Below are 49353 nucleotides of genomic sequence, written 5' to 3' on the forward strand. Positions count from 1 at the left end.
GGAGGCAGGAGTTGAAAGGCAGCTTTGCTGGAGGTTGGTATAGATGGGGATTTTATACCATATCCTGTTGGTGAAAACATACTTATTTGTGAGGTAAGGCAACAGGCAAGAGGCAACAGGCAAGAGGAGTTCAAGCCATTTTTGCTGAATTTTAAAAATGGGTTTTGAAAACCGGATTTAGTATTAACCCATATCTAACCGCAGACCACCAAAGTCTTCGATTTGGTGGGGGACTTCAACCCGATTGGGCGAGGCACAAAGGCTTTACTTTAATTTAACTAAAAATCTTCCCTCCTGCCTCCTGCCTCCTGCCTCCTGCCTCGCCCGAAGGGGGTTAATTTAGTACATAAGTACTGGGGCAAGATATGAGGACAACCTTGTTGTCATCCCTTGAAGTATAACAGTTATTTGTTAAAATCTTTGAAAGAATTGTGTTACCAAAGTCCAATATGAATAAATTTATTAAAATTAGCAGTTTTGCTTTATTCTCAATTATTTTCTGGGGTTCAGAAAGTCAAGCAGCAACAGAACCACCTATTTCTGAACAATTGCAAGAAGTAGTAGAATTATTTACAGGAATCTTTGATAATAGTGAACAGGTAGCTAGTAATGGAAGTGTTCCCCTAATTAATATGTCTAATTGTTCAGTAACAGCAACGGGGAATCCTAGAGATCAAGAAGCGGTTTATTTAGAACAAACTACTGGGGGGAACCCCTTTCGTGTGCGTTATTATGGATTTGACGAGGGGAATCAAAGTATTGAGTTAAGTATTAGTTCTTTTATAGATGAAAATGAAGTATTAGGAACTTGTAATCAACCCCCATCTCAACAGGTTATTGATTTAAATAATGTAGAAACCAGCACCTGCGATATACTTCTTAATTGGCAACCCTTTGGATATACTGGAAATAATGCTCCTCAAGGATGTCCCACAAGTTTTCCTGGAGGTCGAGTAATTTCTCAGGTGGAAGTAAGACCAGATGGAATTGATTCTTTAGACCAGATTTTTAATGCTGATGGTGATTTATTATTTGGTACTTTAATTGAATTTAGAGCTACTTCTATTCCTGAACCTACTGCAACTATTAGTTTATTACCAATGATATTTCTTGGGTACAAAAAATTTAAAAAGGCGTTGCGATAGCCAAGGAAATTTTAACAAAAATATGAGCGATCGCTTTTCTTATGTTAAATTACATAGTACGGGTGAAAAAGTAAGATAAATGAGGGCGCAAGTATGAGCGCCCCTACTTTTTTTGAAAAGATTGTAGGGTGCGTATTAGCATACATAAAACTTTGGAATTCAGCATGATGTAATTAATTGCCGTAACGCACCAAACTCTCCCGTTGCACATTTTAAAATCCCTATTCAGATTGAATCTTAACCTACAATAGTTTTTGTAACTCCTCAATTAACTGTGGTTGACTCTCCATAATTTCTAACAACTGTAATGCTATTTCTGTATTTAACTGCGGAATATTATTCGCTTGTGCCATTGATTGTAAAATACTAATTAATGTTTCTTGATTGCACTCTAATCGTTTTTGCATTTGCAACACTTTTAGATTTAATTTCACAGTTAAGGTATCGGGATGATTTTCTCCTAATTGTTGTTCCCTGATAGATAAGCTACGAAGATACAATGGTTCTGCTTCACTGTAACGTCCTTGAGAATAATATAACCATGCTAAGTTATTAAGACTGGTTGCAGTATCGGGATGATTTTCTCCTAATTGTTGTTCCCTGATAGATAAACTACGAAGATACAATGGTTCTGCTTCACTGTAACGTCCTTGAGAATTATATAACCATGCTAAGTTATTAAGACTGGTTGCGGTAGAGGGATGATTTTCTCCTAATTGTTGTTCCCTGATAGATAAGCTACGAAGATACAATGGTTCTGCTTCACTGTAACGTCCTTGAGAATTATATAACCATGCTAAGTTATTAAGACTGGTTGCGGTAGAGGGATGATTTTCTCCTAATTGTTGTTCCCTGATAGATAAGCTACGAAGATACAATGGTTCTGCTTCACTGTAACGTCCTTGAGAATTATATAACCATGCTAAGTTATTAAGACTGGTTGCGGTAGAGGGATGATTTTCTCCTAATTGTTGTTCCCTGATAGATAAGCTACGAAGAAACAAAGGTTCTGCTTCACTGTAACGTCCTTGAGATTTATATAAATTTGCTAAGTTATTAAGACTGGATGCGGTATCGGGATGATTTTTTCCTAATTGTTGTTCCCATATAGATAAGCTACGAAGAAACAAAGGTTCTGCTTCACTGTAACGTCCTTGAGAAGAATATAACCCTGCTAAATTATTAAGACTGGATGCGGTATCGGGATGATTTTTTCCTAATTGTTGTTCCCATATAGATAAGCTACGAAGAAACAAAGGTTCTGCTTCACTGTAACGTCCTTGAGAAGAATATAACCCTGCTAAATTATTAAGACTGGATGCGGTATCGGGATGATTTTCTCCTAATTGTTGTTCCCTGATAGATAAGCTACGAAGATACAATGGTTCTGCTTCACTGTAACGTCCTTGAGAATTATATAACCATGCTAAGTTATTAAGACTGGATGCGGTATCGGGATGATTTTCTCCTAATTGTTGTTCCCTGATAGATAAGCTACGAAGATACAATGGTTCTGCTTCACTGTAACGTCCTTGAGAATTATATAACCATGCTAAGTTATTAAGACTGGATGCGGTATCGGGATGATTTTCTCCTAATTGTTGTTCCCTGATAGATAAGCTACGAAGATACAATGGTTCTGTTTATAAACAATTAGTTTAAGTTGATGAAGTGCGATCGCTATTTTAGTTAAGAGATTTCAAAATAAATAACGATCATTTTTTTACACAAATAATCTTGTTAAACAGTTGGAAAAAAGTTACTAACAATCCGATTATAGCAAAAATACATGAAGTAATTGTGGACGAATAATAAAGTGGGAGATTGGAAAAGTTTTTGCGCCTGGGGCGATCGCTTTTCCTATGTTAAATTACATAGGATACGGGTGAAAAAGTAAGATAAATGAGGGCGCAAGCCTTGCGCCCCTACTTTTTTTCAAAAGATTATAGTTTGTAGGGTGCGTATTAGCATAAATAACACTTTGGAATTCAGCATGATGTAATTAATTGCCGTAACGCACCAAACTCTCCCGTTGCACATTTTAAAATCCCTATCTCGACTGAATCTTAACCACTTAACTAAATATGCAACTACCTTTTTTTATGAGCGGTGATTCGGAGACTCATATCTTGCCCGCAAGTGCAAAAGTACGGAATAGGCCAACAGGGGAGAATCAATTTTTAAGCGCGATCGCATTAATTCTTTTACTTCAAAACTTCAAAACTCATTACTGATTACTCAACCCTCACCAGTAAATGAGTGATAAAGATGCAAGATCTGAGGTGCCTCCTGCCTCAAAAGGATAACCTTTGTACCTCACAAGAATGGGAACTGCTATACATCAGGTGATTTTTGTTTATAAGAGCGAAACATAGCCTGAGTACCCTGTTCAGCGCCTTTGCCCTCATCAAAAGTTGCGGCCAATTTAAATAAACTTTCAGCTAAATCTACCCCAGGGAAACTTTTTTCCTGAGAATCAAAACTATCTTTAACCAGACGTAGATCCTTAAGTATATGCTTAATCATAAATCCCGGGTTAAAATCTGAAGCGATAATTTTCGGACCTAGATTACTTAGTGCCCAAGACCCAGCGGCACCAGTACTACAAACTTCTACAATTAAATTAGGGTCAATATTTTGTTGATTAGCGAGTTCTAAGGCTTCACACAAAGCCACCGTATGTACAGCGGCGAGGACCTGATTACACATCTTAACAGCTTGACCACTACCAATTGGACCACAATGATGTATATTTTTACCCATAACTGTAAACAGGGGATAACATTTATCAAAATGCTCCTGATCACCTCCTACCATAATAGTAAGAGTTCCGTTGATAGCACCAATATCACCCCCTGAGACTGGGGCATCAAGAAAACCGAATCCTCGCTCTTGGAAAGCTTTACCAAGGTTAATAGCAGCTTCAGACCCGATTGTGGTCATATCTACCACTATAGCTCCCGGTGAAGCTAAATTAATCACACCGCGATCGCCTAATAACACTTCTTGCACATCAGGCACATCACCGAGGCAAGAAAAAATAATTTCTGCCTCTCCTACAGCAGACTCTAAAGAGGTAACAACTGTGGCGCCACCTTCGGAGGCAACGGTTACTCCTGGACGATTTGGGGTACGATTCCAAGCCTTTACTTGATAGCCAGCTTGGGCAAGATTAGCACTCATAGGACCTCCCATGACTCCTAATCCGAGGAAAGCTATTGATTTAGTCATTGTTATTTAATCTCTCTTGTGTTTTAGCGATTTGATCATTAAAATAAGCTTGTTGATAATTCAAGGATTCAGCCAGATTTAATCCTGCTTGAAAAGCCTTTAAAGCTTGTTGATAATTTTCCTGTTGAGTATAAATTTTACCAATTTGATCGTAGGCATTCATCGAACCATATAAATCGTAGGAATTTTGATACACTTCTAAAAGGTCTCTATAGGCGCTCAAAGCTTGGTCATAGGCAGAAACACTGTAATATAGATTAGCAATTCTCAACTTAGCTTCTGCGGCTAAACCGTATTTTTCTTGAGAGATAGCTAAATCATAAGCCGCTTGATAATTAGCACTAGCATCTTCAACTTGATTCAAAGCTTGATAATCTGAACCGAGAGATAGTTTTAGAATTGCCAAATCATCTAATTGTTGATTGTTTTCATAGGTAGTTACCAGTTGCTCTTTGACTACTATTGCATTTTCTGGTTGTAGCGCTTCGCTGTATATTTCCGCTAATTTTTGTAAATAAATTCCCTCTTGTAAAAAATCAGATTCTGCTTGAGCTATACTAAGTAAGTCTTCGTAAATAGTAGCAGCATTGAGATAATCAAAGCGGGCTATATATAATTTCCCTAAGATAGTTAAAACTTCTTTTTCTTGTTGAGTATCATTGAGAATACGTACTTTGGTTAATAATTCTTCATAAACAACAATCGCCCTTTGTAAATTATGTATTTGTTGATAAGCTTCCCCTAAACTTTGCAAAAAACTTAAATCTACATCAGTAGAATTATTTAATTCTTGTTCAATTACTTCTAAACGCGCCGTAATTATTTTGAGATCATTAACTCGTTCATTTTCCCAAGCAATACTGCCAACTCTCCCCAAAGCTTTAATTTCTCTTAAGGGATCTAAAACTCTTTCTAATCTTAGAAGACGATACCAAGTAGTAAAAGCTGCTTCTGGGTTACCTGCGGCTAATTCAGCCATGGCTTGTTTATCTAATTCCTCAATTGCTTTTTCAAGGCGATAATTCTCAAAAGAAGTTAAAGGTCTGTCGATACTAGGAAGTAAGGGATCAGGTGTGGTAATCTCTAAAGGAGAAGGAGGCTGAGCTAGAACTACTGTACTCCATAGCCAAATAGCTATGGGGAGTAACCAAGAACGATAAGAAGAAAACATTATTAAACTATTGATTTGAATGATCGCCTTATGCAAATAATAATTACTTTGATATTGGCTATTTTAGTAGGTGGCTGTGCAATTTCGCCACGAGTGATGGCCCAAGACAGATTATTTTTACCCATCTCTCTCGAATTTTTAGGAGAATATCAACTCCCAAAACAAGAATGGCAGGGGACTACAGTAGGTGGTCTCTCGGGTTTAGCTTATAATCGCCAAACCGGAGATTTTCTGGCTATTTCTGATGACCGCAGTAATTTGGCACCAGCTCGTTTTTACACCATCAATCTTCAAATCGACGCTGACACCATCACCGATGCCACTATCAAAAAAGTAACTCTCCTCAAAAATGAACAACAAGAAACTTATCCTCCTGGTAGTATAGATCCCGAAGGTATCGCTATTTCTCCCAGGGAAAGTATTTATATCTCTAGTGAAGGTATTCCTAGCAGTAAAATTGCTCCCTTTATTCAAGAATATGAACTAGAGAATGGCACACTCAAAAGTAGTCTTAATATCCCGCAGCGTTATCTCAATACAACAGAACCACCGACAGGAATGGCTGAAAACAAAGGCTTTGAAGCTTTGTCTCTTAGTCCTAATAGTTTACTTCCAGATGACCCATTTCGTCTATTTACTGCTACTGAGTCCTCTTTGCTACAAGATTATGACAATCAACAACCTCAGAAAAATTCACCAATTCGGATGATGCACTATGTGATAAATTCTGTAGGTCCTCCTATTTTAGTGGCTGAACATCTCTATTCTCTAGAAGCAAATCCTTATCCAGATACTCTAGATAATGGTTTAACTGAATTACTAGCACTTCCTCAAGAAGGTTATTTTTTGAGTTTAGAACGAACTTTTGATTTATCTGGTTTTGGTGCTAAAATTTTTCAATTGGTGATTGCTAATGCTACTGATATAAATAGTGTAGCTAAGTTAACTGGCGACTTAAGTAGAATTCAACCAATACAGAAAAAATTAGTGATAGATTTAAGCCAACTAAATATCGAATTAGATAACCTAGAGGGTATGACTTTGGGTCCTGTTTTAGCATCGGGTGATCCCAGCCTAATTTTAGTTAGTGATGATAACTTTAGAGAAGAACAAGTGACACAATTTTTATTATTTCGGTTAAAATCATGAATCAATCTGAACAAATAAAAACTTTAGCACGTCTAATGGCGGCGGATTTTAGTAATCAACAGCAAGCTTACGATAATCCCCCATTTTTTGCCCATATTCGCGTATGTATGCGCCCTTTACCAGAAAGTGTTTTATCAGCAACTAGTTTGTTTTTAGAACAAGCCTATGATTTTATGCTGAATGCCCCCTATCGCTTAAGAGTTTTAAAATTTAAAATAGTCGAAGATCGCATCGAGTTAGAAAATTACCGGGTTAAAGACCAAGAAAAATTTATAGGTGCAGCACGCGATCGCGATAAACTCAAAACCCTAACTGCTGAACAACTAGAGAAGCTTGATGGCTGTGATATGGATATAGAATGGAATGGCTCAAGTTTTAAAGGTGTTATTAAACCAGGGAAGGCTTGTATAGTCGAACGCAAAGGCAGAAAAACTTATTTAGATAATAGTTTTGAAATTGACCAAGAAAAACTTATTAGTTTTGATAGAGGTTTTGATCCAGTAACTGATGAAATGGTCTGGGGTTCAATTGCAGGTCCTTTTCACTTTACTCGTATTACCAGCTTTGCTCAAGAGGTTTGAAGTTTATACTGGTGGCGCTTGATTTGTAGTTGATTATCTCGTACTCACAAGATAATTCGGTGCGTTACGCGCTCCGCGCTAACGCACCCTACCTTGACTGTTGGCCAATTTCTGTAATTTTGTATTTGCGTGCTTTGATATGAGCCAAATAGAGATTGAAATCGTAGGTTGTAGAGTGCGTTAGTTTGTAGGGTGCGTTAACGAAGTGTAACGCACCGTTGATTATCTCGTAATCACAAGATAATTTGGTGCGTTACGCGCTCCGCGCACTTCACACCCTACCCTGACTCATTTACTGGTGGTGGTTGAGTAATGAGTAAGGAGATTTGTAGGGTGCGTTAACGAAGTGTAACGCACCGTTGATTATCTCGTACTCACAAGATAATTTGTGCGTTACGCGCTCCTTTGCGGTTCACGCTACCCTGACTACCTGTTTCTTCTAATATAATTCGGTGCGTTACGCGCTCCGCGCACTTCACACCCTACCGTGACTCGTGTTACGAGTTTTGCTCAAGAGGTTTGAAGTTTATCTCAGATCTTGCATCTTTATCCAAAGTTACTTGTGGTGGATGAATAATGAGTTTTGAAGTTTTGAAGTTTTGAAGTAATAGAATTAATGCGATCGCGCTTAAAAATTGATTCTCGCCTGTTGGCCAATTTCTGTACTTTTTTAGGAGTGAAAGATCTAAGTCAATACTAGATTTAATGCTACAAAAAAAGAGAATGAATTAACTCATTCCCCTAAAGATATTAAATTAAGTTATTGCTATAAGTAAAGTTAAGCGATAACACCCATTTTCAGGTCATTATTTGCTAACAACTCTTGTAACTCATCAGCATCTACAGTTTCTTTTTCGATAAGTAGTTGCGCTATTTGATCTAAAATGTGACGATTACTAACTAAGATATCTTTAGCGCGACTATATGCCTGTTCAACTAAGATACGAACTTCTTCATCAATAGCTGCGGCAGTTTCGTCAGAAAAATCACGATCAGAGGCGATATCACGTCCTAGGAAAACATTACCATTTTGTCTTCCTAATGCTACAGGACCAAGGCGATCGCTCATCCCGAAACGAGTTACCATTTGACGAGCGCTGTTAGCTACTTGTTGTAAGTCGTTAGAAGCTCCTGTGGTTACTTCTTCTTCTCCGAAGATGATTTCTTCAGCTAAACGACCACCCAAAGCTACAGCCATTTGGTTTTGCAGATAAGAACGAGAGTACAAACCAGACTCTACCCTTTCTTCACTAGGTGTAAACCAAGTCAAACCACCAGCATTACCACGGGGAATTATGCTCACTTTTTGTACTGGATCATAATCTGGTAGCAAAGCCCCTACTAAAGCATGACCTGCTTCATGATAAGCTACAATTGCCTTGCGTTTTTCACTCATGATGCGTTCTTTTTTCTCTGGACCTGCTAAAACGCGGTCTATGGCATCATTAACTTCATCCATGGAGATTTCTGTTAAATTACGACGAGCCGCTAAAATAGCCGCTTCATTGAGGAGGTTAGCCAAATCAGCACCAGTAAACCCAGGAGTCCTGCGGGCAATCTTATCTAAGTCAATATCTTTGGCTAAAGTTTTACCTCGGGCATGAACATTGAGAATTTCTTGACGACCTGCATAGTCTGGACGGTCTACTACTACTTGACGGTCAAAACGACCTGGTCTGAGTAAAGCTGCGTCGAGAACATCAGGGCGGTTAGTAGCTGCGATTACGATGATTCCGGTATTGCCTTCAAAACCGTCCATTTCTGTGAGTAACTGGTTAAGAGTTTGTTCTCTTTCATCGTTACCACCGCCTAAACCTGCGCCCCGTTGACGGCCTACTGCATCAATCTCATCGATAAAGATGATACAGGGAGCGTTAGCTTTTGCTTGTTCAAATAAATCTCTGACTCGTGATGCCCCTACACCTACGAACATCTCCACAAATTCTGAACCGGAGATTGAGAAAAATGGTACACCAGCTTCTCCTGCTACAGCGCGGGCTAAGAGAGTTTTACCTGTTCCTGGAGGTCCTACTAATAAAACTCCTTTAGGTATTTTTGCACCTACTGCGGTAAAGCGATCAGCATTTTTTAAGAAATCTACTACTTCATTTAGTTCTAATTTAGCCTGTTCAATTCCTGCTACATCGCCGAAGGTAACTTGTGTTTGGGGTTCCATTTGTACTCTGGCTTTGGATTTGCCAAAGTTCATGGCTTGAGACCCAGGACCACTTTGAGCGCGACGTAGGAGTAAAAATAGCCCTACTAATAATAAGATGGGGAAGAAAAGACTACTCAAAGCTCTGAACCAGAAACCATCGTCACTCGGGGGGATAACTGAAATATCCACATTGTTTTTAACCAAAAGATCTAATAATTCTGGATCGTTAGGTAAGTTAACAACTACTGGTGTTCCATCTAGAGCTGTTACTAAAGCTTGACCGCGATCTGGTGTTAGTTTAACGCTTTCTACTCTGTTGCTTTCTACTTCTGAAACAAACTTACTATATTTCCAGGTTTCTCGACTCTGAGATGGTTGCCCTAAAAAGGCTGTCCCTAAGGCTAAGACTACTATTGCTAGGAGAGCATATAACCCTGCGTTCCGCCATTTTTTATTATTTTTGTTCACTCTTTTTTATCTCCTTATTGGTCATGGTGACTTTTTACTACATTGGTTTTTTGCCGAGGGATTTTCAATCCCGAAAAGCCAGAAAAACTTTTTTTAAGTATCATTAACTTATGTTAACCTTTCTCAGGAAGTATTGACACCTCTAATTAACTTTTGTCTTGATCAATATCTCTTGCTAGTTATATTGTAGCCTTGACAATTTTTAAAGAAAGACAAGAAAAACTCTGGTGATATTTAAGCAAAATCTACTCTAAGTGTGAGATATCACCCAAATAATTACTTTATGCACCGAAATACTCCCATTTTAGCCATCACTCTTCTTTGTTTTATCTTTTTTCCTAATTATCAACTCAAACAAGAGTAGCTAACTATTGAGTATCAGTTTCTTCAATATTGTGAACCAGATTAAGTTTGTGGCGCATATCGTCAATTGCGGTATTTAATTCGGCTATTTTTGCCTCTAAACTCACAGAGGAGTTATTAACGGTTTCTAATTGGTTAGAATAATCAGAAATAGGCAAATCATCAGAAGATTGGTTGTTGTCTTTGGCAAGATCATCAGAAGAGCGAGACCCCAATACTATTCCGACACAAGCCCCCACTAAACCTCCAACCACACTACCTAGTAGTAAGCCTCCGGCAAAATTATTACGTTTACTCATATCTTTTCCCTATCAATAGCTGTTTTAATTTTATCCTATATAGTTTTTATTATTTATATTCTAGGCGATCGCCGACAAAAAAACCCGATTTCCTTACTGCCTCAATGGCGATCACAACTTCTCTTTATGCTTAACTTGTAAGGAATAAACTATAATAGAATTTATTCGGTAAATTAATTATTCTTATGAGCTTATGTCTTGTACCTGAGTGCCTTTCTAAAAACTCAGCAACAGCCAACTTCTGTCAAAGATGTGGAGCAAAATTGCTATTTCAAGAGCGTTACCGGGCACTTGAAGTTATCGGTCAAGGAGGTTTTGGCACAACTTTTTTAGCAGTTGATGAAGGTAAACCCTCTCGTCCTTATTGTGTAATTAAACAATTTTCGCCTAGTAGTCAAGAAAGTCAATATTTAGAAAGAGCCTCTCAATTATTTAAACAAGAAGCCGATAGACTGGATGAATTAGGCGATTATCCCCAAATACCCGAACTTCTATCGTATTTTAATTATGAAGATAAACAGTATTTAGTTCAAGAATATATAGAAGGTAAAAATTTAGCAGAAGAACTAAGAGATAATGGTGTATTCGATGAAGCAAAAATTTACGTGGTTTTAGCTGATTTACTCCAGATTTTACAATTTATTCACTCTAAACAGGTAATTCATCGGGATATCAAACCAGAAAATATCATTCGACGAAGTAGAGATAATAAATTAGTTTTAGTTGATTTTGGTGCAGCTAAATATCTTGATGAAGGGAGTAGAAGCAAAACTACAGGTATAATCGGAACTGCTGAGTATGCAGCACCAGAACAACTCAGAGGAGAAACACAATTTAATAGCGATCTCTATAGTCTTGGGGTAACTTGTCTTCATCTTTTAACTAATGTTAATCCATTTGATTTATTTAGTAGCGCAGAAAATACCTGGGTATGGCAGCAATATCTACCTCCTGATAACTCCCTTAGCCATAAACTGACGACAATTCTCAATAAATTAGTTGAACCAGCAGTAAATAAGCGTTACCATTCAACAGAAGCCGTGTTAAGGGATTTAAATGCCGATTTAATCGCCCCTAAGCCGACTTTTTCCGCTAGTAAACCAAGTCCCCCTCCTCCTGTAAAATCACAATATAAGCAAGAAAAAGTTTATCCTGCGGTTATTAATAGCATTACCCGCAATCAGAATGCCAAGCCTAGTTCCTTCAAAGCTGAACAAGCTAAAATAGTCAGAAGAGCGATCGCCGCTTGCATAGCCCTTCCCTATTTAGGAGGTATAATTCTCACTATTCTAGGTAGCATGATTACAGGAGCAGCATCGGGTGCCTCAGGGCTGTTTTTATTTACGGGGTTGTTGGCCTTTTGGTGTCGTAATATGGCGATAAACAAGAAGAGAGACCCCCTATTTTGGTTTTTGCTCGCTATTCCTTTTCCTGTATATTCTTTAATTATTCTGGCTGTTTTGCCTCCTAGTAGTTCTAAATAAACGGGTTTTAATACTTCCCCTCCCCCCAGGGCTAGAAGCCCGTGGGCTTGAGTTGGGAAAACCTTTAATGATTAAGCATCAATTTCAGCTAAAAGAGCGATGGCTTTTTCACACAATTCTTGATGACAGTGACCATTACTAGCCATGATTCCACCCCATTGTTTAACATCACCTTTGTTATAAGTTAAGGGTTTACCATCAAAATAAGTCATTTGTCCGCCTGCTTCCGTGAGAATTAACTCCGGCGCCGCGAAATCCCAGTCTTTTGGGGCAGATTTTCCCGATAGAGAGATATAAACATCCGATTGTTGTTCTAAGATGGTGGCTATTTTTTTTCCTACACTTCCCACGTAGTTCCTTCCTTTTAGAGGCAATTGGTCAATTAAGTTTTGAAAGCGATCATCTCTATGAGTACGGCTGACTACAAGAAATAATGTGTCAATTTGGTTTCTCGAAGAAACTTTAATCTTTTCAGTTTTACCATCTTTAGTTTCTACGTAAGTCCCCTCATCTTTGATAGCATAGTAAATTTTTTCTGCTTCAGGTATGGCAACCACAGACAAAATAGGGCGGCCTTGGTGAGTTAGAGCAATATGAACTGCATATTCTCCAGTTTTGTCTATAAAATCCCGTGTTCCATCAAGAGGGTCAATAATCCATACATAGGGTTCTGTTAGAGGTTCTGTGCCTTGATAAGTTTCTTCACTCAAATAGCCAAAATCAGGATCATTTAAAGATTTTTGTAAATTTTCTAAAATATAATGATTACAAGCTAAATCTGCCTTGGTTACAGGACCATCTTTCCCTTTTTCTTGATTTTCTTGAATATCTTGTTTATAGTATTGACGAAGAATATCACTAGCCCCCCAAGCTACAGAGCGAGTGATTTCCATAATTTTATTTAACTGTGCAGAATCTAAATGCAGATTAGTTGCCATGTTTTTTTGATAATTTGGTAAACATTTGAATTTTACCCGAAACAGGGAAAGAAACTGCAAGTTTTTTGTTTTAGTTAATATAAATATTTGGGCAAGAGTACTAAATCAGGTAAAATATAAACTTGTCTGTGCACAAATGATTTCACATGATTTCTAGCAATGATTTTCGTAGTGGCGTAACCATTGAAATAGATGGTTCTGTTTGGCGAGTAGTGGAATTTCTCCACGTCAAGCCTGGTAAAGGGTCTGCTTTTGTTCGCACTAAGCTTAAAAATGTGCAAACAGGGAATGTGGTTGAGAAGACTTTTCGAGCGGGGGAAACAGTTCCTCAAGCTAATCTAGAAAAGCGTACTATGCAGCATACTTATAAAGAGGCTGAACAATACGTTTTTATGGATATGGAAACTTTTGAAGAAACCTCTCTAGGTTCAGAACAAATTGGCGATCGAGTGAAATACATAACGGAAGGAATGGAGGTAAATGTTCTGTTTTGGAACGGACAAGTATTAGAGGTAGAATTACCAACTTCGGTTATTTTAGAAGTTACTGATACAGATCCTGGTGTCAAAGGTGATACGGCTACGGGTGGTACTAAACCTGCTATTGTGGAAACTGGGGCCCAAGTAATGGTTCCCCTGTTTATTTCCATAGGCGAGCGTATTAAAATAGATACTCGTGATGATAAATATCTTGGTAGAGAATAAGTTTAGTAAGGTGCTATAGTTTGAGAGCAATCACAGAGCTATAGCCCCTATTCCCTCTAATTAGAAACATAAATACTGGCTTGATTGTCAATTTTTGATAATCATCCCTTCACTAAATAATTAATTAACAATATAGGATATATGCGTAGTGTCAATAGATTACGAAAAATTGCGCGAACTGTTAACGACGATCGCTAAAACTCAGATTACGGAACTCAATCTCAAAAGCGAAGATTTTGAATTAACTGTTCGTCAAGAAGCCAATGTAAATGTATCCCCTAAATCAGTAGAAACAAAATCAGGGGAATCTCTTCTAGAAAGGGATCCTATTTTATCGATTCCTGTTAATCCTCTAGAGAATACAGGTAATTCTCCACCAGAGAAGAATTGGGTAGCGATCACTTCTCCCATGGTTGGTACTTTTTACCGTGCTCCCGCTCCTGGAGAGCCTAGTTATGTAGAAGTTAATGATCGCATTACCTCGGGTCAAACTGTTTGTATAATTGAAGCAATGAAACTGATGAATGAAATAGAATCAGAAATAGATGGACAAGTGATGGAAATTGTTGCAGAAAATGGTCAACCAATAGAATATGGTGAAATTCTAATTTGGGTTAAACCAAGTTAAGTAATATTTTATACTAATTACTTTTCTGCCAAACTGAAGTTTTGCTCAAAATCAGCGCGAGTCATCGGCTGATTAACTATTAATCCTTCTCCACCCAAAACCTCTAAAGGTTCTCCTTCGATATCAATCCAAACTGGTTGATTGGGATTAAGAACAGTTGATGTGTAAATAATTTGGGCCAAACGTGCTGTCATTTGAGCACTTCCACCACCAAAGGTAAATTCTTCAGAAAGATTCACATGAACACCATCTGCTTCTACTTTTAAATTCAAGAGCTTGGTTTCTTGTGGTATAGTAGTTACGTACTTGTCCTGGTCCGGGCCTGCTAAAAGTATCTCCATCGTGTTCTTCAAAGCTTCTTCTGAAGTGGCAGAATCAACTTCTGAGGATACTGATGCTGGAACTAAAGATATCTCTGGACTTTCATTATTTAGCCAATATACTTGAAGAAGCTCGTTTTCTGGTTCTGATTCGATTATCTCAGGAGAGGTAGAAATACTAGGAGGCTGGGGCTCAGGGAGATTACCAGAAGATGATGTGGTAAATGATTTATAAGCCCACCAAGCAGCTCCTCCCCCTAGGGAAAGTAAAGCTACGGAAACTAAGGTTACTAAGCCTAGATTAATGCCTTTTTTTTGAGGTTTACGACGCATAAATATTTATTGCTCCAATCTTAAACATCTTAAACAGTTAAATAAATTAACTTTATTGTACATAGATCGCGTTTGATTGCTCTAAACTAACTATAGCTGCTAGATTAATTTCTCCGTCAACTATTTCTAGTTGCAAAATTCTCCCTGTGACTCCCAAGGATTCCCATGTTCTTAAATCTAAAACTTGATTAATTCTTTCTAAAAAATTTTCAAGCAACCTATATGATACTTTTCTGCCGTTTATTTCGGCAACTGGTTCTATAATTTCTATACTTCTCCCCTGGGTAATTTTAAATCCAAATTCTAATAATATAACTATTTCTGGGTTTTTTGTGGTAGCTAAATTTTCTGATTGTAGATTTAGCTTTAATTGTAATCTCTCCTCCCTCAGCATCTTTAACTCCATCCTATCAACTCGATAATTCCTCGGAGGAAATCTGCCACCACTAGCTTGACTGATAGTATTTTCTAGATAAGATTGAATTTCTACTGATTCTAAGGCTTGATTTAAGTCAGTTTCAAGAAGGACTACCCGTAAAGCTAATTGTAAAGGTTGCTCTAGAATAATAGGATTGACAACAGAGGCAGATTGTTGATTTCTCAAGAGTTTAACGTCAACTTCTCCCGTTTCTATCTCTAATGCCTCTATTCTTGCCCCAGGTATTGGATATAAACCTCTAGTAGCTATTCTTATTTTATCAGCTTTACCTTGTAATAAAGAATAATTAGGCTGACTATCAACACGCACTACTATAGTTTCTGAAGCGGCGGCGCGATCGCGTATTGCCTTTTCTATTCGTGTTTCTGTGATTATTCCTGTGGGGCTAATGATTGCGATCAAGCCAGAGAGAAAAACTGCGAGAATCTCCATAAATTTTATTTCTACTAATTTTTTTCAATTTCTGGAAGTTTTAACAATACTCCAATGAAAAACCAGTAGTATACAGCCACTGGATCTACTACTAAAGGATAGTACCATACGTTATAACTAATCAAGACTATAAATAACCATAGAGATTTTGCCAAATTGCGATATGATTGTTTCTCTAGTGACAGATAAACTTTTAGCGTCATCCCACAAATAATTGATACTGTTACCAAAAAAACTAGTAAACCGAGCCATCCTATTTCATACCATAATTTTAGTGGAAATATTTCTACTAGTTTAATTTCTCCTATGTGACGTGAAGCACTTGCTGTAGTACCTAATCCTTTTCCCAATAATCCTGGTTTTACTTCGATTATCCATTGAAATTGTTTCCAGATAAATTGGTGAGGTGGTGCATATTGCCATCTTTCTATAAAACTATTGACACTTTCTCCCCAAATCTCTGAATTACCCATTATTAATGTTAAGATAGTCACACTGATCATGATTAAAAAATTTTTTTGGCGATATTGTTTATTAACTATGAATAAAAGTATAAAAGATAGGAAAAATAATAAAAAAGCTACTCTTTGACCAGAAATTAGAGTTGCTATAAAGATTAAAGCTAGACTTATTTTTGCTATAAATTTCCAGCTTACTTTAGGTTCAATTAGATAACTTCCGAAACTCAAAAAAGTATTAGCTATTAAAAACCATCCCCATTGCCAAGGTGCCACAAAAGTTCCTGGTAACCTAATTAATCCCCATTCAGGTCTATATAGTAAAGACCCCCCTACAAAACATCTTGCTTGTAAACTTGCTCGTGAAGCCGCTGGCTCTGGTAAGTTCATATTCCCTTCACAAACACCATTTACTAGTAAAATATATTGAGTTAAACAAAGTAGACAACAAACTATTACTATAATACTATTAACCCGGCTCAAAATCAGTAAATCTTGATGATTACGAATTAAATAATATCCACAGATAATTAAAGGCATATATCCTAAAAATAATTTTAGTCCTAAAATGCCTATAATAAATAAATTATTACTAGATTGATAGTTGATTTTCCCAAAAAAGTTGACGAAAAATAAAGAAGCTAGGCATGTGATTAGTAAGGCTGTGAGCGCGTAAAATAGCAACTTATATTTTATTCTTAAGCGATTCAAACAAGAACTATTAACAAGGACAGAAGCTAAAGCAGGAAAATAAAAACAATCTTTAATTAAGTGTAAACCAAAAGAAAAATCAGCATAATTAACATAGCCATCTACAGGTTGATAAACAGAATCGAAGCTATAGGTAACTGTACCAGAAAAGGGAAGATAAATGAGAAATAACCATAATCCCCAACGGGGATATATGAAGAAAATATTGAAAATAACTAGCATTAACAAGCTAAAAATTAAGCCGATTTTCAGTCCTAAAATAATAGTTAATATACAGCTAACAATTGGGAAAGAAATAAAATTAAAAATTAAAAATTTTTCCGTTTTTCCGATATTCATGATTAATTTCACTATCTTCTCTAACTTAAGCCTTGAGTATCTACCGCTTGTTTAAAGTAAAGAAAACCAGATAAAATTGTTAAAAATACTGCTAACCAAAAACTAATTAGTTGAGAGTAATACCAATCAGCAGATAGTGGGGCAATTAATAAGGAAATAGCGAAAATTTGAGATACTGTCTTGAGTTTACCCCAAATATTTGCACCAGTAATGTTTTCACTTTTTTGTAGATTAGGATTAACTCGCCATCCGGCGATGGCAATTTCTCGACCAACTATTAAAAATACTCCCCAAGCTGGTATTTGTTGTAACTGAATCAAAGCTAATAAAGGAGCAATTACTAGTAATTTATCCACTAAGGGATCTAAAAATTTCCCTAATTCGGTAACTTGTTCAAGTTTACGAGCTAAATAACCATCTAACCAATCAGTTGCGGCAGTAATTACAAAAATAGTTAAAGCAATTAGACGTTTTTCGGTGGTAGGATCCCCTAATAAATAGAGAATAAAGGGTATTCCTACCAGACGAGAGAGAGTTATAGAATTAGGTAAATTAATCATGATGTTGATAGGATTACGCTATATTATATTCAGAAAGTAGAGTAAACAAATTAGATCTTGCGGTATTCTTAAGGCATTTTTGCTTCTCTATCTAGAATAGCTCTACTTTCAACAAATTGCCGTCTTAACTAATCTTGCAGGTAACTCACATCACTCGCACCTTTTCCACTCATTTGCTGGTGGGGTGCAATAAACTTACTCAAAATTGCCAGCGAAAGCGGAGAGCGCCTTAGAGGCTGTTTTTTGGTCAATAATCTTGAGTTATTGGGAGGCGCTCTCCGCCACTTCATAAGTTATTTGTGACCCCAAACCATTAACTGGTAAAGGCTGGCAATTTTGAGCAGGTAATCTCAGAGCGGGTAGGTTTTTAACATTTCGGTGAGGACGGGACAAGCTCAGATCTTGCATCTTTACCTAATGTTACTTGTTGTGGTTAAGTAATGAGTTTTGAAGTTTTCAAGTAATAAGTAAGAGAATTGATCCTAAACGCTTAAAAATTGATTCTCCCTTGTCGGCCAATTTCTGTACTTTTTTAGGAGTGCAAGATATGAGGCAAGAGAGGCACCGAGGCTCCGAGAGTTAGGTACAACCTCATGAGTCCTTTGAAATGCTATAACTCATAACTTCTTACTTTAAGACTTCTTACTTCAAAACTTCAAGACTTCAAGACTTCAAGACTTCAAGATTCATCCACAAGTAACTTTGGATAAAGATGCGAGGGTCTGAGTATGGGGTTACCTTTGGCGGTAACATCAGTTAATAGTGCTAACAATTAATCCTGATCTTGACCCAAGATATTTTCTTTAGATTCTTTTAATGTTTCCCAAAGTTCTTTAATTTTATCATAAGCATCTAGAGGCTTAATTTTTCCATTAGCCTCTAAACCACAAATCAAAGAGACTCTTTGAGCAAATTCTTGAAGATTCGCATTAAGAACTAAATTTTCGGGAGTAAATTCCCCTTTGTATTTACCAAAAGGGTAAAGAAATTTATCTTTATCTGAATTAGAATCGCTCATAAAATGAATAAGTATATTTTCTAGGGTTATAATTATTGAGAATAGCTGATTTGTGTCCAACCAATAACTTTATTACCAAGTTTAAAAATTATCGAACTAGCTAAATTTAGTTTTTTCACAGAATTAGCAATTAAATCTTCTGTAGCTTTAGCTTGATTGATTTGTGTGGGACAAGCTTGAAAATCAATACATAAAACAGCGGAATTTCCCCCAGTTTCTCGATAGACTTTGCACGCTTGAGGTAGAGAAATAGCTAAAGAGCGAAATTTAATCAGGGCAGCTATTTCAAAGTTATGACTAGTACAATTAGAAAAAGATCGTTGATCAACCATAAGTTATAATACTTAAAAATAATTGAAAATACTAATGATCAATTAGTAGATTTACTCTAAGTTAACAGTTTAACCCTCAGAAATAATTATAAGATAGATAATTTGATACAATATTTTAAAATTCTTGACAAAAAAAGTTAAAAATAATGAAGTTTGTCACAGATCCACCCGTTGTGGACAAAATTAGTAAAATGAAGGGGCGTGTAGCTTGGCAGCATCCTCTAATAATTCAAAAGTCTATCGATCAAACTAGCTTAGTAATTGATGACGAAAGAAGAGAAGATCCCAATTTCTCGTTTATAGTAATGGGAGATAGTGGCGCAGGTTCTCATTCTGAACATCATCCTCAACGAGAGATAGCAGAAAAAATCTTGAATAATCTAGAAGACTGTCGTTTTATTTTACACACAGGGGATCTAGTTTACCAGGTAGGTTCCAGGGAATATTATCAAAAAAATTTTATACAACCATATCGAGAATTACTCAAGGGAGGAGAATACCCCCAACAAATTAGCTACGATAAAATGACTTTTCGGTGGCCATTTTTACCAGTATTAGGCAATCACGACTACTACGACTTACCATTCTACTCCAGTTTAGTAGTTCAAGCCAGCGCCCCTTTGCGTTTATTCATGGGTCTTCCTGTAGAATTAAATCTAGGCTGGGAGGGTTCTAACCAGGGTGAAGTTTATGCCAAAGCTTTTTTGGATTATCTCCAACAATTCTCATCTCAAACAAAGCTTTTAGCTCATTTAAACCAGCATTATACTGCTAAAACCCAAACAGGAAAAGCCCTATATTATCAACCAGGAAAATTTACTCGTCTACCGAATCGCTACTATCAGTTTTCCTATGGAGGAATTGACTTTTTTGCTCTTGATTCTAATACTTTTAACTCTCCTTCTCCTTTACCATCTGATTCCATTGGAGATGCTTATCGTCATAATTTAGAAAAACAACTCAAAGAACTTGAGCAACAAGAGTTAGAATTATGGGAAAATAAAGAAAAATTAGGAGACACTCCCGAACAAATTGGCGAATTAGAAGGGCAATTAGAACAAATTGAAGAAATTAAGCTCGATATAGAGAAGCAACTGAACGCCGAGGGGACCATGATTGTAGATATAGAACAATTAACATGGTTGAAAAATCGCTTGATTGAATCTTGGCATAATCAGCAAATCAGAGGCAGAGTTATTTATTTTCATCATCCACCTTATGTAACTGAAGTAAATAAATGTAATCAAGCCCAAACTTTGGCAGTAAGAAGAAATTTACGCTGGGTATTAGATGAAGTAGCCAAAGAAGTAAAACTACCAAGAGAGAATTATCCTTTGGTGGATTTAGTTTTAAATGGTCATGCCCATTGTTTAGAATATTTACAGACGGAAAATACAGGACACGCTGACTCCTATATTAATTGGCTGATTTGTGGCGGGAGTGGCTATAGTCTACGTCGTCAGAATCCTGAAGCTATAGAATTAACAGAAATTCCTCAAGGAATAGTAGCGCGATCGCATTTATTCCTCGGCTATAGTGGTTATGGTAATTCAGTTCGTCGTCCTTATTCTGCTGTGCGTATCGAAGTTTCACAAGGGTTTCCTCCTAAATTTTTAGTTAAACCCCTAGTTAGAGAGAGATATCGTGGGGAGTGGCGAGATTTAGAAATACAACCATTTACCATCAGCGCTAATCATGTTTAAATAAAAAATTATTGCAAATATCCCTGTTGTTAAAAATTTATATTACTAATATCGATTACTGGAGTATTAGCCTTAGTCACTATTTCTTGATTTTCTCTAGATAGAGCAATTCTACCCCTAATTTTCAGTAATTTTTTAAAATCTGAGAACCAAGGAATTGGGCAGATTTCTGGTTGTTGATTTATTTCATTCTGGTTAGTTTCTAAGAAAATATTCATAATTACATAATCAAGTATCACATGCACTTCTTCTTGGGGTATTTTATGAAAAACAATAAACAATCTTAATTTCTCAGATTGAGGATGCTGTATGAGCAAATTTATGGCTTGTGATAAATCCTGATATAAATCTTCTTGTGGTTGTTGCCAATCTGGAAAAATTCCTAGATTAATTTTATTATCTTGAAATAAAGATTTAGCAACATATTCTTGTGCTGTCATATCTTTTAATATAGTCTCACTATGCCAGGGATCAAAAGGAATTAATTTTGATGTAAGCAAATGAGGGCGGAAAAAGAATTTAGCCCGCTCATTTAGTAAACATGCAGTAAAGGAAAAAGAACTGTTAGATGTGGCTACTACGTCAGCTTGACTTAAAACCCAAAAATCTGGATAAAATGGGGCTTCAGGGATATTAACCCCTAAATCTCTTGCTGTTATTGGCTTGTACTGAGCAAAATCATCTACTACCTTTTCTAGTTGATCGCTGGCAATATATAATATAGGATTATCTAAAGTTTCCCAAAAGCCTTCTAAAAAATCTTGATACCATTTACTAGGGGCAACAAAAAAGTAATCATAGCCAAAATCACCTCGTCTCAAATGAAGAGCTACTACTGTTTTATTATTTAAAGAAAGATTGTTCCATGCTGTTTCTAATTGTGCCTTTAGCTCTGGTGATACTTGAAATAAAGAACGAAAATAGTTTTTATAAGGAGCATAATAACGGGTATGATCTTGAAAAAATCCGTAAAAATTTACATTTTGATGTATTTTTGTTTCATCAGCAATAATTGGCACAGAACACGATTCATAAGTGGTATCTAAACTAGGTAATTCCTTAGTTATGGGTGGGTCTTGAAATCCAAATAAATACTGCCCAATCCAAGATGGTGTTTCTAATCGCAGATTGTGTTTTTGAGAGTATATTTTTAAAAAAGCATATTGAAAAAGTTGATTAGCAAAACCACCATTGTCACCTAAACTAGACATGGTGATTACTGGTTTTTTCACATAAAAAGCATCTCCCCAAACAAGGTGATAGGGAGTGGTGGTTGCCACTCTCATAAAACCATGGTTTTCTAAAAATTGATCTATCTGATCTATCTGATCTATCACATCGCCATTTTCATAAAATTCTACGTAGTTAATTTCAGTATTAATTGCCTCTATGTATTGTAGTAAATTACTAGCACCCTCCAACGCCAGTAATTCTGCTCCTTGAATATCCATATTCAGAAAATTAAAATCAGATGGATTTAAATTAAGTTCTTTGAGTATATTATCTAACTTTTTACTAGGTACTTTTATTTGCTTACTTTCCTTGATTATCCTATTGTATTCAGTTATTTTTTTTATTGGTAAAATCGAACTACTTTCACCCATTGAAGTTACATCCAATGTAGTCATACCATTTTCATTACTAACAGCACAATTAATAGCTTCGGCTTCTGGGATATCTTTAATATTATTTTCTAATTCAGCAAATACTTCTGGATTTGCTTCTACTAATAGTATCTTTTTACTTCCTAAAGATTGATATACTTTCGCGTCTTTTCCTTGATGAGCTCCTAAATGAATAATACCTTTAGGTGTGATGTTGTACTTGTGAAACATTTTTGGTAGATCAAGCATTCCTATGGGATCACTTTGCTCAATATCTTGACCAATATTGATAGGAAATCTTTCATGACAAGCCAAAAACTTACTATATTGATAATTTTCCCAAGCTGGAACAAATTCAGAATAATAAGATAATTTCCTCGGCTGAATTTTAAAAATATTGTATCTATATTTTGTTAAATACTTAAATTTTTGTTCTAGATTAATTTTTGCATTTAAAAAAGTTCCACCATCTTCAAACTGAATAAAATCTATTGCGCCTTTTTGCAGTAAATTTTTAGCTCCATACAGTACGTCTAATTCTCCTTCTTCAGTATCTATTTTTAAAAAATTGATTCGTTTAATTCCCATTCTTTCAACATATCGATCCAAACTGGTTGTTAAAATTGGAAATACTTGAGGTGGTTGAATATTATAGTGTTTTTCAATCTCAAGACGGCGATTAAATGTACTCCAACTAGGTTGATTAATGTAGTAATAAAACTGTTTAATTTCTTCTTTTGCACCAATGGCATAATTGTTAGCAAAAAATCTTCCAGTTTCTAGAAAATCAACATTATTTTGTAGTAGTTTGTGATAGTTTTGAGGGAATGGTTCAAATAAATGTATTTGAACATTTTTATATTTATTCAATACTGACTGACTCCAATCGCCCAGATGAGCGCCTACATCAAAAACTACATCTTCTGGATGAATAAATTGTTCAATTACTAATTTTTCTCCAGTTTGATCAAGAATTGTTTGATTTTCTCTTGTTTGGTTTTGACGAAACGGTAAACACAATTGACTAATTTCAGCAGGTTTTAAAAAATATTCCCTCAAGCAAATTATGTTACCAGATTGATTATTGTTATTGTTGAAGATATAGTCATTGTCTATATCTAGGGTTTGCAGATCAAAAATTCTTTCTGTAGCATTTTCTTCTGCACTTATAAATATACTCAAGCTGTAACCACAGTTTTTTAAGATTTTAAGAGAGTCTTTAGTTAAATTTTTAAATTTACTTTGTTGACTAGCACCTACTCTATACTCAAACATAATTAGTTGAGGAACTAGAGATGGAGCTAACTCTTGTAATTGTCGAATAATAATTAGTTCTGCACCTTCTACATCTATTTTTAGACAATTTATTTTTTGGGCATTGATATTAATAAATAGTTGCGGTAAAGTAAGAGATGTAACCTGTTTTTTTTCTGTATAAGTATCCCACCAGTCTGAATGTAGAGAATATAAATTTAGGTTTTTTGAACCATGAGAATTTCCTATATATACATTCTGTATACCATTAATATCAGAAACACAACTTTCAATTAAGTTGATTTTAAGATCATTACATAATTGTTTGAGATTATTTAGCGGCAATGGTTCTACAACTACAGTATCATTAAACCCTAGACGTGCAAACATTTCAGAATAAAGCTTAAGATTTCCTACACCAATTTCAATACAAGTCCCTTTTTTTTCATTATCCAATAATGGTAAGAGAATAGATAGTAAATTTAAGCAGCAGGATTCAACCTTCATTATTTTTTAGTAAAAATATTATTTATATTATATATTTTATCATATCGAATCAAGTTTTTATGTAAACTTTGATGTTTTTAACGAACTTGTCTTCAAAGTATCATCTTCAGCATAACCTTATCTCAGATCTTGCATCTTTATCCAAAGTTACTTGTGGTGGTTGAGTTTTGAAGTAATTAGTTTTGAAGTAATGAGTTAAAGAATTAATGCTCAACGCTTAAAAATTGATTCTCGCCTGTTGGCCTATTTAGTACAATTGCACTGGTGCAAGATCTAAGTTATGGTAAATTTATAGTACGGATAACCTTGCTTTTACCTCTTACCTCAAAGCATGAGTGTCATTTCAATACTGGTTGGTTAACAGAAAGTTTTATGGTTAAAGCAGCTCCGGGAGAAAGCCCAAAACCCATTTTTTGAAGCTTCGTTCTCTTGTCACCCTACTTGCTCTTTTCAAAATCACTGGAGTTCTTATCCGAGCAGTATTGAGTCCCCATGAACAATATCTTTAGTTTTGTTATATATTAGTTGACAATGTTTAAAATAAGTAGAATTTTATTAATTATTTCTCTGACTATCTTACTAACTGGGTGTCAGGTAAATTTTTTAGCAACTCAATCCCAATCAATTCCCCAATTAGTAGAGCCAATTTTGAGCGATCCCAAAACCTTTAACCCGGTATTATCAGTAGAATCTCCCAATATTTTTCCCCTGACTTTCGATGGCTTAGTAAAACAAAACCCGATTACAGCAGAAATAGAACCAGCCTTAGCAGAAAGTTGGGAATTTTCTCCCGATAATCTTCAATTAACTTTTAAACTACGAGATAACTTGAAATGGTCAGATGGTCAACCTCTAACGGTAGATGACGTAATCTTTACCTACAATCAGCTATATCTTAACGAAAATATTCCCGCTAGTGCTAGAGACAGTTTAACCATTGGCAAAGATAAAGCTTTACCAGTAGTAACTAAAATTGATCAAAACCACGTTCAATTTACTATCCCAGAACCATTTGCTCCCTTTCTAGCGGCTACAGGTTTACCAATTTTACCTGCTCATATCATAGCACCAACTTTAACAGAAAAAGAAGCTGATGGTACTCTAAAATTTATGTCCTTTTGGGGAATTGATACCCCTCCAGAAAAACTAGTAGTTAATGGTCCCTATCAATTAGCCAATTATCAAACTAGTCAAAGAATTATTTTCCAAGATAATCCTAATTATTGGAAAAAACAAGTAACTAAACAAGATTTACCCTACATAAAAAAAGTAGTTTGGCAAATAGTAGAATCTACAGATACAGCTTTTTTGCAGTTTCGTTCTGGTAGTTTAGATTCTCTATCTGTTTCTCCCCAGTATTTTTCTCTACTCAAAAAAGAAGAAAAAAGAGGAAATTTTACTATCTACAATGGAGGACCTGCCTATGGAACAACTTTTATCAGTTTTAACTTAAATCAAGGTAGTAGAGATGGTGAACCTTTAGTAAATCCCATTAAATCTAGGTGGTTTAATAATGTTAAATTTCGGCGTGCTGTTGCCTATGCCATTAATCGTGAGAAAATGATTAATACTATATATCGAGGGATTGGGTCTCTACAAAATTCACCCATTTCTGTGCAGTCTCCCTACTACGATAAAAGTTTAAAAACTTATGAGTATGATATTAAAAAAGCTAAACAACTACTAGAAGAGGCAGGTTTTAGTTATGACAAAGATGAAAAATTGTTCGATTCTCAAGGTAATCGTGTTCAGTTTACCCTGGTGACTAATGCGGGTAATCAAGTTAGAGAAGCGATGGGAGCTCAAATTCAAGAAGATTTAGGAAAAGTTGGGATTCAGGTAGATTTTAGCCCTTTAGCTTTTACGGTGATGGTCAATCAGTTACAAAATTCTTTGGAATGGGAATGTATTTTGATTGGTTTAGGTGGTGGCAACGAACCCCATTTTGGTGCCAATGTTTGGTTTCCTGATGGAAATTTACATTTTTTTAATCAACAACCTCGTGGAGAAAATAACTCAATTACTGGTCATCGAGTATCTGAGTGGGAAGAAAAAATTGGTCAACTCTATATAGAAGGTGCTAGAGAAACAGACTTTGAGAAACGAAAAGCTATTTATGCAGAAACTCAGCAGTTAGCGGTAGATTATTTACCTTTTATTTATTTAGTTAATCCCTTGTCTTTGAGTGCTGTACGTAATAAGTTTGAAAATATTGAATACTCCCCCCTAGGAGGCGCTTTTTGGAATATAGAAGAAATTAGAATGAAGAATTTAGAATGATTTTTCAGTATTTATACTTACTCTTAGATGGCACAAATCTTTTTAGCCACTAAATAAATAAACTTTTTCCCAAGCTGATTTAGGACAAAAGTACTAGCTCAGATCTTGCATCTTTATCAAAAGTTACTGGTTGTGGTTGAGTAATGAGTAAGAGAATTGATGTTAAACCCCTAGGATACAAAGATTATAGAGAATTAACCATAAAGAACATTTTTCCTTAAAAATTAGTACATAAGTTCTGGTGGAAGATATGAGACTAGTGTAAGATATGAGTCTATATAAACCAGATTTGGTATTATTTAAGATCTATAGCAATAAACATGAAAAGGTGTTTGACATTTTTAAATTATGGAACCTAGTAATAGTCTACTTGTGCCTTTTCCCGTATCAAGTAGCGCTATATCAATAAAATAAGTAAGCAAATAATAAAAAAATTTGTTTTAATGGTAAATTTATCGAAGTTTGCATAAACCATAGAGAAAGGATCGGTAAAATCATGAATATTTCTGAGATTCAACACACTCTTATTATTAAAAAAGGTCTAGAAGAACAAATGGTTCTTTTAGGAGATAATTCTTTCTCTATTGGTAGACATTCTTCTAATTCTTGGGTAATTAAATCAAAACTTATTTCTCGTTTTCATGCAACAATTCTCAGAATTAAATCAAGAGAAAACGGTGACTATTCTTTTTGGATAATTGATGGCAATGAAGAAGGGATCATCAGTACTAATGGATTAACTGTTAATGGTGAATGTTGTTTAATGCACGAATTGAAATCTGGAGATGAAATAGTTTTTCCCGAAGGGACTACCATAATTTATGAAATTAGATTAAATGCGCCAGAAACTACTTTAGAAAAAAATACTAATACCGATACTGATCAAGAATTTACAATAAAAACATCCGATTCTGAACATAAAGATAATTATCATCTTAACAGTAGAATATATTTGGAAAATACTATGATGCTTTACTTACTCCTAGATAAAGAACTAGAAATTATCAGGAGTAAAAATGGGATTGTTTCTTGTATTTTTATCTTTTATGATTTACAAAAATTAAAAACTGTTTCACCAACAAACTATAAAAAAATTTTGAGACTGTATCAGTTAATTATTAGTAAAACTAGCAGAGATTATCATGAATTTATTCTTTCTTTTGAATCTTTAGAAATAGTAGTACTCAAAAATATATTGCATTCGGAAACGGCTAAAATATCTAATAAAATAGTTGAGGAGATTCATAAGACTTACAATAGATTCGATTTTCTCAAAGGCCAAAATTTTATAGCAGGTGGTTATAGTCAAATACCTCAAAACGGAAGCAATGCTAAATCTTTAATAGAACAAGTTTATCGAAAACTAATTAAAAGCACACATAATGATCCTTATACCTCTTTTGTAGACCTGAACTTGTTAGGATTAAAATAAAATGATAGAGAATTCTTTGATTCGTATTTCCCAAGGACAACTTAACTTGTTGGCTACTTGTCCTCCCCTGTTTGAAAAAACTTATTTACAACAGTTAAAGTTACCGACTACTCCAGAAGCAGAGTCAAATCAGAATTGGGGAAGTCGTTTTCATTTATTAATGCAGCAGCGAGAGTTGAATTTACCTATTGAGTCAATATTAGCTCAAGATCCAGAAATGAAGCGATCGCTTCAGGCTTTGATAGAAACAGCGCCGCAACTTTTTGACGACAAACTTGATAGTTGGCGAGATGCTGAACATTGTCGCACTCTTAGTTTCTCTAACTACTTACTAACAGTTATTTATGACTTATTAATAATCACTCAGGAAAAAGCAGAGATAATAGACTGGAAAACCTATTTAAAACCAGCAAAAGCACAAAAACTGGCGAAAAATTGGCAGACACGCCTATATTTATATGTTTTAGCTGAAACCTCTACTTATTTACCTGAACAAATTTCTTTAACTTATTGGTTTGTGAAATTACCAAATAAACCCCAATCTTTAACTTTTCGTTACAGTGATTCTCAACATCAACAAACAAAAGCAGAATTAACTCACTTACTAGAAAAATTAACTCAATGGTTAGAAGCAAAAGCTAATCAAGAACAATCCTTTCCCCATCGTCATGATTGTGAACAGAATTGTCCCTATTTTTCTAGTTTAGTCTCTCAGGAGAAACAAAAGGCTCAAGCTTGGTCCAATTTAGTGAGTGAAACCGCGGAAATTGAAATATAATATTATTTCCCTAAAGTTTTTCTCGATACAATTGTAGAACTTGGTTCCAGGCATCTTGGGCCGCTTCAGGATTATAACTAGCACGTTGGTCACAGAAAAAACCATGGTCTGCACCGGGATAGCGGAAAACTTGATGAGGAATATTGTGTTTAGTTAATTCTGCTTCTATGGCATCAACTTGAGTTACAGGGATAGAAGCATCATCTAAACCAAAAAAGGTGTAAATAATACCGGAGATATCTTTAGTTTGAGTAATAGTTGGTTCTCCTTCACCGGGTGTCCAATTAGCAATTCCTGCGCCATAAAAAGAAGCAGTAGCTTTAATTTCTGGTAAAGTTGCGACTAAGTAGGTAACATGACCACCGAAACAGAAACCAATAGTACCAACACCAGTTTTTTTCACTGAAGGTAGACTGTAGAGGTAGTCGATAGTTGCTTGAATATCGCCTTTGAGTTGAGAGGCGACGGTTTGATTTTTGTATTCTCTACCGATTTGAATATCTTCTGGGGTGTATCCAGTGGCAAAACCTGGGGCAATTCTTTGATAGATAGCAGGGGCGATCGCCACATAACCTTGTGCTGCGATTCTGCGGGTAACGTCTTTTATATGGTCATTTACTCCAAAAATTTCTTGAACTACAACTACTCCTGGATATGTTCCGGTAGTTGCCGGGTAAGCTAAATAGGCATCAATTAAAAGCTCTTGGTGTTTAACTTTGACGTTTTCGCTCTTTATTTCCATGATTTTGATTAATTACTCCTCTTTTTCTGTATTTATGTTAATTTTCTTAAATTTGCGCTGCACATACAGAGGCACCAATTAAGCCTACTTTTGGGTTTAGTACTGCATATACGGGTATTTTTTTCATCAATGGTGTTAAACGTCCTTTGCGGTGAAATGCTTCTAGAAAATCCCCCTCTTTGAGTAAAGATATATTTTTAGTAACAATTCCTCCAGCAATATACAACCCGCCATAAGGTAATAGTTTAATCGCCAAATTACCCGCTTCTGCGCCGTAAGCTTCCATAAATATTTTCATGGTTTGATGGCACAGAGAATCTGTTTTATTATGGGCAGCTATAGAAATTTCTGCTGCTAAATCTAAAGTTTGGGTATCTTTATCCTGTTCACTTTCCCAATTTTCATATATCTGTTTTAATTCTAAGGATTCCTGTTGAGGATTTTGATCCCGCAAAAACTGATATATTGCCACAATTCCTTGACCTGATACAACTCTTTCTACAGAAACTCGGTTGATATTATATTTCTCCTGTAGGTAATTAAGCAGTTTAACTTCTAAACTATTTCTTGCCGGGAAATCAGCATGAGAACCTTCACTGCCAAAAACTCGATAACGACCATTCCCTATAGGAGTTAGAAATCCTTCTCCTAAACCTGTACCTGCGCCAATAACTGCTATTGGCGCTTCTGGGTCTACAGGCATAGGTTGTAGACTGTATAAATCTTCTGAGTTTAAACCCAAAACTCCATAACCAATGGCTTCAAAATCATTGATTAATCTAACTTGCTGAATATCTAATTCTTGTTCGAGGCGATAATTGTTTAAATCCCAACTAAGATTAGTTAGTTTAGAGGTATTATTTACTACAGGTCCTGCTATACCAAAACAAGCTCTATCTACCTTAGTTTTGATTTCTGTGGATTTTAGAAATTCTTCAACAATAGGAACTAAATCAGGATATGCTTGACTAGCATAACTTTCTTCAAATTTAACCGCTAAAGCAGGTATTTTGCCTCTAAGATTAGTTTCTTCCACTTCAACTAATCTTAGTATTGTTTTCGTTCCGCCGATATCTCCTGCTAATATAGTCTTCATTACTCAATATTTGTGCTCTAAGTTACATTTATTTGTCTGTTATTGATATTTTACTCGGTTTGGTATTTTCGCCAAAACATTATTAATGTAAGAAAGTCAGAGAGACTCGCGCTTCAGAAAATTGATAATCTTAGGAGTGATATCTGAACACCAATGTTCTTGGGGATAATGCTTAGCTTCTGGTAGTTTTCTAAATTCTAAGTTATGATTATTTTGAGCAAAAGTTTCTATAACTGTGGAACTTAGCCAGGGATCTGCCATTCCGCTCTGTAAATCTTACTCAAACTTACTCAAGCAAGTCTAAAAAGCTTAGCTGTTTGGGTTTGAAGTTTACTTCCTGCTTCGTTGACGCACCGATAGATTGACTATCAGGGGGTTTTGCTTCTTCACAGGCGTTAATTCCCCCGGAGCTAGGGGTATCATTTGAATAACTAATTTCTGGATACCACTTTTCTAGATTGAGCGCGGCGTTTAAATCCCTGTCTATTTGGTTTTCACAGACATGGCAATCATACACTCTCTCTTTTAAAGGCATCTTTTGGCGATTACCGCAACTAGAACACAGTTGACTAGATGGGTAAAATCGGTCAAAGGAATTCGGAATTCGGAATTCGGAATTCGGAAATACCCATGCCTAAAGTCATGGGCTTGAAACAAAGAATATAGTTTTTTTCTTTCACCCCTAAAGGAGTGGGCTTGTAACCTTATTTTTTTTGGTCAACTACTGTTAGTTTTGAACCGTACCATTGAGTTTTATATTCTAGTTGCCTCCTAAACTCATAAAAGCCACAGTCAGCTATAGCACTAGCTAATTTATGGTTTTTGAGCATTCCAGAGACGTTGAGGTTTTCAATAATGATTTCCTCATTGTTTTTGGCTAAACTGCTAGTGAGCTTGTGAGTACAGTCTTTTCTAATGTCACTTATGCGTTTATGAAGCTTACCTAATTTAGCCACTGCTTTTTTACGGTTATTGCTTCCCTTAACTTTGCGGCTTACGCTTCTTTGGAGTCTAGCTAGTTTCTTCTTAAACCTCCTATAGGCTTTTGGATTAGGGTAAACAGTGCCGTCAGAGCATGTAGCCAATGAGTTAATGCCAAGATCCACACCTATCTTTTTTCTTGATTTAGGGGTAGCTATTTCCTCTACCTCGTAACGGAAAGAAATAAACCACCGATTAGCTCGTTTAGATATTGTTACGTTTAAGGGGATAGTTGTCGGGAGTATCTCGTCACAAGTAACCCAACCAAACTTAGGTATTTTGATCCGGTTTCCAGAGATCTTAATGTTGCCCTCTAGATAAAAAGAATCTTTGTGGCCTTTTTTCTTAAACTTGGGTTGTTTACTTATTTTTTTAAAGCACCTATCCCAAGCCACCCTTAAATCCCTTAAAGCTTGTTGAGGAGAGCATTTACTGACTTCGTAATACCAAGAATTGGCAGATTTAACCTCGGCGACTAGCTTCTTGTGTAAATCTATAGCTGAAGGCATCTTTGTTTTATTAGACAAAGCTTCAAGGGTAATAGCTAGGCCCCAATTATAGGCGTGCCTTGCTGTTCCCGCATGTCTTGCGGCTAAATTGGCTTGTTTGTTGTTGAACCTGAGTGAGGTTTTAAAGCTTTTTTGCAATATCCCTGAGTTCCTCAACTAGCTTTTTATTTTAGTAATGAGTAATGAGTAAAAGAATTAATGCTAAAGGCGATCGCACAGCCAACTTTTTTTTCGAGATTTAAAACTAAAATATATTCTGTAAATTCAAGTATAACTAAAAAACTTATTCATACTTGATCGCCATGAGCATACTGATAGTTGCTTTTGTATGTAAGAATAAAAGATGATCAAAAAACCATAACTAAGGCCCAAACGTATGTGTGTATCTTTTGTTGTCTTGGTGCCCGTTGCCAGTGGGGAGTAAACCTTTATAGCACTTGCACCGCTCTTATTTAGTCCTCAAACTTATTATAAATAATTATGTTTTGGCCTTGGAAAACAAAAAGCCTAAAAAAAATCTTATTCTCAGAGATTCTCGCCCGTGACTCTCTTACTACCGCCTACACCCTGATTGAAGCTTGCTTAATTGGAATTTTATCAGCTTTAGCGGCTTTGTTACTCAAAGAAGGAATTGGCTGGTTAGGAGGATATCGCGTACAAGCATCAATTACCTATGGTTCTATAGTTGTTTTACCAGTTATGGGACTTATTTGTGGTGTAATTGTGGGAGGGTTAATACAGTATGTAGCACCAGAAGCAAAGGGGGGAGGAATACCCCAAGTAAAAGCGGCTCTATCAGGATTTCAAGTTACTCTCAACCTAAAAAGTGCTCTAGTTAAGATTATCAGTACGATTTTAATTATTGGTTCCTCTTTTGTGATTGGTAGACGCGCTCCCACAGTGCAAATAGGAGCTGCTTTAGCCGCCCAGTTAAGTGATTGGTTACCAACAACACCAGAACGTAGACGTCAAATGATTGCTGCCGGGGCTGCCTCTGGATTAGCCGCGGGTTTTAATACTCCTATTGCAGGAGTTTTATTTGTAATTGAAGAATTGATGCGCGATGCTTCTAATTTAACCTTAGAAACAGCTATATTAGCTTCTTTTGTAGGTTCTGCTGTGTCTCATTATATACGAGAACCTGTACTTTTGAATATCTCTGAAGAGATTTCTGTTAACTTACCAAATCAATTTACATTATTAGAAATTATTTTTTATGTAATATTGGGTCTCCTTGCAGGGATTTTAGGAGGCATATTTAACCGTTCTCTTTATTTTAGTTTGTGGGTTAATAACAAGATAAAATTATCTCTTCCCTTGCGTATCGGTCTTGCGGGCATGATTTCAGGACTAATCATCGCTTTTTTACCAGATTTATTTCTTGATCGCACTGAGTTACGCAATTTTTTAATTATTACTGATGGAGATTTCGGTTTTACTAGTTTAGCCTTTGTGGCCTATTTTTTCCTAACTATTATCGCCGCAAGTTCCGGCGCTTCTGGTGGTTTATTTGCCCCCGCTTTAATTTTAGGGGGTTGTCTGGGAGATTTAGTTGCTCTAACCAAGTTTCATTTTTTTGGCACAGGCGTAGAATATATTTACACTTTAGCTGGAATGGGAGCTTTTTTTACAGCAGTAGTAAGAGTGCCAGTTACCGCTACAGTCATTGTTTTTGAAATGACGGGAGAATATGAGGCGGTTTTACCTTTGATGGTTGCTTGTTGTGTCGCCTATTTTGTAGCGGAAACCATATCTAAGGGGTCTGTGTATGAAAAACTTTTGGAAAATATGGGTATTCCTTTAAAAGAACAAAGTAATAGTGCTTATTTTCTTAAGGGTTTAACGGCAGCGAGTATCATGCAGAAAAATGTTGAGGTTTTAAATAGTAACCTCAGTTTAGCAGAAGTAATTAAAATTATTTCTGTGTCTGAACATAATGGTTTTCCCGTAGTAGAAGGGGAAAACTTAGTAGGTATTTTTACTAAAGGAGATTGGCGCCGCCTCGGTGATACTCCTCCTGATACTCCTATTAAAAATTTAATGACACCTCGCCCTATTAGTGTTACTCCTGAGACAGATTTAGGAAATGTTCTCTATTTATTTGATAAATATAAATTTTCTCGTTTGCCAGTGATTGCCCGCAATCAATTAATGGGAATTATTACCCGCACAGATATTATTAATGCTGAAGCTAAATGGATTAGTGGTAAAGGACCTATAGTTAGTAGACAAAGTACTATTCAGACTATCTATCAAACTCGTAGCCATCGCCGTGGTAAGGGGCGTATTCTGCTACCTTTAGCTAATCCTGATAGGGCACCATCTTTGTTTAAAATTGCCGCAGCGATCGCATCTTACTATGAATATGAAATTGAATGTATAGAAGTTATTCCCCTTCCTAAGCATACCTCTTTTTCAGAAGCTAATTTCAATCATCAACAAACTCGCTCTTTAATGCAACGAGTAGAAAGCTGGGGACTTAAATATGATATTCCCATACATACTCGGGTTTGTGTAGCTCAAGATATTGCTGAGGCTATTCTTGAAGTAATTACCGAAAATAACATTGATTTAACTTTAGTCGGCTGGCAGGGAAATCTTTCTAATTCTTATAGTATTTTTAGTACTCTCACTGATAAGTTAATCACTCACGCTCCCTGTGACTTGATGATTGTTAAACTAGGTACACTTGTTTATCCTGATCAACTATATCTTCATAATAAATGGTTAATTCCAGTTTCAGGAGGTCCCAATGTAGCCAGAGGAATTGAATTATTACCTAGTCTTCTCTCTATTTACCCTACTGGTTTTTTACCTTCTATTCTACTAACTCAGATTTTTGAAGAACCGGATCAACACCAGAAATTTTCCTTTTTAGAAAAAGTTCAAGACTCAATCAAAGCACAGTTACAGGTTAGGGTAAAAGCTACTTCTTATGTTTCTCAAAACGTAGCAACAGCTATCATTGATGTTGCTAAACACCATAATATTGAAGTTGTTATGTTAGGCGCTAGTCGCGAAGGTCTATTAAAACAAGCAATTCATGGTAATATTGCTAAAACTGTAGCTCGCGGCGTTGATTCTACCGTGATTTTAGTTCGTAGCGCTAATGAATTGTAATGAATTAAGTTTTAGTGGCATAATACATGAGGGCGCAAGAGGGCGCAAGCCTTGCTATTTTAGACTTTTGAAGAAGAGGCATAATATCAAGTTCGGGTGAATACTTACAATAAAAATGAGGTGAGGCAGGAGGCACCGAGGCACCGAGGCAGAAGGAAAGGAAGAAGGTATGAAGGTAGAACTTTATCATAACTAATTAAACGGACATGATATAATATATGAGGGCACAAGAGGGCGCAAGCCTTGCGCCCCTACTACTTTCGGCTTTTGAAGAAGATAAAACCAGCTTAAACTCAGAGCTTGCACCAGAACTTATGTACTGTCATTAGCTCAGGAAAAAACTTATTTATTTGGTGGCTAAAAGGATTTGTATCCCCATTATACCACATCAACCAGTAGGTTGGGTTGAGGTCACGAAACCCAACAATCTGACGGAGTGACAACTTTCGTTAAAGTGAGGGTAGGTGGGGGTTGAGTTTTGAAGTTTTGAAGTTTTGAAGTTTTGAAGTTTTGAAGTTTTGAAGTTTTGGAGTTTTAAAGTATGAGTAGGGTGTGTTAGGGCGAAGCCCGTAACGCACCAGATTATGTCAGGATTTCCCGATAAGATCAAGTCTGTTTAATTTGTGACGATACATTGTTTCAGTTATACTATCTGACTTATCTCCCTGTATTCTTTCTCATAAAGAAATTTTCACAAGTCCAATGCTTAATCACCTAACCTCAAACCATTCTTATCATATCACTACCCGTTGTAATAACCGCGAATTTCGGTTAACTCGCTTAGAAAGCCGCCAAATATTTCTCTATATTCTCAAAAAAGCAATAATCAAGTATGATTTTAAGCTTTATTGTCTCTGTATCATGTCCAATCATATTCATTATTTAATTGAACCGAAAAAGCGAGAAGACATACCGAACATTATGCACTATATCAATTGGTATTCGGCGATGTGCTTTAATCGAATGTTAAATCGTACAGGACATTTTTGGGAAAAAAGATACCATCAAACCTCTTTTCCTAATACTGATATTAGAAGAGGTTTAAACACTATTAGATATATTCATGCCAATCCCCAAACTGCGGGAATGCAAAAAGGTTTTTTCTATGATTTCAGCAATTATGGAGTATACGAAAGATTAGGAGATGATGGTTTAACTACATGGCATCCGGCTTTTTTAAGTTTGGGAGAAGATTTAGAAGAATGCGCTAGAAAGTATCGTAAGTTTTGTTATCAATATCAGCCACCAGAAAAGTCTCACAAGAAATTTTATTGGGGTAATAATTTACTGCCTAAATTAACTCGTAGAAACAAGGCAACTAAAACTAAGAGAAAGAAAACTGACAAGCAACGAAAAGCTGAGGAAGAGGCTAAACGACTTTATCAATACTGGCAAAAAAATAACCCTGAAGTAGTGGAAGTAGCAGAAAAATTTATTTTAGCTAACTGCTATAACCCTAAGTATGTTGAGGAATATCTTGCTAATTATTACTGAGTTACAAATTATCACAAGGGATTGGTGTGTCTAAATTACTTTTATCTTTGAGGTTTTGGTATATTTTAATACTATTTTTCATGCTTAGGAGTTGATATTCGTTGGATTTTACCAATACAGTTATGTTTTGTATATAGTGCAAAGAATATCTCTAACAGGTAATGAAATCCTCAAACCCCTATAAAATCGTATAGATGAAATTTATATAAATGTTTATGGATCGTCTAAGTCCTTTATATGCTATAGTTTAGAGAAGAAAAAAGAGATAACACCCACTTCCACCCACCCACCAAACCACCCCCAACACCCACCCTGCCCACACAATGGGTAATATCCGTAATGTGTTGTTTTGTAGTTGTTTTGTTTGTTTACTGTATACCATCCGACTTGTTGCGCCATCTTTTTATAGCTTTCATAATCATATTTATTTAGTTTACCACCTTTTTCTAAATAAATTTGTTTTTGCACAGAAAAGCCATATTTATTATCACTGTATTTTAACCAAAGTTTATCTATAGTCTGTAATTCCTCCTTAGGAAAGTTTTTACAGTCATCTGAATTTAAATAGCCTTTTTCATCTTTATCTCCTAATTGAAGCATTAATTTACTAGTTTCTTGATCAGCTTCTTCCCATTGCTTATTTTTAAGATATTCTTCTAATTGAGAGAATAAAACACTCTCAAGGTTTTCTTGGAGACTATCTAATTCAAAACTCTCTAATTGTGTTTTTACATCAACGTCTACTTTCTTTGGGGTTTCCTCTAGACATCTTAAAGCTAAAGTAACTGAATCTCTTGTATTAATATCAATTAGTTTTCTGAGTAAATCATTAGGATTAACTTGAGCTGAATATAGTAAAATTGTTTCTCGCCACCAAGACTTATCCCAATTCTCAATTAATAGATTTTCTTGTTTAGTTTCAATTATTTCTCTACTAGCTAAATAACCTTGGAAACTGAGATGGGCAAATTCATAGTATTCATCTTTTTTTACTAGTAATTCACTTACCTCAATCATTTGTTCGAGGAATCGATTGATATCCACAGATTCATCTAAAACTTTACTTGCTTCTAGTTCGTCTATAATCCTTTCTAACTGATTTGTTAAGCTATCTTCGGCTATTTCTGGTCGATTATTCTCTACCATCGATAAAGCTAGTTTTTGCAGTATTTTTTGAGCGGCATCTGCTTCTAAACACATAGCAATCTGTTTCACCGTGGGGCGATCGCCTAATTGTAATTTTAATATTTCTCTGTATAGTTGGTTTCTTCTTTGTGGTAACTGAATTTTACGGGATAAATCACTTTCGTCGAAAACTGCCACGCTGTGGAGATTCACAATCATATTTAATAATAGAGGGTTTTTCGCTAAGTCATTTAATTCAGGTCTTTCCTCTAGTTGTGCGATTAAATTGACGGATTTTTGTACAGCAGTTTGTTTAACTAATGGGTTATCTGGTTGAGCACTAATATGGCGTTCTCGACTATAGTACCATTGATGGATAAATCTATCTCTTTGGTGTTGATTAAAAGCTTTTAGGCGTAGAATATTGGGTTGAGTTTCTCCTTGATAACTTTTATATCCAGCAGGACGAGAGGTTAAGATAAAGTAACTGGAGGAATAGTCATTGATGGTGTTTTCTATCCATTTACCTAAATCAGTGCGCCATTCTTCTTTTACTTCGTCATAACCGTCAAACATAACTAACATTTTGCCCTTATCTAGGTTATTTTTTACCCAGTTAGGAGGAAACTTCAATTCTTTGCCCTTTGGTAGTGAGGGGATATGATGTTTTTCAATTAAGGTTACTAAATCTGGTTTTTCTTCACTAATCACTTTTTGACAATTGCGCAAGAGGATTAACACGGGAAGTAATTTAGGTACACCTTTTTGTAATTTCTTCTCGAAGGCATAACTATAAGTAACATAACGCAGGAGAGTAGTTTTCCCATAACCACCCCAAGCCAAAATAGCTAAATTGCGATAGGCGGGATTAGATGGTGCTTTTCTTAATATGTCCCAAATAGTTAAGCCGTCTTGTTGATTCATCAATTCTACTAACTTTTTATCCCACTGATAGCCACGAGGATTGGGAATTGTTTCTCCCAAGTTGTTTTGTATAAAATCAGCGCTTAATTCTAAGGGCACAAAAACATCTTTTAACAGGGGTTTAAATGTACTTGGTTTACCTTCTGTGGTGTAATCATAACAGGCGTCTCCTTGGGATTTTAGATATTTGTCTTCTACTCCTGCTAGTTGCCATTTGATGGTTTCTTGAATTGTTTTATCTAGTTTGTCTATCCATGCCATTAGAGAATCAGCACCTTTTCTACCCCTAGCGGCACTAATTTCCGAAAATCTAGTTAAAAAACTCTCTGAATACGAAGCCCAATACACAGATAATACTGTGAATGGAAAACAAATTATTGTAGTCAACCATTCTTGATTAGCTAATGAAGAAGCCAAAAAAAATGCACTACCACCCAAAGGAGACCAACCAATTAACTTACTTATTATTGGCTTACTCAAGACGCTAGAGGTTTTTTCAGATGATTCTGAATTATAAATGTTAGCATTTTGACTAATTTCTCCTAATACTTCCTCGACTTTATCTAGTCCAATACCTCCTGGTGTCTTAGCTAATTCCAGAAGGGCGATCGCTCTTCGAGTTTGATCCGTATTCTGAGAAGGTAGAAGGTTTTTATCTACTTCCAGAATAGACACTAGTCTATCAAACTGAACAGGAGTTATTTTCTCTAGATTCTCTAAAAGTAGTTTAAATTTACTCACTAGTCACCTTTTTTGCCAAGAGGTTAATACAAAGTACGAATTACCTTATGTTTAGTTTCTTGTTGTTAATCATAGCAATATTTTTCTCATAATTCGTGCCTCGCTTTCTGGTATTTGCACTCTTAAAGTTTTGATTGGTTGGGCGACTAACTTTTCTTAGTATGGGATTCAATGTAACTTATATCAAAGCACGAGAAGGGCGCAAGTTTGGCACGAAAAGGGAGCAAGTTTGGCACGAAAAGGGCGCAAGCCTGGCACGAAAAGGGCGCAAGTTTGGCACGAAAAGGGCGCAAGCCGGGCACGAGAAGGGCGCAAGTTTGGCACGAAAAGGGGGTAAGTTTGGCACGAAAAGGGCGCAAGTTTGGCACGAAAAGGGCGTAAGCCTGGCACGAAAAGGGCGCAAGTTTGGCACGAGAAGGGCGCAAGCCTTGCGCCCCTACTTAGGAAGAATTCTTTTTGCGGATTCGCGCATTCCACTACACCAGTAACTGTGGGTATTGAGTTGAGCGTAGTTTAGAAAATTATCAAAAAATAAAAAAATCCCCTAATATATATAAGGTTTAGATTAGGTTGAAATTAGCGATCGCCAATTAAAGTAATTCATTCAGAAACAAAGCCAGGAGAAGAACGTCTTTTTCTCCTTAATCTAGCCAATCCCTGGATAATATCGTCAACAAAAGTATAAACGATAGGAATTACAATCAAAGTCAGCAGAGTAGAAACAGTCAAGCCACCCAAAATTACTGTGGCAATGGGAGAATAAGCATCCATACCAGTTTCGGGATAAAAAGCTAATCGCACAACCACAATCATCGTGGTTATGGTGGTCATCAAAATAGCTTTGAGTCGTACTGGTCCTGCTTGACGAATAGCCTCAGCTCTAGATATCCCTTCTTGGCGCTTAGTGAGGATTAATTCTAGCAGCAGAATAGCCGCAGAAACCGAAATACCAGAGAGAATAACGATTCCTAAAATTGAAACAGTGGAAAGAGTTTGTTTTGCCAGTAATAAGGCGCCAAATACGCCAACTAACTCCAAAGGAATAGACAACATCATTACTAATGGTTGAATGAATGAGCCAAACTGAATTACTAGAATTAGGTAGATTAAAACTATGGAAACAATTAAACCTTTGAGAAGGCGATCAAATTCAATCATCATATCGGTCATATCTCCCATGGAATCCAAACCATAACCTGGAGGAAAATCTAATTCTGCTCCCGCACGCATGGCTATTGCCATTGATAAATCCATGGAAGCGGGACTAGACTTACGATAGTAACCATTGACATAAACTACTCGTTTCCCATTAACGTGTTCGATTAAAGTTGGTCCATAGTCCCTCTTTAAAGTAGCAATGGTGCTTAGGGGAACTTGTTGTCCCTGGGGAGTAGTAATATAGGTAGCGGCGAGATTCTGACCAAAACCGCGATCGCTTTCTAGATAGCGAACTAAAATAGAATTTTGTCTAAGATTGGGACGATTGTAGTATGTACGAGTAAAACCGCCCTTGAGAGCGTAACTAGCTTGTTCGGCTACAGCTTCGATGTTTAAGCCCAATTCTTGAGCGCGACGACGATCTATTTGTAGTTGATATTCAGGTTGGGACAAAGAAGAACTGGTATGGGCCATTACCAACCCAGGAGTATCTTTAGCAATTGCTAAGACGTTCTCCGCCAAAGGATAAAGAACATCTAAATCTTCTCCATACACGGCAATTTGAATCGGAGCCGCAGAAGTTGCCATAACATCTACACCCATTTCTTTAAGGGCAATACGCCGTAACCCTGGAATGCTAAGACGAGCTTTCTCCTCTACTGCATCCATAACTTGCCAAATATCCCGTTGGCGATCGCTTAAATCCTTGAGAGTGACAATCGCTGAAGCTGTATTGACACTCCCCATACTGTAACCACTAAAATAAGTACTGTTGCGAGTAATTTCAAAACCCACATTAGAAGAGACTTTTTCAATTTCGGGTTGTTCAAGTAAAATTGCTTCAAACTGTTGTGCAACTCTATCGGTTTGACTAAAAGATGCTCCTGCTTCTAATTCGATAGTAGCCATAAATTGCCCGGAATCTCCTAGAGGCATCATTTCTTGAGGAATAAATGGATAGAGAGCAAAAGCTAAAACAATAGTGGCAGCGGCGATCGCCAGGGTAATTTCCCGATTTTTCAGACAGATATTTAACAACCTGCCGTAACCTGTTTCTAATGTCTGAAAACCTAAACGAAAAGGAGTTAACAACCATTGTAACCATGTCTGAGGGGTTTCTCGTCCCTGTCCGATAGGTTTAAGGAAAAACGCGGCCAAGAGGGGAATCAAAGTAATTGAAACCACCAACGAAGCAATAAAGGCAAACACCATAGGTAAGATTAAGCCCTGAAACATCAACCCCGTCAAGCCTCCAGATAAAACTGTGGGAATCAAAGCGGCAATCATCACACAGCTTGCCGCAGCACTAGCGAGAAATACTTCTCCGGTTCCCTGAATTGCTGCCTGTCGGGGAGTTTTCCCTTGTTTAAGCTGGCGTTCGATGGAATCAATGACAATAATTGAGTCATCCACCAATTTACCAATTGCCATCATCATTCCTACCAAAGTTGAGGAGTTAAGAGACATGGAAAAAGGAACAAAGGGTAGCATCGAAAGAGCAAGGGTAGTGGGGATGGAGATCATAACGATCGCCGTTGCCCGAAAATCCTCTAAAAATAAGAGAATTACTAACCCTGCTAGTACCACACTGATTAACAATTCCCCGGTAGTACTATCTTTAATCAACTCTACTAAAAAAGAGTTATCATAAGCCTCTTCAAACTCTAAACCTAGATACTGAGATTGAATTTTTTCTAGTTCCTTTCTGACTCTTGCAATTACTTGGGGGGAACTAGAATCAGGTTTTTGAATGATATTAATTGCTAAAGCAGATTCCCCATTATAACGATAGGCACTACGACGTTCTTCGTAGGTATCTTTCACTTCTGCCACATCCCTAACATAAACAATCTGCCCTCCCATTTCCAATATGGGATAATTTTCGACTACATAGGCATTCAGAGCGCGGTCATCAGCTCTTACTAATATCTCTTGGTCTCCTTCCGTGAGAACTCCTGCCCCCTTGCTGACATTATTTTTATCAATTGCATCTCGTACTTGAAGAATCGACAGTCCGTAGGCTGCTAACTTCTGGCGATCAACTCTTACCTGTAGCTGTCTGCGATAGCCTCCTGTAATATAAACAGACTGAACATCTTGTAAATTCGTCAAACGGTCCACTAAAGTATTATCGGCAAACTCCCTTAACTTTACCAGATCCCAACCCTCAGCCTTTAGGGCCAAAGTAAGCACAGGGCGATTGAGAGGATCGATGGGTAGCACCCAATAAGAACGGGTGTTAATACCATCTAAAGGTAAATCTCCTTCTGCTGATTTCATCACGCTTTGGACATCTCGAACCGCCTTATCGATGTCTCCACCCCAGGCAAATTGAATTGTGACGATCGATAAATCTTGCTGGGAACTAGAACGCACAAAACGCACTCCCTCAAGAACAGTCATGCGTTGTTCTATGGGTTTACTTATATAGGTTTCTACCTCCATGGGCGAAGAACCTGGAGTTCTAGTAATCACTGCTACTAGAGGACTCTGTACATAAGGCATCATCCGCACAGGAATAATTATTAGGGTAAGAACAGACAGAATCAATACCCCAATATAGAGAGCTAAGGTAATTACAGGATTACGGATTGACCAACCAGTGAAAAAGGTTTTCATCTTATTGAACTATTTCACTTCAAAAGTAAACTCTTGTTGACCTTGATATTGAGGATCTTTGATATTCGCAATTATGTACCAGGTTCCCTGCATTCCCAAATAGGTACTGGCTTGAAAACGGCCTAGTTCTTCTGTGGGGATAACTTCTACCTTGCCCATCATGTCTTCCATACCTTCCATTGGCATAGAGGCAATGACATCTAGACTTTCTACTTTTACAGGTTGGCCATTACTGTCTACCACTTCTAAAATTATCTCTACTGCACCCATGGGGATTTCTGTTTGGGCTGTGGGACTGATTAAATTTACTGTAGCAGTATTTTGTTGCTTGTTTTGAGCCTGAATAGTTTGAGAAGAAGAAGTAGTTTTACTGTTACTCTGTACTGGGTTAGAAACAAAAGCTAACAAACTTAAGGGAAGTATTATAGGAATTAGTCTTTTCATAGTAATCTGTTTTAGTTGGTAGATAAAATTTTGTCTGAAAAACTCTTCTATCTTTGAATTGCTATTTAACTTCGATGTTAAATTCTTGCTGGTTTTGATGATTTTGGTCTTTTACTGTCACTGTAATTATCCAATCTCCTTTCATGTTGAGATAAGTTTCGGCTTTGAACCTACCCAATTGTTCATCTGGTTGAACTTCTACGGGAGCCGTCATTGGTGCCATGTTTTTCATAGGCATAGAGGCAGTTATTTCTAAGTCTTTGATATCCAAGGGTTGACCTTGGGTATCAAAGACTTCGATAATCAGTTGAGCATCACCCATAGGAACGCCATTTTCAAGATTGGGACTGACTAATTTTATTTCCAGATCTTGAGGAGAAGATTTTTGAGTAGTTGTAGTTATAGATTCTTCGGACTCGTTAATTACCCTGACAGAAGCATTTTCTACTAATCGAGATTGCCCTAAAATTACTACTGCTTCTCCTGATTCTAAACCACTTGTGACTTCTATTCTATCTCCTGTTAACATTCCCAAGGTAACAGGTTTGATTTTTACCGTATCTCCTTCAACCACCCAAACTGAGGGTTGCTCTTGAAATTCCACTACTGCCTGTTGAGGAATGGTAATCGCCTTTGGTTTACTCACGGTGATAATTTTCATTTCGATAAACTTTCCTGAAAGTAGTTGTTCTTCAGGATTATCAATCACTGCTTCTACTGTTACCGTCCGAGTTTCACTATTAGCTTGGGGAAAGATGCTGGTAATTTTACCTTGAACGGGTGGAATGTCACTATCAGGAATGATGGCAATTACGGGAGATCCCATACGAATATTCATAGCGTCTCTTTGTGCCACATTAGCCTGTAAGCGTACCTGATTGTAGTTACCAATTGTAACAATACCCATAGTCGGTTGAACTACTACCCCAGGATCCACATGACGTTGTTGTATAATCCCAGAAATTGGCGACTTAACAATTGTGTACCCCTCTATAACCTTAGCTGTATCCAGATTAGCCTTACTTTGAACAAGGTTAGCTTGAGCGCTCTTAACCTGTGCCTCTAGTCGCGCTAATTTTACTTGTGATTGTCTCAGACTAGCTTCTTTACTTTTGACTTCACTATTGACAACATCAAACTCATCTTGAGAAATCACTCCCTCTTGAACCAGACTTGCGAATCTGTCTTTTTTGAGGTTGAGATAGTCTAAATCGGCTTCAATCTGCACGATTGCGCTTTTTTGTTCTTCTATCTCAATCTGGCTCATTTCTAAGTCTGTTTCCATTCTGTTGACTTCTGCTGTTGCCCTAGCTACCTCTATGCTCAATTCTGAAGCATCTAAAACAGCTATTGGCTGTTCTACAGTAACGCGATCGCCTGGATAAACAGAGTATTTGGTTAATTGTCCTGCTACACGGGGATAAACTATAATCTCTTCATAAGGTTTAATTGTCCCTGTATAGCTAACGCTGGCTTCTAAAACCTGGGGTTTGATTATTTCTACCTTGACTGGATTAGGATTAAATGAACCATCCACTGCCATCATCTCATCGTGAGACATATTGCTATGATCCATTCCTTCCATCCCTGCCATTGAGGTAGAAGGTTTTAGATGATTGGTCAAAACCAAAATATTTCCTGTTAGCAAAGCGAAGACTCCCAGACCTAGTAAGACTTTTACCGGGCTAAATGAACCTGAATTTTCTCTCAGTTCTTTTTGAGTAACTGAATTGAGAGATGAAATTTCTTTTTTAGCAGTGTCAGACTTTAGAGGATCTGAGTATAATTTCTCCTGGTCATCTGACATTTCTCCCTGAGTATTTGTCGAATTTTCAGTCATGGGTAAGTCTGGATGATTTTGTCTTAACTGTTATCAAAGTTAACAGAAGAACATTAAATCAGTATGAAATTACTAAAAATTACACCTATTTAATAAATTCATGATTTAATGAAAGATAAAAGTTGAGCCGCACACCAAGCAACCTCAAAAAACTATAAAATCAATGTCTTGTATGAAAATATTACTAGTTGAAGATGAACCAGATTTAGGGGCAGCAATCAAGCAAAGTCTCAATCAAAGCAATTACCTTGTGGATTGGGCCTTAGATGGTCTTGAAGCTTGGGATTACTTCAATCTCAAAGAATATCATCTGGGAATTTTTGATTGGCTATTGCCGGGAATCTCAGGACTTGATTTAATCAAGCGAGTTAGGCAACAACAAAAACCATTGCCTATATTGATACTGACAGCAAAAGATAGTATGGAGGATAAAATAGCTGGTTTGGATGCAGGCGCAGATGATTATGTAGTTAAACCTTTTGATATGCCAGAACTGTTAGCACGATTGAGAGCTTTACATAGGCGCTCTCCTCAACTTCAACCCAAAAGATTGCAGGTGGGCAATCTTAGCTTAGATTATGAGACAAACACTTTTTGGCTACAGCAAGAATTAGGGGAAATACAAGTATTGCTGACTAAAAAGGAATTTCAACTACTGGAGTATTTTATGCAGCATCCTCAACAAATTGTAACCAGTGACCAGCTTTTAGAACAACTATGGGAATTTGGCACAGAACCAGCTAGTAATGTAGTGGCAGCACAGGTATGTTTACTACGACGTAAACTAACTAAATATGGGTGCGATAAAATGTTAGAAACTGTGTATGGACTGGGTTATCGTTTCCAACATCAACCATAATTAAAAATTTTTTCAGCTAAACTTTAAATGTGAAACCAAATAAACTTTTTTCACGAGCACGCTGGCAATTAGCAAGCTGGTATGCAGGAATACTAAGTATAGTTCTCTTAATTTTTGGCTTGGGATTTTATGAGGCCATTATCCAAGCTTATCGTATTAGTATTAACCAAGAATTAGAATCAGTAGCAGGAACTCTTCACGATAGTCTCTTACCTATTCTCAAGGAACCAGAAAAAATAGAGCCGGAAGTAGAGGAATTATTACCTAATACTTGCATTGTACAAACAAGGTGCTATAAATCAAATCCCTTTCGCTCTTTTAGGGTAGGAGTAATTGAACAAGATAAATATTATTTGCGTCTACTCGATTTGTCTCAAGGTTTACTGGCAGTAGCAGGCATACAGCCACAAGTACCTCAAGTTTCTAGTCAACAAAAGTGGGAAACATTAACCGATACTGAAGGCATTAGTTATCTACAAATTTCTTATGTATTGCATACTCGCTCAGGTGAAGACTGGGGCTATCTTCAAGTTGGTAGAAGTCTCCAAGATTTTGATACCTATGTTAAAAATCTCAGGTTTTTACTTTGGCTAGGAGTTCCTCTAGTGGTGTTATTGGTAGCTGGTACGAGTTGGTGGTTATCAGGGTTAGCTATACGCCCTATTTATCAATCTTATCAGCAGATGCAACAGTTTACTGCTGATGCTGCCCATGAATTAAGAACTCCTTTGGCAGCTATTCAAGCAATGACTCAATCCTCTCTGATGCTGCCTAATCTCCCTGAGAATCAAGCCAAAGATACTCTAAAAAGTATTTTGAGACAGAATAAAAGGTTATCCTACTTGGTTGCAGATTTATTAACTCTATGTCGTATTGATGGAGAGTTAAATAGTAACATTTCTCATAACAAAAAAGAAAAAGTCGCTTTGACTGACCTAATTATTGAGATAGAAGAAGATTTAGCCGCTTTGGCAATGGCTTCAGAAATTGAGCTGATTTCTCACATTAAAGTATCTCCCCTAACTCAAGTCTTTGGCGATCGCCAACAGTTATATCGCTTGATTGCTAATTTAGTTAATAACGCTATTCAATACACCCCTAAGGGGGGAAAAGTGACACTGAGTATTGTAAAAGAGTCCAATGATGTAATAATCACTGTTGAGGATACGGGAATTGGTATTGCTAAAAAAGACCAAAAATACATCTTTGACCGCTTTTATCGTGTAGATAAAGCCCGTTCTCAAAGTCGAGGTAGTTCTGGACTTGGGTTGGCTATTGCCTTGGCAATAGCTTTAGTTCATCATGGCAGTCTGGAGGTACACAGTGAGATTGGCAAAGGAAGCACTTTTACTATTAAATTGCCGAAATCATCGTAACTCAGATCTTGCATCTTTACCTAATGTTACTGGTTGTGGATGAATAGTGAGTTTTGAAGTAATGAGTAATGAGTAATGAGTAATGAGTAAGACGTCTTGAAGTAAGAAGTCTTGAAGTCTTGGAGTTTTGGAGTAATGGGTTTTGGAGTTTTGGAGTAATGAGTAACGAGTAAGAAGTTTTGAAGTCTTGAAGTTTTGAAGTAATGAGTTAAAGAATTGATGCTCAACGCTTAAAAATTGGTATACCTTTGCAAGATATGGGGCTAAATACAGTTGAAAAATATTTACTCATTACTGCTAAAACTTGCTCATTTGATTAGCTAAATAGTCATAATGGGTAAGTTTTAGTTGGTTGACAATTAGGGACAAAGGGATAATTGAGACATAATTACTGTGTTTTCCCCTTGATTATAAGTCGTTTAGTGCGCTAAAAGAGAAAATATAGACCAACTATTGTTTAGCAATGATATATAGCAATTCTCATACTGGTGAGGTACAAAGGTTATCCTTTTGAGGCTCCCAGAGGCAGGAGGCAGCTTTGCTGGAGTTAGGTACAACCTCATGAGTCCGAAAAATGCTATGGCGTTTTTTAGTCTACTGAAGTACACAGGTTAACGGATTGAGGGAACAGGGAATAGAAAATGTACCTCACTTGCTTGAGCAATGATATAATATTAATACTTAAGTGGTTGTTTATGATGGTGAAAAAAAAATCTAATACCCTAAGTTATGTCAAAGCATTGCCAACACCAATAAACGAGTTAAATACTTTGGGCTTTACTAGTTTTGAGATGTTTTTAACAGCTTATGAGCCTATTTATAGAGAAGCAGTTTGTGAAACAGTAAATCATTTAATAAATTGTCTAGGTTATTATTGTCCCCTCTTTAAGAAATGGTTAAATCAAGTAAAGTTTGACCAATCAAAATGGAACAGTTACTTACAAAATAAATACCAACTTTTAAAGCGTCACGCCAATGGAATAATAGCAGACGCTCAAGGACAAGTAGGTTCAGCAATTGAATCTAGAAAAGACTATATAAAACACAATAAAGGTAAATTAATTTCAGCACAGACTTGGTTAAAACGTAAAACAAAACTAATTAAACAAACCAATAAATTTTACGCTAAAACTAAAAAAGTAAAAGGGAAAAAGGTACCTAATTGGCAAAATTACCGAACTAGCTGTAAAATGCCTTTGTCCACTTCATTAAAATTTAAAAAAACAAATTTAAATCATCTTCGTTTCTTAGTTCATAATAAAAAGCGTTATGTAGAGCATTTAAAAAAGAAGATAGCTCGGTTAAAAATAAGTACTATAAGAGTTTGTGTACCTAGAGGCAACGTATTTGTAGTAGGGTCAAAAGATGAAACCTGTGGCAATCAAATATCTCAATGGGATGGCAATATTCTTAAATTTAGAGTGCCGCCAATTCTTGAAGATAAATTTGGCTTATACGTAACAACTAAATTAGGAAATTTTGAGAGAAATATAAATAGATTACCTA

36 protein-coding genes and 1 pseudogene are annotated in these 49353 nt (G+C 36.4%); 15 read left to right on the plus strand and 22 right to left on the minus strand.

The annotated features are described in order from the left end of the window. The first annotated feature begins 449 nt into the window (after nucleotides 1–449). Complete coding sequence (locus tag MW688_RS20655; protein ID WP_486737899.1) at nucleotides 450–1145, plus strand: chromophore lyase CpcT/CpeT; 696 nt, start codon at nucleotides 450–452, stop codon at nucleotides 1143–1145. A gap of 242 nt (nucleotides 1146–1387) precedes the next feature. On the opposite strand, the pseudogene MW688_RS20660 reads toward MW688_RS20655, so the two are convergent. The 3 genes and pseudogenes from MW688_RS20660 to MW688_RS20670 all read right to left on the minus strand — a co-directional run. After that, nucleotides 1388–2785: pseudogene (locus MW688_RS20660) on the minus strand (tetratricopeptide repeat protein); the annotation flags it as partial. A 694-nt stretch (nucleotides 2786–3479) separates the two neighbouring features. Next, nucleotides 3480–4376, minus strand: a complete 897-nt coding sequence (locus MW688_RS20665) for an NAD(P)-dependent oxidoreductase (RefSeq protein ID WP_486737900.1) — start codon at nucleotides 4374–4376, stop codon at nucleotides 3480–3482. Then, a complete protein-coding gene (locus MW688_RS20670) occupies nucleotides 4369–5547 on the minus strand; it encodes a tetratricopeptide repeat protein (protein ID WP_486737901.1) in 1179 nt (392 codons plus the stop codon). Before MW688_RS20670 ends, MW688_RS20665 begins: the two co-directional genes overlap by 8 nt. A 30-nt stretch (nucleotides 5548–5577) precedes the next feature. On the opposite strand from MW688_RS20670, the gene MW688_RS20675 reads away from it, so the two are divergent. Together MW688_RS20675 and MW688_RS20680 are read left to right on the plus strand one after the other, a co-directional pair. After that, a complete protein-coding gene (locus tag MW688_RS20675; RefSeq protein WP_486737902.1) occupies nucleotides 5578–6696 on the plus strand; it encodes an esterase-like activity of phytase family protein in 1119 nt (372 codons plus the stop codon). Continuing rightward, entirely contained in the window at nucleotides 6693–7277 is a 585-nt protein-coding gene (locus MW688_RS20680; RefSeq protein ID WP_486737903.1) for a CpcT/CpeT family chromophore lyase, read from the plus strand. The genes MW688_RS20675 and MW688_RS20680 overlap by 4 nt, the downstream gene beginning before the upstream one ends. A 778-nt stretch (nucleotides 7278–8055) precedes the next feature. On the opposite strand, the gene ftsH3 is transcribed toward MW688_RS20680, so the two are convergent. Then, a complete protein-coding gene (gene ftsH3 / locus MW688_RS20685; protein ID WP_486737904.1) occupies nucleotides 8056–9903 on the minus strand; it encodes an ATP-dependent zinc metalloprotease FtsH3 in 1848 nt (615 codons plus the stop codon). A gap of 368 nt (nucleotides 9904–10271) precedes the next feature. Then, nucleotides 10272–10565, minus strand: a complete 294-nt coding sequence (locus tag MW688_RS20690) for a ssl2009 family thylakoid membrane protein (RefSeq protein WP_486737905.1) — start codon at nucleotides 10563–10565, stop codon at nucleotides 10272–10274. Nucleotides 10566–10750: 185 nt separating this feature from the next. Between MW688_RS20690 and MW688_RS20695 the strand changes: the two genes are divergently transcribed. Further along, complete coding sequence (locus MW688_RS20695) at nucleotides 10751–12049, plus strand: protein kinase domain-containing protein (protein ID WP_486737906.1); 1299 nt, start codon at nucleotides 10751–10753, stop codon at nucleotides 12047–12049. Nucleotides 12050–12120: 71 nt separating this feature from the next. Here the strand turns inward: MW688_RS20695 and MW688_RS20700 are convergent, their stop codons facing one another. After that, entirely contained in the window at nucleotides 12121–12987 is an 867-nt protein-coding gene (locus tag MW688_RS20700; RefSeq protein ID WP_486737907.1) for a 3'(2'),5'-bisphosphate nucleotidase CysQ family protein, read from the minus strand. Between the two features lie 146 nt (nucleotides 12988–13133). On the opposite strand from MW688_RS20700, the gene efp reads away from it, so the two are divergent. Both efp and accB read left to right on the plus strand, forming a co-directional pair. Then, nucleotides 13134–13691, plus strand: coding sequence for an elongation factor P (efp, locus tag MW688_RS20705; protein WP_486737908.1), 558 nt, complete (start codon nucleotides 13134–13136; stop codon nucleotides 13689–13691). 148 nt (nucleotides 13692–13839) lie between these two features. Further along, nucleotides 13840–14319: an acetyl-CoA carboxylase biotin carboxyl carrier protein gene (gene accB, locus MW688_RS20710; RefSeq protein ID WP_486737909.1), complete on the plus strand. Its 480-nt coding sequence runs from the start codon at nucleotides 13840–13842 to the stop codon at nucleotides 14317–14319. 17 nt (nucleotides 14320–14336) lie between these two features. Here the strand turns inward: accB and MW688_RS20715 are convergent, their stop codons facing one another. From MW688_RS20715 to MW688_RS20740, 6 genes are all read right to left on the minus strand, one after another. Further along, nucleotides 14337–14972: a GerMN domain-containing protein gene (locus tag MW688_RS20715; RefSeq protein ID WP_486737910.1), complete on the minus strand. Its 636-nt coding sequence runs from the start codon at nucleotides 14970–14972 to the stop codon at nucleotides 14337–14339. Between the two features lie 52 nt (nucleotides 14973–15024). Beyond that, nucleotides 15025–15843 (minus strand): LmeA family phospholipid-binding protein, encoded by an 819-nt coding sequence (locus tag MW688_RS20720; protein WP_486737911.1) that lies wholly within the window; start codon nucleotides 15841–15843, stop codon nucleotides 15025–15027. A gap of 14 nt (nucleotides 15844–15857) precedes the next feature. Then, nucleotides 15858–17351, minus strand: coding sequence for a hypothetical protein (locus tag MW688_RS20725; protein ID WP_486737912.1), 1494 nt, complete (start codon nucleotides 17349–17351; stop codon nucleotides 15858–15860). A 20-nt stretch (nucleotides 17352–17371) separates the two neighbouring features. Then, nucleotides 17372–17908 (minus strand): CDP-diacylglycerol--glycerol-3-phosphate 3-phosphatidyltransferase, encoded by a 537-nt coding sequence (gene pgsA / locus MW688_RS20730; protein WP_486737933.1) that lies wholly within the window; start codon nucleotides 17906–17908, stop codon nucleotides 17372–17374. A gap of 775 nt (nucleotides 17909–18683) precedes the next feature. Next, nucleotides 18684–18929, minus strand: coding sequence for a DUF7219 family protein (locus MW688_RS20735; RefSeq protein WP_486737913.1), 246 nt, complete (start codon nucleotides 18927–18929; stop codon nucleotides 18684–18686). Nucleotides 18930–18961: 32 nt separating this feature from the next. Next, a complete protein-coding gene (locus MW688_RS20740; RefSeq protein WP_486737914.1) occupies nucleotides 18962–19261 on the minus strand; it encodes a hypothetical protein in 300 nt (99 codons plus the stop codon). A 146-nt stretch (nucleotides 19262–19407) separates the two neighbouring features. Here MW688_RS20740 and MW688_RS20745 point away from each other — a divergent pair, with 146 nt between their 5' ends. Further along, on the plus strand, nucleotides 19408–20964 hold the full coding sequence (locus MW688_RS20745; RefSeq protein WP_486737915.1) for a metallophosphoesterase family protein: 1557 nt from the start codon (nucleotides 19408–19410) through the stop codon (nucleotides 20962–20964). A gap of 29 nt (nucleotides 20965–20993) precedes the next feature. Here MW688_RS20745 and MW688_RS20750 read toward each other — a convergent pair whose 3' ends face one another. Then, complete coding sequence (locus MW688_RS20750) at nucleotides 20994–24329, minus strand: FkbM family methyltransferase (RefSeq protein ID WP_486737916.1); 3336 nt, start codon at nucleotides 24327–24329, stop codon at nucleotides 20994–20996. A gap of 531 nt (nucleotides 24330–24860) precedes the next feature. Here MW688_RS20750 and MW688_RS20755 point away from each other — a divergent pair. The 3 genes from MW688_RS20755 to MW688_RS20765 all read left to right on the plus strand — a co-directional run bounded on the left by MW688_RS20755 (nucleotide 24861) and on the right by MW688_RS20765 (nucleotide 28819). Continuing rightward, nucleotides 24861–26609, plus strand: coding sequence for an ABC transporter substrate-binding protein (locus MW688_RS20755; protein WP_486737917.1), 1749 nt, complete (start codon nucleotides 24861–24863; stop codon nucleotides 26607–26609). Between the two features lie 496 nt (nucleotides 26610–27105). Then, nucleotides 27106–28041 carry an FHA domain-containing protein gene (locus tag MW688_RS20760; RefSeq protein WP_486737918.1) on the plus strand — a complete coding sequence of 312 codons (936 nt, stop codon included), beginning with the start codon at nucleotides 27106–27108 and terminating at the stop codon, nucleotides 28039–28041. Between the two features lies 1 nt (nucleotide 28042). Further along, on the plus strand, nucleotides 28043–28819 hold the full coding sequence (locus MW688_RS20765) for a PD-(D/E)XK nuclease family protein (protein ID WP_486737919.1): 777 nt from the start codon (nucleotides 28043–28045) through the stop codon (nucleotides 28817–28819). Nucleotides 28820–28829: 10 nt separating this feature from the next. Here MW688_RS20765 and MW688_RS20770 read toward each other — a convergent pair whose 3' ends face one another. From MW688_RS20770 to MW688_RS20790, 5 genes are all read right to left on the minus strand, one after another. Further along, nucleotides 28830–29561 carry a dienelactone hydrolase family protein gene (locus tag MW688_RS20770; protein ID WP_486737920.1) on the minus strand — a complete coding sequence of 244 codons (732 nt, stop codon included), beginning with the start codon at nucleotides 29559–29561 and terminating at the stop codon, nucleotides 28830–28832. 46 nt (nucleotides 29562–29607) lie between these two features. Further along, nucleotides 29608–30657 (minus strand): glucokinase, encoded by a 1050-nt coding sequence (locus tag MW688_RS20775; RefSeq protein WP_486737921.1) that lies wholly within the window; start codon nucleotides 30655–30657, stop codon nucleotides 29608–29610. Nucleotides 30658–30753: 96 nt separating this feature from the next. Next, nucleotides 30754–30918: a hypothetical protein gene (locus MW688_RS20780; RefSeq protein WP_486737922.1), complete on the minus strand. Its 165-nt coding sequence runs from the start codon at nucleotides 30916–30918 to the stop codon at nucleotides 30754–30756. Nucleotides 30919–30943: 25 nt separating this feature from the next. Further along, nucleotides 30944–31261 (minus strand): zinc ribbon domain-containing protein, encoded by a 318-nt coding sequence (locus MW688_RS20785; RefSeq protein WP_486737934.1) that lies wholly within the window; start codon nucleotides 31259–31261, stop codon nucleotides 30944–30946. A 100-nt stretch (nucleotides 31262–31361) separates the two neighbouring features. After that, nucleotides 31362–32285, minus strand: a complete 924-nt coding sequence (locus MW688_RS20790; protein WP_486737923.1) for an RNA-guided endonuclease InsQ/TnpB family protein — start codon at nucleotides 32283–32285, stop codon at nucleotides 31362–31364. A gap of 342 nt (nucleotides 32286–32627) precedes the next feature. Here MW688_RS20790 and MW688_RS20795 point away from each other — a divergent pair, with 342 nt between their 5' ends. Both MW688_RS20795 and MW688_RS20800 read left to right on the plus strand, forming a co-directional pair. Continuing rightward, complete coding sequence (locus tag MW688_RS20795) at nucleotides 32628–35267, plus strand: chloride channel protein (protein WP_486737924.1); 2640 nt, start codon at nucleotides 32628–32630, stop codon at nucleotides 35265–35267. Nucleotides 35268–35969: 702 nt separating this feature from the next. Continuing rightward, nucleotides 35970–36761 carry a transposase gene (locus MW688_RS20800; RefSeq protein WP_486737925.1) on the plus strand — a complete coding sequence of 264 codons (792 nt, stop codon included), beginning with the start codon at nucleotides 35970–35972 and terminating at the stop codon, nucleotides 36759–36761. A gap of 240 nt (nucleotides 36762–37001) precedes the next feature. On the opposite strand, the gene MW688_RS20805 is transcribed toward MW688_RS20800, so the two are convergent. From MW688_RS20805 to MW688_RS20820, 4 genes are all read right to left on the minus strand, one after another. Beyond that, entirely contained in the window at nucleotides 37002–39551 is a 2550-nt protein-coding gene (locus MW688_RS20805) for a GUN4 domain-containing protein (protein ID WP_486737926.1), read from the minus strand. Between the two features lie 600 nt (nucleotides 39552–40151). After that, nucleotides 40152–43328, minus strand: coding sequence for an efflux RND transporter permease subunit (locus tag MW688_RS20810; protein WP_486737927.1), 3177 nt, complete (start codon nucleotides 43326–43328; stop codon nucleotides 40152–40154). A gap of 9 nt (nucleotides 43329–43337) precedes the next feature. Then, the gene (locus tag MW688_RS20815; RefSeq protein WP_486737928.1) at nucleotides 43338–43772 is read right to left on the minus strand and encodes a FixH family protein; all 435 of its coding nucleotides are present in this window, start codon (nucleotides 43770–43772) and stop codon (nucleotides 43338–43340) included. 61 nt (nucleotides 43773–43833) lie between these two features. After that, nucleotides 43834–45612, minus strand: a complete 1779-nt coding sequence (locus MW688_RS20820) for an efflux RND transporter periplasmic adaptor subunit (protein ID WP_486737929.1) — start codon at nucleotides 45610–45612, stop codon at nucleotides 43834–43836. 172 nt (nucleotides 45613–45784) lie between these two features. Here MW688_RS20820 and rppA point away from each other — a divergent pair, with 172 nt between their 5' ends. The 3 genes from rppA to MW688_RS20835 form a co-directional block, all read left to right on the plus strand. Further along, on the plus strand, nucleotides 45785–46471 hold the full coding sequence (gene rppA / locus MW688_RS20825; protein ID WP_486737930.1) for a two-component system response regulator RppA: 687 nt from the start codon (nucleotides 45785–45787) through the stop codon (nucleotides 46469–46471). Between the two features lie 29 nt (nucleotides 46472–46500). Then, nucleotides 46501–47847, plus strand: coding sequence for a two-component system sensor histidine kinase RppB (rppB, locus tag MW688_RS20830; RefSeq protein WP_486737931.1), 1347 nt, complete (start codon nucleotides 46501–46503; stop codon nucleotides 47845–47847). A 656-nt stretch (nucleotides 47848–48503) separates the two neighbouring features. After that, on the plus strand, nucleotides 48504–49353 hold an 850-nt coding region (locus MW688_RS20835), incomplete at its 3' end, for a hypothetical protein (RefSeq protein WP_486737932.1).

The organism is Johannesbaptistia floridana (assembly GCF_057440575.1).

Excerpts from the sequence above, each read along its gene's own strand:
- MW688_RS20720 (WP_486737911.1), bottom strand. The coding sequence starts at position 15,843 with ATGGAGATTCTCGCAGTTTTTCTCTCTGGCTTGATCGCAATCATTAGC.
- MW688_RS20810 (WP_486737927.1), bottom strand. The coding sequence starts at position 43,328 with ATGAAAACCTTTTTCACTGGTTGGTCAATCCGTAATCCTGTAATTACC.
- MW688_RS20800 (WP_486737925.1), top strand. The coding sequence starts at position 35,970 with ATGCTTAATCACCTAACCTCAAACCATTCTTATCATATCACTACCCGT.
- MW688_RS20715 (WP_486737910.1), bottom strand. The coding sequence starts at position 14,972 with ATGCGTCGTAAACCTCAAAAAAAAGGCATTAATCTAGGCTTAGTAACC.
- efp (WP_486737908.1), top strand. The coding sequence starts at position 13,134 with ATGATTTCTAGCAATGATTTTCGTAGTGGCGTAACCATTGAAATAGAT.
- MW688_RS20765 (WP_486737919.1), top strand. The coding sequence starts at position 28,043 with ATGATAGAGAATTCTTTGATTCGTATTTCCCAAGGACAACTTAACTTG.
- MW688_RS20700 (WP_486737907.1), bottom strand. The coding sequence starts at position 12,987 with ATGGCAACTAATCTGCATTTAGATTCTGCACAGTTAAATAAAATTATG.
- MW688_RS20795 (WP_486737924.1), top strand. The coding sequence starts at position 32,628 with ATGTTTTGGCCTTGGAAAACAAAAAGCCTAAAAAAAATCTTATTCTCA.
- MW688_RS20815 (WP_486737928.1), bottom strand. The coding sequence starts at position 43,772 with ATGAAAAGACTAATTCCTATAATACTTCCCTTAAGTTTGTTAGCTTTT.
- MW688_RS20760 (WP_486737918.1), top strand. The coding sequence starts at position 27,106 with ATGAATATTTCTGAGATTCAACACACTCTTATTATTAAAAAAGGTCTA.
- MW688_RS20690 (WP_486737905.1), bottom strand. The coding sequence starts at position 10,565 with ATGAGTAAACGTAATAATTTTGCCGGAGGCTTACTACTAGGTAGTGTG.
- MW688_RS20740 (WP_486737914.1), bottom strand. The coding sequence starts at position 19,261 with ATGGTTGATCAACGATCTTTTTCTAATTGTACTAGTCATAACTTTGAA.
- MW688_RS20725 (WP_486737912.1), bottom strand. The coding sequence starts at position 17,351 with ATGAATATCGGAAAAACGGAAAAATTTTTAATTTTTAATTTTATTTCT.
- MW688_RS20745 (WP_486737915.1), top strand. The coding sequence starts at position 19,408 with ATGAAGTTTGTCACAGATCCACCCGTTGTGGACAAAATTAGTAAAATG.
- MW688_RS20665 (WP_486737900.1), bottom strand. The coding sequence starts at position 4,376 with ATGACTAAATCAATAGCTTTCCTCGGATTAGGAGTCATGGGAGGTCCT.
- MW688_RS20770 (WP_486737920.1), bottom strand. The coding sequence starts at position 29,561 with ATGGAAATAAAGAGCGAAAACGTCAAAGTTAAACACCAAGAGCTTTTA.
- MW688_RS20675 (WP_486737902.1), top strand. The coding sequence starts at position 5,578 with ATGCAAATAATAATTACTTTGATATTGGCTATTTTAGTAGGTGGCTGT.
- MW688_RS20780 (WP_486737922.1), bottom strand. The coding sequence starts at position 30,918 with ATGGCAGATCCCTGGCTAAGTTCCACAGTTATAGAAACTTTTGCTCAA.
- MW688_RS20670 (WP_486737901.1), bottom strand. The coding sequence starts at position 5,547 with ATGTTTTCTTCTTATCGTTCTTGGTTACTCCCCATAGCTATTTGGCTA.
- MW688_RS20755 (WP_486737917.1), top strand. The coding sequence starts at position 24,861 with ATGTTTAAAATAAGTAGAATTTTATTAATTATTTCTCTGACTATCTTA.
- rppA (WP_486737930.1), top strand. The coding sequence starts at position 45,785 with ATGAAAATATTACTAGTTGAAGATGAACCAGATTTAGGGGCAGCAATC.
- MW688_RS20775 (WP_486737921.1), bottom strand. The coding sequence starts at position 30,657 with ATGAAGACTATATTAGCAGGAGATATCGGCGGAACGAAAACAATACTA.
- MW688_RS20695 (WP_486737906.1), top strand. The coding sequence starts at position 10,751 with ATGAGCTTATGTCTTGTACCTGAGTGCCTTTCTAAAAACTCAGCAACA.
- MW688_RS20655 (WP_486737899.1), top strand. The coding sequence starts at position 450 with ATGAATAAATTTATTAAAATTAGCAGTTTTGCTTTATTCTCAATTATT.
- MW688_RS20680 (WP_486737903.1), top strand. The coding sequence starts at position 6,693 with ATGAATCAATCTGAACAAATAAAAACTTTAGCACGTCTAATGGCGGCG.
- MW688_RS20735 (WP_486737913.1), bottom strand. The coding sequence starts at position 18,929 with ATGAGCGATTCTAATTCAGATAAAGATAAATTTCTTTACCCTTTTGGT.
- MW688_RS20820 (WP_486737929.1), bottom strand. The coding sequence starts at position 45,612 with ATGACTGAAAATTCGACAAATACTCAGGGAGAAATGTCAGATGACCAG.
- MW688_RS20750 (WP_486737916.1), bottom strand. The coding sequence starts at position 24,329 with ATGAAGGTTGAATCCTGCTGCTTAAATTTACTATCTATTCTCTTACCA.